Below are 57671 nucleotides of genomic sequence, written 5' to 3'. Positions count from 1 at the left end.
GCGAACTGGTGGTTCATGAACAAGGACCGGTTTGACGCTCTGACACCTGAGGAGCAGGTGGCCTTAAGAAAGTCGGCGACGGACACAGTTGCCTGGTATCGCAGCGAACTCGACAAAGCTTACGCCGACACCCAGGCATCTCTCGAATCCAAAGGCGTGACGGTAACGAAGGTCGACACAGCTCCATTCGCCGAGATGGTCAAGCCGGTTTATGCCCAGTTCGCTAAAGAATGGGGCGCCGATCTCGTTTCCGCGGTCGAAAAGTCCGCGGCCTCGAACTGAGGTCTAAGCCAATGGAACGAGTTCACAATTCTGCCTCGCCGCTGCGGCGGGGTCCGTTGACGCGCGCACTGGAGCTTCTGGGCGTTATCGCGTTCGTCGTGATGTTCTTTTCGACCTTGCTGGGCGTGATTGCGCGTTTCTTCGAATTCGGCGGCGTCGAGTGGTCGTTCGAGGTGGCAGGCATCGCCTTCATCTGGATCACCTTCATCGGACTGCTCAATGCAGAACTGCGGGGAGAAAACGTCGCATTTGAAGCGCTCAATCAGTCGGCGCCTCCCGCTTTGAAGCGGGTATTCGACCTGATCTCGATCCTTGCCCTTGTGACCATGGGCGGTGCATTCCTGATCAGTGGCTGGGCCGTCTGGCAGCGTTCCGCGATGGTTCCAACTGCCGTTCTGCGCATGCCGACGGGTGTCATCACAGCAACGGTGCTGATCCTCGGCCTCGGTGCGCTGGTGATTGGCATTAGACGCCTGCTTGTCCTCACTGGTTTCAAGCAACGGCAGGAGGAGCCGGTATGACCGTCGCTGTTCTCATCATCAGCTTTTCCTTTTTGCTCCTGATCGGCGTTCCGATCGCCTGGTGCATGGGCATCGCAAGTCTCATCACAATCTATATCGGCGGTCTGCATCTTCCGACTGCATGGTTCGCACAGCAGACGCTGCGTGGCGCTGACGCGATCACGCTTGCCGCAATCCCGCTCTTCCTCTTTGCCGGTGAGTTGATGAACCGTGGAGGGTTGACGACACGCATCATGAGGGTCGCCGAGCATATTTTCGGCCGCATCACCGGAGGCCTCGGTCTCGTCAATGTCGCAACCGCTCTCGTCTATGGCGGCATCAGCGGTTCGGCGACGGCCGACACCGGCGCGGTAGGATCGATCATGATCCCCGCGATGGCGCAGCGTGGCTACCCTAAGGCCTTTGCGGCTGCAGTGACGGCCGCCTCCGGTACCCTCGGCATCATCGGCCCGCAGAGTGTGATTCTGATCCTTTACGGAGTCCTGACCAACACCTCGATCGGCGGTCTGCTGGTGGCGGCTCTCATTCCCGGCGCTTTCATCGCCGCAACTTTCATGATCACGTCCTACATCGTGGCGCGACGCCACAATTTTCCGAGAAACGAGGCCCCTGCGGTCTGGGGCGAGATCGGGCGTGACGTTATTGGCGCCCTGCCGGCACTTCTGATGCCGGTGCTCGTGCTCGGTTCGATCATCGGCGGCATTGCTACCGCGACGGAAGCCTCTGCATTGGCGGTGGTCTATTCCTTCCTGGTCGGTATCCTCGTCTATCGCGAGCTACCGCTTAGTTCCCTCTACGCTGCGGCATCCGCGGCAGTCGCAACAACCGGCGTCATTATGATGATCATGGCGTTGGCAACCCCATTCGGTTGGATTTTGACCGTTGAACAGGTTCCGGCCAACGCCGCGGCCTGGATCACAGGGCTCCATACGGGACCGATAGTAACGATCATTCTCGTTCTGGTCCTCCTAAAGGTCGTTGGCTTCTGGCTCGACCTCGGGCCGGCCCTGATCATTCTCGCGCCGATCCTGGTTCCGATTGCGCTGGCCGCTGGCATGACGCCCTACCAGACGGGGATCGTCTTCACCATGACGCTCGGCATTGGCCTTTTCACGCCGCCGATCGGCACAAACATCTTCGTGGTCTGCAACGTGGCCAAGCTCGACATGTGGTCGGTTTCTGTTTGGCTCGTCCCCTATTGGATCGCAAGCATCGTCTGCGTGGCGGGTCTCGTCGCGTTCCCGTCATTGACAGAATGGCTCCCGAAGCTTTTTGGAGTTTAAAAATGCAACATCTCGTCTGTGGGATATCCAGCGCGGGTCGGGTCGTGCCCGATGTGGATGGAGAGCCGTTTCTGGTCGAAAAAGCTCAGGGTCCCTACGTCTGGGACCAGAAGGGCCGAAGGTACGCAGATACGGCTCTCGGTTTCGGCGCGACGTTCTTAGGTCATACCGATCCGGACGTGACCGAGGCCGTGCGGGTTGCCATGGAACGTGGCTCGATGCCGGCCTACGCTCACGCTCTCGAGGAAGAAGCCGCCTCTAGTCTTGCCGCTCATACGAAAGACCTCAGTAAGGTGATCTTTCTAAATTCCGGCAGCGAAGCGGTTCATCTCGCCTGTCGTACCGCCCGTGCAGTCACGGGGCGGCGCAAGATCGTCAAGATGGCGGCTGGATACGACGGCTGGTTCGACGATGTTGCGTTCGGCAACGCCGGATCACAAGAAGCTCTGATGGGATCCAACGTCCGACCGAGCAACGGAGACACACTTCTGCTCCGCTTCAACGACGTTGCGGATGCGGAGCTTCTCTTTTCTGAATGCAACGACGTTGCAGCCATTGTCCTGGAGCCCATGATGGCGAATGCCGGGTGCGTCGTGGCCAAGCCCGGCTACCTCGAACACGTCGTATCGCTTGCGCGCAAGCGCGGTGCCTTGGTCATCATGGACGAAGTGCTCATGGGCTTCCGTCTCCATCCGGGCCTAGCCTCGCACCATCTTGGCATTTCTCCTGATCTTGCAACTGTCGGCAAAGCGATCGGTAACGGCTACGCAGTCGCAGCCTTGGTTGGCCATCCGGACATCATGTCCGCCTTCGAGGACAAGCGCGTCGCGCGCGCCGGGACCTACAACGGCAATCCGGTAGCCTGCGCTGCTGTAAACGCATCGATGAAGGTCGTCGATACGATCGATTACACTGCCTTGCGTCAGGCCGGCGACGCCTTGCGAGAGACCATCCGCGTGTCATTTGAAGAAAACGGCGCAGATGTTGTTACCAGCGGATACGGCACTGTCTTCACCCTCTGGAGCTCGCGCAGCGCCCCAATCGACTATCGGGAGGCGGTCCAGAAGGCCGACCCGTCGTTTTCCGCCAACATGCATATCGCACTTCGCCGCGCCGGGGTGATGTCGATGTTCGGCACTTATGGCAGGCACTACATCTCTGCACGAAATAGCGCACCTGTCATGCAGCAGCTGGCGGAAGGTTTCGCCTCCGCCGCCCAGCAACTTGCAGTCTGAAGTTGTCGGCCGGAGCAGTTCCGGCCGTCTTTTGCATTAAGGGAGAGAGAATGCCTGTGATCTATGTCCTCAACGGACCAAACCTCAACCTTCTCGGAAAGAGGCAGCCGCACATCTATGGCGGCAAGACCCTGGCCGACGTCGAAACCGAAGTTCGCGGCCTTGCAAGCGAGCTCGGATTCGATATTCGCTTTCATCAGAGCAACCGGGAATATGAGATAATCGACTGGATCCACGAGGCCCGGGAGGACGGGGCCGCGCTCGTGATCAATCCGGCCGCATTCACGCATACTTCGGTCGCAATTCTCGACGCCCTTAACGCCTTTGAGGGGCCAGTCATCGAGATACATATTTCGAATGTGCACCAACGCGAGAGCTTCCGACATCATTCGTTCGTGTCGCTGCGCGCCGACGGCATCATCGTCGGAATGGGGACCGATGGCTATCTGCTGGCTTTGCGCGGCGCGATTTCAAGACTGAATGCGCAGCGTAGCAAGAAATGAAGACGTCGATCGCAACAGTCTCGATCAGCGGCGAGTTTCCGGAGAAGCTCGCGGCGATCGCCAAGGCGGGCTTCACGGGCGTCGAAATCTTTGAGAACGATTTTCTAACCTATGACGCATCGCCGCGTCAGGTCGCAGCCCTGGTCCGTGATCATGGGCTTGAGGTCACACTGTTCCAGCCGTTTCGCGACTTCGAAGGCATGCCTGAGCCGATGCGCGCACGCGGCTTCGAGCGCGCCAAGCGGAAATTCGACGTCATGGGCGAACTTGGCACCGATCTGATGCTGATCTGCTCGAACGTGTCTCCGTTCGCGCTCGGCGGAATTGACCGTGCTGCTTCGGATTTTCAACAGTTGGGAGAACTCGCTGCGGCACACGCGGTCAGGGTTGGCTTTGAGGCGCTCGCCTGGGGACGGCATGTCAACGACCATCGCGACGCTTGGGAAATTGTTCGACGGGTGGATCATGTAAACGTCGGCTTGATCCTCGACAGCTTTCATACGCTTGCCCGCAAGATCGACCCCAACACGATTAGATCGATACCAGGCGACAAGATCTTCATCGTCCAGCTTGCCGACGCGCCGTTGATTGATATGGATCTTTTGTACTGGAGCCGTCACTTCAGAAACATGCCAGGCGAAGGCGATCTCCCTGTTGTCGACTTCATGCGCGCCGTGGCGGCAACCGGATACGACGGTCCGTTGTCTCTGGAAATCTTCAACGATCAATTCCGAGGCGGCTCTCCGCGAGCGATCGCAGAGGACGGCCATCGTTCGCTGATCTATCTGATGGATTGCGTTGCGAGGCTAGAACCAGATCTGAGCACTGACGTCCCCGCTATGCCCAATCGGGTTCGTGCAGCAGGCGTTGAGTTTCTTGAATTCACGACGGACGAAGAGCAGAAACTTGAGCTCGAAGCACTGCTGTCGACGCTTGGATTTGCAAAAACCGGAAGGCACATCAATCGCTCGGTCGACCTTTTTACGCAAGCCGATATCCGGATCGTAGTCAATACGGACACGAAAGGAGATACTTTCGCAAGTTCGTCATACGCGGTGCATGGTACCAACGCCTATGCGTATGGAATGAAAGTCGATGATGCGCGAGTGGCCGGCGATCGCGCCCGAAGCCTGGGCGCAGCTACGTTCTCAGAACCGCGATTTGGGGGAGAAGTCGCAGTGCCGGCGATCCAAGGAGTTGGCAATAGTGTGATTTATTTCCTGGACGATTCCGACGATCTGAAAACCATCTGGGATCGGGAGTTTGTTCGGGTACCCGTTGCTGATCCGGCAGACGATGCCCGCCTCACGCGGGTCGATCATATTGCCCAGACCACTCACTATGACGAGATGCTGACGTGGCTCTTGTTCTATACGTCGATCTTCGAGACCAGACGAGCGCCGATGATCGACGTGATCGATCCAGGCGGCCTTGTCAGGAGCCAGGCAATCGAGAGCCTGACCCAGCCGGGCTTCCGACTGACTATGAACGGTGTCGACAATCGCAAGACGTTCGCCGGCAAGTTCCTGGCCGAAGGCTTCGGAACGAGCATTCAGCACATTGCATTTGCGACTCAGGATATATTCGCAACGGCAGCTGCATTGCAGGCGCGCGGATTTCAGCCGCTGCCGATCTCTCGCAATTATTACGACGACCTCGAAGCACGTTTCGGGTTGTCGCCAGAGTTCTCCGACAGGCTTCGAGCGCACAGCATCCTCTATGACCGTGACGAGGCCGGCGAGTACTTTCAAATTTACAGCCGTACTTTGGGCCAGGGCTTCTTCTTTGAGATCGTTGAGAGAAGGGTCGGATACGCCGGCTACGGCGCTATGAACGCGCCGTTTCGCATTGCGGCACAACGCCGTCTATCTCGACCGGATGGTGTGCCAAAGGTGGGAGTGGGAAAAATGCGCGGGTAAGAGTCTTCCGGTACCCGCATGCGACGACCGGATGCTGCCGGCCCGGCGATGGACAGCTGATTTGCACGGCCCGGATCGAACTCAGGGATGCGTTACGTGACAGCAAGCCAGATGGAAATTAACCCGATGGGTCGGTTCACCTCGGCGAACATCAAAAGGGTGCAAATATTGGTACTTCGACATTCCGGACGGACACGGCGATACGAAACGTCGTTACGTCGGTCCTGCTGAAGATCCGGTTATCGCGCAGCGCGTAGCTGATCATAAGCGGGACAAGGATGACCTACGCGCTCGCAGGCGCTTGCCGATGGCGGTCTCTTTCGACTCCGCGGTGTTCTCATCGGGACGGTGGCCTTTCAGTGCTATTCGGGACTACTTGGCGTCCGCCTTCCCATGGCGCGGATCCGCTACGCTTTCTCGACTTCCTCATAAGGGAGCCCGTCAGGACAATGCTGCTCCACCGAAGCGGTGTCCCAGTCGTCGTCCCTAACCCATCCCGGTATGCGGTCCACAAGCTCATCGTCGCCAGCCGCCGAAACACTGACGGGCAGGGGCCAGCGAAGCGAGAGAAGGACGTTCGTCAAGCTGCGCTGCTCTTTGGGAACGGCCTATACCTCATAAGCTCAACGATCATCCGACGCTGCGGACTTGCGCAACCTGCTACGCAAAGTTTGGGACTGATTGAGCGACGATAGTCGCCAAAGGCGTGAACGGCTGTCGCCACGTTCAGCAGCCGGTTCAACCACTCTGTCCCTGTCGTCGATGGAAAATTCGCTCGATCTGGGCGACAGCTGTGAAGAATACGATACCCGATAGCGACGCAAGGAGCACCGCAGCGAAGAGCCTCTCCGCCTGATAGTTGAATGTCGACTGGATGATGACGGCGCCAAGCCCTTCGTTCGAGCCGATCCATTCCCCGACGATCGCGCCAATGACGCATGTCGTCGCGGAGATGCGCAGCGAAGCAAAGAGGAGAGGGGTTGCGCGGGGCGCACGCAGGCGCCAGAACGTCTCCCAATCACTGGCCGAAAGCACATGCATCAGCTCGAGTTCGTTGGCAGTTGCCAAATTGAGGCCCCGCGTTGTGTTTACCAATGTGGGGAAGAAGCAGAGCAGAGCCGCGATAATAACCTTGGGGAGAATTCCGAGACCGAAGACGAGGATGATGATCGGCGCAAGCGCAAGCACCGGGATCGTGTTGAACAACAACACGACCGGGAAATACGCCATCCGAAGGCGAGGATTGTAAACGAAAACAATGGCCAAAAGCACAGCGAGGATATTGCCGAGCAGGAAGCCAAGCAGCGCTTCGTACCAAGTCGGAACCGCGTTCAACAACAGAAAACGCCATTCCGTTGCGAAGGTACGCACTACCGCAGCCGGCGTCGGCAGGATGTAGGCTGGAACACCAAGCGCTGGGATTAGCCATTGCCAAGCAGCCAATAGCGAACCGGCACCGATAGCAGGAAGGCCGGTCATTTCGACGATAGAGAGACGGTGCTTTATCATCCGGTCAAGCTCCCCCATCCCGCAACAACTGGCGCAGATGGGTTGCCGTTTCCTGAACCTCGGGGCTTTCACGGCGACAGAACCCATTATCGTCCTTCATCGGCATCAGATCGATGAATGCCTGGACGCGTCCGGGATTGGCAGCAAGCACGAGCACCCGCCCGCCAAGATAGATGGCTTCGGTAATGCTGTGTGTCACGAAGAGGATGGTTGTTCCGGTGCGGTGCCAGATCGCCAGCAACTCATCGTTCAGGCGGTCGCGCGTGATCTCGTCGAGTGCGCCAAAGGGTTCATCCATAAGCAGGATGTCCGGCTCGCACTGCAGCGCCCGCGCGATGGCAACCCGCTGGCGCTGGCCTCCGGAGAGCTGGTGCGGATAACGGCTGCCAAGATCCGAGAGGCCGACGAGGTCGAGCCAGTGGCTTGGCTTCGAATCCACCGATCGTGAAATGCTTTTCTTTCCGACCTGAAGCGGCAGTTCGACGTTTTGTCTGACCGTGCGCCAAGGTAGCAGGGTCGCTTCCTGGAAAACGAAGGCGACTTCCCTGCGCCGGCGCGCATCCGATGCCGTCTTGCCAAGCACGGTCAGCTGACCGCCAACAGGTGGGAGCAGGTCCGCCACTGCACGCAGGAAGGTCGACTTGCCGCAACCGGATGGGCCGAGAATTGTCAGGAATTCGCCCTTGCGGACAACCAGGTCGACGCCGGAGAGAACGCGGACTGTCTCGGTCGATCCTGCATATCCCAGATGCAATCCCTCCGCTTCGATAGCTATCGTGTCCCCCAACCTGTCCTCACGCAATCTTCGGACGGTCCGCAGCCGTCATCTCGAGAATCTTGGTCGAATAACAGTCCTCCAGCTTCGGAGCGCCAGACTTGAATTGACCGATTTTGTCATAGACGGTGATCTGTTCGGCAATTGCTGCCGGATCGAAGTCACCCCAGCCATCCCTGCCGGTCGCCGCGTCGAAGCTGAGCGATAGTATGCGCGACACCGTCTTCAGTTCGACGGCGAGATCGAGCTGCGGATAGGCCTCCACCGCGAGTTTGACTGCCTCGTCGGGATGTTGATGCGTCCATGCCCAACCCCTGGCAATCGCTCGTAGCACTTTTGCCAACGTATCGGCATGGTTTTCCAAGGCGTCGTCGGTCGCAAAATATACGTTGGCGTAGGAGGGCAATCCCGTATCTTTCATCATGAGATCGATCCTATCTGGTCCGATCACCGAAAGAGCCTGCGTGTTGGTGATCCAGCCGGTTACGGCATCGACCTGACCGGTGGTCAGAGGCGTCATATCGAAGCCAATGTTCGTAATGGTCAGGCTCGCAGGGTCGATGTTGTTCTTGAGAAGAATGGCATCCAGAACGTAGCGCGCGGTTGGCTGAATGCCGATACGCTTGCCCACAAGGTCTTGGACTGTACGGATGGGGGACTTGGGAAGGGAGTAGAAGGCAAAAGGCGCCATACGGAAGCCGCAGGCGAAAATCTTGATTGGAACGCCAGATGCACGGGCGAGCAGGAGCTGAGCCGAGTCCGAGAACTGGCCGAGCTGCGCCTGGCCAGTCACAACCGGCGGTACTGTCGCCGAATTGGGGCCGCCGGGAGAAAATTCAACTTCCAGGTCTTCCGCTTGGAACAGTCCCTGCTTGACGGCGACGATGTCGCCGATTTGTCCGTTGCTCATTAGCCAATCATATTTGATGACGACCTTGGCCGGATCTGCCTTTGAAATACGTGGGGTGAAGATGCTAATGCCTGCTGTTGCTGCAGCAAGGGCAAAAGCGCCTCCCTTCAGGACCGAGCGTCTGTCCAGGATCGTTCGCTTTCCATGTTCTGTCATGGCTTTGCCTTTCTCCTCTTATGTTCGGATGGTTTGACGGCATGGCATGTCAGTCGCTCTGGTCGATGTCTCCGACCGGGCCGCCATCGGCCCATGCGTAGATTTCCCAGAGATTGTCGTCCAGGTCAGCAAAATAACAGCAGCGTGCGTTCCAGTTGTAGTTCTGCGGCGGTGCCTGGAAGATCACGCCGGCGGCCTTGAGCTCCGCGTAGGCGGCGTCGACCTTTTCCGGGGAGGGGACTTCAATAGCTGCACAAGCCTTGTGCACACCGGGCGGTGCTTTGCGACCGGAGATGCCTGTATTCTCGGCAATATGGCCGATCTCCCAAAGCGCCAGCGTGATGCCCGCTCCTTTGAAATCGGCGAAGCCCGGAGCGCGACGACGCGGTTTGAAACCGAGGCGATCGACGTAGAAGGCAGAGGCTCTTTCGACATCCTCGACCAGAAAGCAGATGTCCGTAATCGGATTGATTTGCGCAAAAGCAGCCATATGAACTCTCCTGATGCGAAGAGTGTTGCAGGCCGCCGCCGCCAGAGATTTCAAATTCTTGCGATGCTCTTACGCAAAACTGCTAAGTTTGCTTCGCTCATTGGATCAAGGGCGGACCGAGCGTCGATATTCTTTTGGTGTCATTCCCATCAAGCGGCGGAAAACGCTGGAAAAATGTGCTTGGCTGGAAAAGCCGGTCGCGTAGGCTATTCCGGAAAGCGTTTCCTTTCCATCGGCGAGATAGAGCCGGGCCCGCTCGATTCTGCGCTCAAGGATGAAACGATGGGGGGCCATACTGGCAGCCTTCTTGAACTCCCTGCTGAAGTGGAAGGGGCTCATATTTGCCACACCGGCGAGTTCTTCGACGCTGAGATCGGCTCGTCCCAGCAGGCTCTCGATGTAATCGATCACGTGTCTGAGATTTTGCGAGGTCATTGGACGATCGCTCGGCGGAGACGCCGCCCCCAAAAGCTTCACGACGCAGCAGGCGAGCGCCATGCCGAGATGTTCTATCAGCAACGGATCGCTGCGGTCTCTCTGCTCGATGGCGAGGGCGAGGGATAGCGCGACCTGCAATGTCGTTGGGTCCGTCGTCGCGCTAAGTGCGTCGCCGTCCATATGCTCGGGATCGAAATCTCCGTTGACGAGACTGCTATAGAGCTTCGGCGATTGAAAGATGGAGATATAGTCGGCTTCGTCGCCGTCAACTTCAAGAGAAATGGTTGCGGGCTGAAAGCCCAAGGTAAAAGGTGCCCTAGTGATCCTGTGGAAGCTTCCTGTGCCAAGGCGATAGGCATATCTGCCGTGGGCTGTGCGGTTGATGGAGATGCGGTGGAGCGAACCTCTTGAAATCATCTGACCCGCTGAGCTGCGATAGGTCTCGACGATCATGTCGTGCTGAATGAACGCCCGATAGTTCTCAAGCGACGGCCGGCTTATCGAAAATATCTGCGGATCGATGTCGAGCATTCTGTGTTCTCCATCGAGGATAGAAGCAAATTTCGCGCCAAACTTCCAGCTCGGCTATGTCAGGCTGATGGGATAGTACTACGGGCGCGATGTGGTTTGCCTAGCCAAGCGAGTGTTGGCGCAGAATTCAACGTTGGAATATCGGAGCGATGGCGTAGGCTTATTTTCGATGTCACTGCAGCGCATACAAGTTAGCGAGACTAACTCTTGGCGGAGCGAAGGTTGGCGGGAGTTTGATAAATCGTTGGGCATCGTAACGTTAACCTGTCGGCGATTGGCCCGTGCGATTTTGTGGCATGCACCGACGCTCTCGTGATCGCCTTTATCGCCGCCACCGTTTCCCAGCTGAAGTGATTGGCCACGCCGTCTGGCTGGCTGTCGATCAGGGTGGCTTCGTTCTCCACGTGCCGGTGCAAAGCCGCCGCAATACCAAGGCCGCCAAGCGTCTGATGCGAAAGCTTATCAAAGGCAGGGCCACTCGCCGCGTGTGATGATTACCGATAAGCTGCCATGCTACGGTGCGGCAAAGCGCGACATTACGCCCGGCGTCGAGCATCGCTCGTACAAAGAACTAAATAACCGTGCGGCGAATTTCCATCAACCCACACGACGGCGAGCGTCGGCCGGCAAGACGTCTTACCCGAGATTCGTTAACTTTACGATGCCGGGCCGAATGTTCAAATCCGCTTAAGGTACAAATCGGCTCAGAAGATTCGCCCCGTTACTATCCGCGACAGCCATAGAGCCAGCCAGTAGTTCGGCAATGGCTTGATACGGCGTTGACGCGACGTCGCCAATCACCGCGTCTCGAGCATCCGCATTAAGCGGCCTCGATAGCTGTCGAGGATAACGGCCAGCACGATGACGGCGCCAATGACGATCGGCTTGATGTTGTCGTCGGCGCCCAACAGCTGCAAGCCCGTCGACAGCACCTGCAGGATACAGGCTCCCACCAGCGTTCCGACAATCGAGCCCTTGCCGCCCGAAAGGCTGGTGCCGCCGATAATGACCGCTGCGATGGCATTAAGCTCATAGCCAACGCCTGCAACCGGGCTGCCGACATTGAGCCGAAGCAGATAAACCATGGCTGCGATACCCGCCGTCAGCCCGGAAATCGTGAAGACCGCGATTTTGATCTTTTTTGGCTCATGCCCCGACAATCGGACCGCCTCCTCATTGGTGCCGACCGCGAAAACAAATCGGCCGAACACCGTGTAGCGCAGGACAAACCAGCCGATGAGGACAACGACGATCGCAATCAGGAAGATCGATGGGAGTATGTCCCAGAAGATAAGGTTGCCGAAATCGACAAAAGGCTGCGGCAGGCCAGTGATGGTGGAGTTATCGCTGACGACGCGCGCCAGGCCGCTTGCAACATTTAGCATGCCGAGCGTGACGATGAAGGAGGGAAGCTTCCATTTCTCGCATACCCACCCGTTGACCGCTCCAAGGACGGCACCTGTGCCCATCGAAGCCAGCGACGCCAGCACGATCGCCTGCCAGGGGGAAAATCTGGGGTCGACCATGATCGTCGCACCGATGACGGTGCAAAGGGCAAGCAGCGAGCCGACCGAGAGATCGATGCCTCCAACGAGAATGACGAAGGTCATGCCGGAGGCAAGCACCGTGTTGATGGCGATCTGCACGAAGATCTTCAGAAAGTTCTCCGGCGTTGCGAAATATGGCGCCGTCACCGAGAAGAATATCAGGATCAGAACGAGAGCGATGGCAACGCCCGCTTCCTTCATCGAAATCCGGATGAGCTTGTCCCAGACGGTACTCTCTTTCGCCTCGGCCTTGTTTTCAATGTTGCCGGACACGACTGTACTCCTTGTAGGCGAGTGAGAGGATCCTGCTCTCTTCGAATTGGTCCCGGGCGATCTCGCCGGCTATCTTGCCGTCCGAGAAAACGATGATGCGATGACAAATGCTGATGAGCTCGGGAAGGTCGGAGGAAACGACCAAGACACCCTTTCCTTCAGCGGCAAATTTCCACAGAAGATCGTAGATCTCAGCCTTTGCGCCCACGTCGATCCCCCGGGTAGGCTCATCGAAGATCAGCACCTTTGGGCCGCGGAACAGCCATTTGGCAATAACCACCTTTTGCTGATTGCCGCCGGAAAACGTCCGGACCACCTGATGAACGGACGGCGTTTTTATATGCAGTTCCCGCACGAGGCGTTGCGAATGCTCGTCCTCGATCGTTCGACTGATCAAGCCTCTGCGAGAAACTTTGCCAATATCCGTGATGGTGGTGTTTTCGGCACAGCTCATGTCGAGCATCAAGCCCTGCATCTTGCGGTCTTCGGTTGCCAGGCACAGCCCTGCCGCAACCGCATCCTTAGGCGAATTGATCTGGACCGGCTCGCCATCTATGCGAATTTCCCCGGCCGCTTTCACATCGGCTCCGAATATGGCGCGAACTGCCTCCGTTCGACCACTGCCCACCAGCCCCGCAATGCCGACGATTTCACCCTTGGCGACGGAAAATGACAGTCTCGGGCCGTTTCGTGTCACCTTCAAGCCGGAGACACCGAGCGCTTCGCCCGATACGACGCTGTCGCCGCGAAAAGCACTATGATGCGAGAGCGTTCGTCCGACCATAAGTTCAACGATCTGCGGAATGGCTAGTCCTGCGAGCGACCGCGTAATCACATGCTGGCCGTCGCGCAGGATAGTGACATCGTCACCCACCTCGAAAATCTCCTCGAGCCTATGGGAGATGTAAAGCGTCGTGACACCCCGCGCTTTCAACCGCTTCAGAATTTCGAACAGGCGATCGACCTCCTTGGAGGTCAAGGTCGCCGTCGGTTCGTCAAGAACCAGAAGCTTGCTTTCGTAGCAGAGCGCCTTGGCTATCTCGAGCAACTGCAACTGCGCGATGCTCAAGCGACTGGCAGGCGTCGTCGGGGCTACGTCGAGACCGACTTCTGCTAGGAGTTCCGCCGCCCTGGTGTTCATTTGCGTGTAGTTCACCAAGCCGTATCGGCGGGGCAGATGTTCAAAGAGCAGGTTTTCGGCAACGCTAAGATTGGAAAGAGGATGCAGTTCCTGATGAATGACGCGGATGCCTGCCTTGAATGCCTCCAAGGGAGAGGCTGGATCATAGCGCTCGCCGTCAAATAGGATTTGACCGTCATCAGGCCTGAAGACACCGCCGAGCAGGTTGATAAGGGTGGACTTGCCCGCGCCGTTTTCACCCAGAAGAACATGTCCCTTGCCGCGACCGATGCGTATCGAAACATCCCTGAGCGCCACGACGCCCGGGAATCGCTTGCCTATCCCTTCCAGCTTCAAGATGTAGTCATCTGCCGCGTCTGACACGTCCACCTCATGCATGGTCTATTGAAATAAGAAATGGCCGCCCGCCCGTTACTACGCCAAGGTGGCTCGAAAACCAGCTTTACCGGGCATTCCACGGGAAAGCGATCCGGCAGCGGATAGCGCCGGCCGAGCAGCCGGCGCTTTGTTTAGCCACTAAGCCAATGGCTCGGACTACTTGATGTCCTTGGCGGTAATGAGCGTGACGTCCGTCTTGACCCAGCCGCTGAATTTTTCGCCGGCGTATTCGCGAAGACCATACTTGATACCCAAGGCCGCCATCTCGGCACCGTATTGCTCAACAGTGGCAAGCATTTTACCGTCCTTGATCAACGGCTTGACAGATGGAATATTGTCGAAGCCGACGACCTTGATTTTGCCGCTCTGGCCGGACGCATCGAGAGCCTTGACGACGCCGAGCGCCATGGAGTCATTTGCGGCCATGACGCCCTGAATATCCTTATACTTGGTCAGGAAATTCGTCATGACGGTGTTGGCTTCTTCCGTCTCCCAATGGGCGGTCTTGCTGTCGAGAAGTTCGAGCTTGCCGTTCTTGATGGAGTCCATGAAGCCCACCTTGCGCTCCTTGGCGTTGTCGGCCTCAGGATTGCCTTCCAGGATTACGACCTTCGCGCCCGGCCCCAGCTCCTTGGCAAGAGCATCGCCCGAAAGCTTGGCGCCCTCAGTGTTGTCCGGCCCGAAGAAAGCAAGATCGACCCCGGCTGCCTTCTTCGCGTCCGCATCCAGGGGCACGTCGATGTTGATGACCTTGACGCCGGCCTTCACTGCCTTTGCAAGCGGAGTGACCATCGCCTTCGAGTCGGCCGGCGCAACGACGATGATGTCGTATTTCTGCGTCACGAAGTTTTCGACGGCATCGACCTGTGAGGCGAAATCACGCTCGTCCTTCATGCCGACGGCCTTGAAGTCGAACTTTTCCTTGTTCTCAGCCGCATACTTGTCGGCGCCTTCCTTCATCTGCTTGAAGAACTCATTGGACAAGGACTTCATGATGAGACCGACCTTGGGCTTGCTAGCCGCGAAGGCGGGCGACACGCCGCAAGACAGCGCAAGCATCAACGTGCCTGCAAAGCCAAGCTTCAACGCCGCACGGCGCGGCGCGCTGATCAAGACGGATTCATGCTTTTTGGAATTGGACATTTCTCTCCTCCCGAACGGTCCTGGGCTCAGCTCCACCTGAGTTGTCAACGACAATGAACCGTTTCCAGATACAATTGGGTAGCATGCTCTCAACAATTGTCAAGACGTCACAAATTAGAGCTAAAGTCGGCGTGGATTGCAATTTTCTCCATATGCTGCAGTATATGCGGTGAACCGTTTCCATCAGTCGCATGCGCTTTCCACTGCATGACGTCGCCGGCAGTCGAATTTGGATGCGTCGCTTCGATTAAGACGGTAGAGAGCACTTGCTGAAGCCCCGGATCACGCGACTTTTGGCCGCTGACGGCGAAGATGAAGGACATACGTTTCTGTTATGCCAAAGGTCGGAATTCGAGACGTTGCCAAGCTCGCGGGAGTTTCCACCGGGACCGTTTCGAGAGTTCTGAACAATCATCCCTCGGTCACACGGGATTTGAGGGCGCGCGTCAGCGGCATCATAGAAGAACTCGGCTATATGCCCGATCCGTCCGCAAGAAGCATGCGCAGCAAGGTTAGCCGCCTGATCGGCATCGTCATCCCTGATCTGACCAATCCCTTCTTCTCGGAACTCGTCCAATCAGCCGAGCAAGCTGCCGCAAGACGCGGCTATAACATCATCGTCATGACGTCTTTCGATCATGCGGCAAAGGAAGCAGACCGCATCGGGCAACTGACAAGCCGAAAGGTGGACGGCATCATTCTCGTTCCGAGCAACGATTTCCATACGATCAAGCTGCCGAAAGGGCTGCCGATCGTCGTGGTCGACCGTCTTATGCCCGGATATTCGGGCATCGCCTCCGACCACCGCAGCGGCGTTCGACTGGGTGTCGAATACCTTTTGAAACTCGGCCATCGTCGTATCGGCTTCATTTCAGGCCCAAAACATTCGGTCCCCGCCAGTGATCGTTTAAAGGGTTATCGGGATGCGATGGAGCAGAACGGCGGCAAAGTGCAAAATGCCGAACCGTCGCTGATTGCCGAGGCGGCATTCGACTACGAGAGCGGGCGAGCGGCGGGAAACTATCTCCTCGCGCGTGCGCGTAGCGAGCGCCCGACAGCCATATTCGCGAGCTCGGACCAGCAGGCGATCGGTTGCATGCGGGCGGCATATGATTTGGGTATCCCGATACCCGCAGCCCTTTCCATCGTAGGCTTTGACGGCATCCCGCTGTCAAGCATGACAATCCCACGCCTGACGACAATGAAGCAGCCGATCCAAAAAATCGCGGCAGCAGCCGTGGCGGTCCTGTTGAATGAGCGGCCCGCACCAAGCGTCGACCATCCGATCTTATTCGCCTGCGAGCTTTCTGAGGGCGAAACAACTGCGGCTCCTCAACCAGACTAAGATTTTGGCATAGTCGCGCGGCCGCTTTATCGCAAGGAGCGCGATTTCTGACGCTCGTGGGCAGGTCGTCGAGCGTTTCGCCCACAGCAAATTCCACCACAACACAAAGTGAGGAAGTCCCCGTTCAAATGCAAAGCGACCGCGCAACCTGCGGCACCAAGGCTACCGTCCCTTGGGGTGGAAAGGACCGGTCAGCTCAGGCTTTTCTAAGTTCCTCAAATGGAACAACTTGATTGCGGGGTAGGGAGCGCTTGCCCAGCTTGCGAAATAGTCAACGCTGACGTCGTTACCCAAGCCGCGGAGATTGCCTTTGTCAGCCGCGGTTCGGTAGAATTACTTTTTATCTCTTCGTTTCAAACGGATACTGATTGGACCGCCCTCATCCTGACTGAGCTCGAACTGATTTGTCTTGCGAACAAGGTCGCTGAGTTTTCGAAAGCCGAATGTGCGTGGGTCGAAATCCGGCGCGAGATTCAGGAGCTGCTTGCCAACTGTGCCCAGATTGACCCAGCCGTCCTCGCTGTCCTCCTGCAATAGGACTCTCTTGATCAGTGGGACGGCGGTGCTCGCCGGCTGCAGCGGTTTGTCGGCAGACGCGATGGCCTGGCCGTCCTTGGCCCCGCCGGGCAGCAGGTTTTCGGTATAGATGAACCGCCTGCAAGCCTGACGAAAACTCTCCGGTGTCTTCTGTTCGCCGAAACCGAATACATCCACGCCCTGTTCGCGGATACGGGCGGCAAGTCGGGTGAAATCGCTGTCCGATGACACGAGGCAGAACCCATCGAAACGGCCGCTGTGCAGCAAGTCCATCGCATCGATGACCAAAGTAATATCCGAGGCATTCTTTCCTGTCGTATAGGCAAATTGTTGCTGCGGAATAATTGCGTGTTTGGCTAGCACATCCGCCCACCCTTTCGAGCGCGTACCGGAAAAGTCGCCATAGATCCGGCGGACGCTCGCCTCGCCGATCTTGGCGACTTCTTCAAACAAGCCGTCGGCGATCTTGGCCGATGTGTTATCGGCGTCGATCAGCACGGCGAGGCGCGGAGAACGTGTTTCAGATGGCATTTCGCTCCTCATAGGTGAAACGGACCCGAACCTCACACAGGGTACTCGTTCGAAACCGACGCGTCAGCCGCTGTCACCAGAATTGGCCGTATTTCGTGCTCTCTCTCTTCGGCGGCAGGACCAATTGGCATAGACGGCGAAACGCTCGCGTCTCGCGTCCGTTGGACGTAAGCCTACGATTTGTTGCTGCTGCTCCACCTGCTTCCATAGATGCTACAATATAGGCTAACTTCGGTTCACCAGGTGGTTTGTTTTGCGCCATTCTTCGTACTCTCCACGGGCATCGTCATGCAGCGGATAATATCGCTGCAACGACCCACCCTCCATAAGCTTCACTCGCGAAAACTCCTCCCAATCGTGATGCTTTTGCGACTCTTCGATTACCTTAGAAGCCATTGCGACTGGAAGCACCACCACCCCGTCGTCGTCGGCGACGATGATGTCGCCGGGGATTACCGTGACACCGCCGCAGGCAATCGGAACGTTGACGGCATTGGGATAGATGCTGGTCTGCACATGATAGTTGGGCGTCCAGCCGCGCAGCCATAGGGGGAGATCCAGCTTTTCAACATTGGGCCGATCGCGCATGCACCCGTCGATTACGATACCAGCGCCGCCTCTGCCTTTGAAATACGTCGACATCATATCGCCAAAGACGCCCGAGCTCATGTCGCCGCGCGCGTCGACCACGACCACATCGCCCTCCTGCGCGTGATAGAGCACGTGCCGGTGCAACTGCGTCTCCGGATCGGCATATTCTCCCTCGGTGAAGAGGTCGGGCCGCTGCGGCATGAACTGGAGGGTCAGCGCCGGCCCGACGATCGACTTCCCGCGGTTCTGCGGCACGGGACCGACCATGTGCGGATTGCGGAAGCCCATGTGGCCAAGCGTGCCGGCAACCGTCGCGGCGCCGATTTCCTGCAGTGCGTCGATCAGGTCTTTAGGCGGTCGCGTAATATCGGGAGTATGCGTCATTTTAGCCTCCGGTGGATGGAACTACCAGTTCGTAACAGAACCGTCGCGGCGCTTCAGGTGAGGTGCTTCCCAGAAACGAAAACTCTCCACCTTGACCACCTCTTCGTTGACCTCGACGCCGAGCCCCGGCAGATCGCTCACCGGATAGTGGGGGCCGTCGAGCCGCGGTTGCACTGGGAAAAAGTCGGCATTGTCAAAGCCCAGCTTTGTTTCGGGCGCCCTGGTCTCGAGCCAAGCGAAACTCGGTACCGCAGCGGCGAGATGGATGGTCGCGGCCGTGCAGACCGGGCCGAGGGGATTATGCGGCATCAGGTCTACATAGTGCGCCTCGCTCCAACCAGCGACCTTCATCGCTTCGGTGAATCCGCCAACATTGCAGATATCGAGCCGGTTGAACTGATGGATGCCACGCTCGATGTAGGGCAGGAATTGCCACTTGCTGGAAAATTCCTCACCGATGGCGAACGGGATGTCGGTCATCGTGCGCAGGGATTCGTAGGCCTCCGGCGTCTCGTCTCGTATCGGCTCCTCGAGGAAGTCGAGTACGCCACGACCGAGCTTGTTACAGAAGCTCGCCGCCTCTGCCACCGACAGCCGGTGATGATAGTCGATACCGAGTACGACGTCGTCGCCCAGCGCCGCGCGCGCCTTGTTCAGCATAGTTGCGGTGGCACCAATCGACTCCCGCGGCTCAAAGATGTCCTTGCTGTTTTGCCCGACGGGGAAGAAGCGGATCGCCTGCCACCCCTGTGCGCGTAGTTCGCGGGCTCGTTCGATGGCAACATCGCCCTCGGCCTCGTCGCCGGTCGAGGCGAAGGTGGGAATTCGGTCACGCTGCTTGCCTCCCAGCAGTTCATAGGCCGGCACCCCCAGCGCCTTGCCCTTGATGTCGTGAAGGGCAATGTCGATGGCGGAAATCGCCGCCTGCAAAACGCGCCCGCCTTCGAAGTATTGGCTGCGATAAACTTCTTGCCAGATCCGACCAATCTGCATCGGGTCGCGGCCGATGAGAAACTCGCGATAGTGCTCGATCGCGCCGGCCACGGCCTTCTCGCGACCGCTCAAGCCGCTCTCGCCCCAGCCAAAGATGCCGTCGTCGGTCTCGACCTTGACCAGCATCTGGTTGCGCGTTCCTACCCATACCGGATAGGGTTTGATAGCGGTGATTTTAAGCTTCGCAGTCATCCACACCCTCGTTTCACACGCATCCGCTCTGTCTCAGTTGGCCTTGAGGGCCATTTCTGTTTCGCCATCGAACAGATGCATCCGCTCCTGATCGAACTCGAGCCAAATTGGCTCGTCGGGCGCGACGGCAATGGTCGGCGGGACGCTGACATTGACGATGGCGCCGGACAGGAACGCCTGTACGAAAGTGACGTCTCCGGTCGGCTCCACGGTGTAGGCCTTTGCAGGGACGCTTCCTGGCACCGCACTCTTGTGCAGTTTGATCGTCGAGTGACGTGCGCCGAGCACGATTTTCTTGGTGGTTGCCCGCGCGACCTTCCGGGCGTTTTCTGACGAGAGCTCGAGGCGCCAGCCCTCCGCGCTGGTCAACACTATGTTGCCGCTTGCCGTTGACGCCTCCAGCGGAACAAGGCTCATCGCCGGGCTGCCGACGAAGCTGGCGACGAACATGTTCACCGGATGGGCAAAAACCTGCGCTGGTGAATCGTATTGCTGCAGGTAGCCGCCGTTCATCACCGCCATCCTGTCGGCCATGGTTACCGCTTCGAGCTGGTCGTGCGTCACATAGATGATCGTCGCCTTGAGGTCCTGGTGGAAACGCTTGATCTCCGACCGCATCTGCACGCGCAGCTTTGCGTCGAGGTTGGAGAGCGGTTCATCCATCAGGAATACCGCCGGATCGCGAACGAGGGCACGGCCCAGCGCCACGCGCTGCTGTTGCCCGCCCGAAAGTTCGCGTGGCTTGCGCTCGAGCAGTTGCGTCATGTCGAGCACTCGCGCTGCTTCCTTGACCTTCCTGTCGATCTCGTCCCTTGGCAGTTTGCGCATCTGCAGGGGGAACGCCAGATTTTTGTAGACCGATTTCTGCGGATAGAGCGCGTAGTTCTGGAACACCATTGCGATGTCCCGGTCCTTGGGGTCGAGGTCGTTGACCATCCTGTCGCCGATGACGATGTCGCCAGATGTGATGGGGATGAGCCCCGCCACAAGGTTGAGTGTGGTTGTCTTGCCGCAGCCTGAAGGGCCGACGAGCGCAACAAATTCGCCGTCGTTGACCGTCAGCGAAACGTTGTTGACAGCTTTGAAGCTGCCATAGGTCTTGACTAGATCTTTGAGGACCACGTGGGCCACCGGCTACTCCCCTAGTGCTTGACTGCGCCTTCCGTAAGGGCGCGTACGAAGTATCGTTGCAGTACGAGGAACAGGACCACGACAGGCACGCTCATCATGAAACTGGCCGCCATCAGGCCCGGAAAGTCCGTTGTATTTTCCGAGAAGAAGCGCTGGATGCCGACCGGCAGAGTCAATTGCTCGTTCTTGGAGAGGAAGGTGTAGGCGTAGATGTACTCGTTCCATGCGCCAATGAAGGAATAGATCGCCGTGGCGATGATTCCCGGCGCCGAGAGCGGCATCACGATCAGGACAAAGGCCTGGAACCGCGTTGCCCCGTCGATGCGCGCCGCCTGCTCGAGTTGCACCGGGATGTTGTCGTAGAAGCCCTTGAGGAGCCAGATTGCCAGCGGCAGCCCGAATGTGAGGTAGGTGAGGATGAGTGACCCATGTGTGTTCACCAGCCCGATCGCGCGCATCAGGATAAAGAGCGGCACGAGAAAGATCACTGCCGGGAACATGTTGCGAAGCAAGACGGCGAAGAACAGAAAGTTCCGGCCCGGGAAGGTGAAGCGTGAAAACGCGTAGGCCGCAGGAACAGCCACGATTACCGAAAGGATGGTCGTCGCGGTGGAGACGAAAAGGCTGTTCCAGAAGAAGCGCAGGAAGTCCCGGCCGACGCTGTTTTGCGGATCGAGCAGCTTCTGGTAGCTGGCGAGAGTGGGATGGTCCGGCCACCATTGTGGCGGGAATTGCATGGCCGCGAAGCCGGACTTGATCGAGGTGATCAGCATCCAGATCATCGGCAAAGCGGTGTAAAGGAGCATGAAAACAAGGAAGACGCGTCCGCCCCACCGCCAGCCATCGATGCGCATGCGGCGACGCGCCCGGCCCCGATGAGCAGTTTCGACGATCGCGCTCATTCGCTTCCATCCTTCTGTTCGTTGCCGCTCAGCGCCCGGACGTAAAAGTAGCCGAACGACATAAGGATCAGGAACAGCAGCACCGAATAGGCCGATGCCACCCCCCAGCGCTGGCGACCGAAGGCAAGTTCATAAATGTGGGTGATCCAGATGTGCGAGGCGTTCGACGGCCCGCCGCCAGTCATGATCCAGGGGATGATGAAAGAATTGAAGTTGGCCACTGCCAGCAAGAGGATCGTCACCGTCGAGACGTTTCTCAGGTGCGGAAAGGTGACGTGCCAGAACCGCTGCCATGCATTGGCTCCGTCGACTTTTGCCGCGCGCAGCAACTGATCGGGAACCGTCTGCAGGCCGGCCATCATCATGATCATGGCAAACGGAAACTCTCGCCAAATATTGACGACGATCAGCGAGGGCAACACTGTGCTGACGCTGTCGATGAAATTCGGCGGCCTGTCGGCCAACCCGAGGCCGACCAGCACCGCGCCGATGATCCCAAAGTCCGAATGGTAGATCCACTTCCAGATATAGGACGCGGCGACCGCGCTGATAACCCAGGGAATGATCAGGATGGCCCGCAGGATGCCGCGGCCGATAAAGTCGCGATGGAGCGCCAGGGCGCAGGCAAACCCCAGGACAAATGAGATGAGAGTGGATCCCAGTGTCCAGATAAGAGTGTTCGAGGTAACCGTCCAGAACACCGGACTTGTGAGGATGGCGATGTAGTTGTCGAGGCCGACGAAAATCTTGTCCCGGAGTTGCAGGCCAGGCGGTGTGTTAAAGAACGACAGCTCGATCGTGTAGTAGATGGGATAGGCAATGACGATGAGCATCACGGCGATCGCAGGAAGCACGTATGCGTAGTCAGCGCGATGCTCCCAAATCTTTCGCAGCACGCCGGACCTGTCGGTCTGCAGTCTTCGGCGCGCCTCGGCCTTGCCAGTCAAGATCGTCACTGTGCCCTGCCCTTATTCTTTGGAGGAAAACCGGCTGCTATCGGGGCGCAGCCGGTCAGATCGGCAGGCTCGGACTAGAGTCCGCCACCCATCAGCTCTTTTACCCTCTTGGCTGCGTCGTCTGCTGCTTGATCGACGGTCATGGCTCCTGTCAGGGCATTCTGCAGCATATCGGGAACGATGATGTTCATGATCTCGGGCGATTGTGGCAGCGCCGGGAACGGGATGCCGTATGGCAGCATCGAGGTCGTGACATCAAGGAACTTGATGCTGTCCAGGCGTTCCTTCATCCATTTGGTCTTGAAGCCGTTAAGGTTTCCGGGGTTCGAGCCGGCGTAGGCCATCTTCAGCGACCATTCGGGGCTCGCCCACATGCAGCCCAGAGCCTTTGCAGCCGGCTCATCGACCTTGCCGCCCTCGACATATTCGGGCTTCAGGATGTGAATGTTGGAGCCGCCAAACACCACGGCACGCTTGCCGTCGGGACCAGTTGGTATCAGACCGTAGCGCATGTTGTCGATGACAGTCTGCGCTTTGTCCTTGTCGCTGCCCGTCGTCTTCTTCTGCAGGTCGAGCATGACGTTATAGTCGGAAGGGTGCGATACCATCATGGCGAGCTGGCCAGCGAGGAAGAGGGGCTGGTTATCCGCCTGCTGATTGGTGAGTGCCGAAACCGGAACCGACTTGTCGCGAACATACATATCGTACGAGGCTTGCAATGCCGCCTTGCTCTGCGGGCTATCCAGCTCGACCTGCTTATAGGTCGGGCTCGCGGTAGCTTCGTCGAAGACGCCGCCGCCATAGGCCCACAGCTGCGGCATGAAGCGATAGGGCGTATTGCCGGCGTTCTTGCGCGCCACGAGGCCATAACCGGCAATACCGAGCTTGTCGTGGATCTGCTTGGAATATTTGACGACGTCGTCCCAGGTCGCCGGAGCCTTGTCTGGATCGAGGCCTGCACGCTTGAAGATGTCGGCGTTCCAGATGAACGCCATCGTCTCGTTGTTGGTTGGAACGCCGTAGGTCACCCCTTCCCAGGTTACGGCCTTCATTGCACCGGGCCAGAAATCCTCGGTCGAATACCCTACATCCTCAGGTTTGAGCGGCTGCAGATAGCCCTTTGCGGCGAACTCGGTACCCCCCAGGATTTGCAGGCGCACCGCCATGGGCGCTGCATTGCCCAGAAGTGCGGTCCGAAACTTATCCAGAAGGTCATTATAGGTGAGGGCTTGTTCCTCAAGCTGGATGTTTGGATAGGTTTTGCGGAAGGTCTCGAAGAACTCCTTATAATACTGGCGCAGGAGGTCGGGGTCACCCTCGAAGACCCCCTGATACCAGAAAGTCAGTCGCCCTTTGTAGTCGAGAGGGGTGACCTTTGCGCAATCGCCCGCCGTGTCAAATTCCTGTGTGCCGGCAATGGAGCGCACATATTCCGGCGACCACTTGCTCAAGTCGACCGGCGCGCCCAGCGCAGACGCTGACATCAAAGATAGCGTCAAAGCGGTGGATAAAGTTCCGCGCACGACGGCACCGCCGAGTGAAATCCTCGTCATAGGTATCCTCCAGGTTCTCTCCCAAGCCGCTCTGTATCGAGGCGAACGGGCTTTGCTCCCCGGCCACGGGACTTTCCACCCAATGTATCCCTTCGACCAGATTATACGTTTTCAGATTGTAGATTGCCTGTCAATTGAAGAAATCGTACATTGTTTACGGAAAATTTGCGTGATATTGGAGCGTTATGTGTATTAAGTGAGGAAAGTCTTGGCCGAAACGAGCGATTTTAGAGCAAAGCCACCCGAAGGGATCGACGCTATCGGGGCCTCCAGCGAGGGCGCCTCGGTTTATCGACTGATCAGGGACGACATTATCGAAGGGCGGCTCGCTGCCAACGAGCGGCTTGTGGTTACCGACCTCGCCCGGCGCCACGGCACCTCAACCAACCCCGTGCGCGAGGCTCTGCAACTGTTGCGCGGGGAGGGCTTTGTCACCCTCATTCCCAATCGCGGAGCGCGCGTGCGGCCCATAGATCAGGATTTTGTTCGGGACATCTACGAGATCGGAGTCTTGATCGAACCGGCACTGACGCGATGGTTCGTGAATATGGCCACCGTCGAGGACATTGCTGAACTCGAACGCATCCAAAGCCTAATTGAAGAGAACAACTTCGCCGACACGTTCAGGCACAGCGAGTTGGACACCGCCTTTCATACCGTGATGTACCAAAAGCACTACAACCGCCATGCGGCCGAGCTCTGGTGGAAGCATCGCGAAGTGCTTCGAGCCGTGAGCCGGCGTTTCAACTTCACGCTCGCCCGGCGTGCCGCGGTCCTTGGCGAGCATCGCGAGCTCATCGCGCATGTGAAAGCGGGAAATGCGAACGAGGCAGCCGAACTCATTGCACGCCATGTCGAGGGCTCCGGCCGCCACATCCTGGAACATATGCGTGCCCGTAACGCCGCCCGGGCGGGATAGAATACTTAGTCTGAATATCTTTATACCGACCACTTCAGCAAAGGCACTTGAGATGAAAATCACCAGCGTCCGGCCGTGGCTCATCAGATCCGATGCGTCCTATTGGGGAGAGTATCTGTTCGTCGAAGTGACTACAGATGAGGGGGTCAGCGGCTGGGGAGAGATCACCACCACGACAAGGCTCGCCAATCGCGCCCTCTGCACGATCTTGCGGCAAATCGGGGTCGCTTTGACAGGCGAGGACCCGGCGCGTATCGAGTATCTGTGGCACAAGATATTCCGCAGCTTCACCTACATGGGCAGTCGCGGCGCGGCAGTCGAATGCGTAAGCGCCATTGACATAGCTCTTTGGGACATCCGAGGCAAAGTTCTTGGCAAGCCGATTTACGAGCTGTTGGGCGGACCGGTACGCGACGAAATCGCGCTCTACACCCATCCCAACCAGGCCAAGTTTACCAGTAATGAAGCTGTGGTCCGGGAAATTCGAGACATTGTCGAGTCCGGCCACACTGCTTTCAAGTTCGATCCTTTCCCCCATCAAGGCCGCGCCGTCGATGGACAGCCTCGCGAACAGCGCGACGGCTACCTCGATGGTAGCATGACCCGCAAGGATGAGCGCGAAGCCGCCGAACTCACGGCCCTGATCCGCGAAACGGCGGGCCCTGATGTTGATATCCTCATCGATGCGCATGGCCGGTTCGACGTTCCCACCGCCATTCGCCTTTGTCGGAGCCTTGAGGAAGCTGGTCAGATCGACTGGTTTGAGGAGCCCTGTCCGCCTGAGAGCCTCAACGCGCTCAAACAGGTCCGTGAGAAGGTCAGTACCGCTATCTCCTGGGGCGAGCGCGGCCACACGAAGTGGGATTTCGTGCCGGTGCTCGAGAACAAGCTCGCCGACTACATCATGCCGGACGTCACCTGGACCGGCGGCATCACCGAACTCAAGAAGATTTCTGCCCTATGCGAAGCCTATTACATCCCGGTTTCGCCGCATGATGCCGCAGGGCCGATCAACGTGGTCGCGGGAGCGCAGGTGATGATGACCGTTCCTAATTTCTACAAACTTGAAACGTCAGAGTGGAACTTGGGCAAATACGATCATCTCATCGACAGACCACTCGATGTTTCGAACGGCAGCCTCAAGCTTACGTCCAAGCCTGGTCTCGGCGTTGAAATGAACCGCGACTACCTTCAAAATCACGAGATAGAGTTGGCCTAGCCAGCAACGCTCTGCGCCGCCTCAGCGTGCGCGACGACGAGCCCGCCGACCAGAACGAGGATAAATCATGGCAGAGGCAAATGGAGCCGACCAGGCGCTCAATCGGGTGAACACGCATTCCAAGCCGTCCGACCTTCGCATCACCGACATGCGGGTAGCCGAAATTGTCGGCGCGCCGTTTACCTCAACGCTACTCAAGATTTACACCAACCAGGGCATCGTCGGGCTCGGCGAGGTGCGCGATGGCGCCAGCGCCACCTACGCACTGATGCTCAAGAGCCGGTTGCTTGGCGAGAACCCTTGCGACATCGATCGCCTGTTTCGTCGGATCAAGCAGTTTGGCGGGCACGGCCGGCAAGGCGGCGGCGTATCGGCGGTTGAAATCGCGTTGTGGGATCTTGCCGGCAAGGCCTATGGCGTCCCTATCTACCAGATGCTCGGCGGCCGGTTTCGGGAGAAAGTGCGCGTCTACTGTGATACCGACGCCACCGTACCGAGCGGTACCGAGACCGGCAAGCGCCTCAAGCAGCGCATGGAGCTCGGATTCACCTTCCTAAAGATGGATTTGGGATTGATGCAGATCGCGGATGTGCCCGGTGCGGTCGTGTTTCCTGCCGGCTCACTAGAAGGATACCGCGACGGTCCCCGTCGCGGGCCGCTGAAGACCATTGAGGAGCGGCGTGTCCGCAATGCTGCGTACGATTTGCATAACGTCCCGCACCCGTTTACCGGCCTGCACTTTTCCGAGAAGGGCCTCGACCTGCTTGAGCAATATATCGCCGAGGTTCGTGAGGTCATCGGCATGGATGTGCCGCTTGCGATCGACCATGTTGGCCATATCTCTGTGCAGAACGGCATTCGCCTTGCCAGGCGAATTGAAAAATACGTGCCAGCCTGGCTCGAGGATGTGATCCCATGGCAGTATACCGAGCAATACCGACAACTGCAGCACGCCACCACGGTGCCGATTTGCACGGGCGAGGATATATACCTCAAGGAGGGCTTCGAGCCTCTGCTCAATAGTGGCGGCGTCTCCGTTATCCACCCGGACCTGCTCACCAGCGGGGGCATCCTCGAGACCAAGCAGATCGGCGACATGGCGCAGGACCGTGGCGTCGCCATGGCCATCCATATGGCAGAAAGTCCGATCGCCGCAATGGCCGCGGCACATGTCGCGACCGCGACCGAAAATTTCATGGCGCTCGAATACCATTCCGCCGATGTTGACTGGTGGGACGATATTGTCACGGGCCTTCCCAAGCCGCTGGTGAAGAACGGCTTCATCACTGTTCCCGACAAGCCGGGTCTGGGGATTGACGATGTCGTGGACGAGGTGATTTCGGGGCATCTGCAGCCGGGTGTCACCGGCATTTGGCAGCCTACGGATCGCTGGGACGATGAGTATTCCTGGGACCGCACCTGGAGCTGAGACGAAAAGGAACGAAGATGAAGATCGCCGATCTCCGCTGCGCCGTTATCGGTAAACACCCGATCGTTCGCATCGTTACGGACGAGGGCCTCTATGGCTTGGGTGAAGTCGAATTCACTAAGCCCTACCTCAAACCCTTTGTGCTGCATTTCCGCGAGGCGCTGATCGGCGAAGACCCGACCGACGTCGAGAGAGTGATGCTGAAGATCCGTCAACGTGGTTCTTTCAAGCCGTACGGCGCGGCGGTGAGCGCTATTGAGCATGCGCTGTGGGATATTGCTGGCAAGGCCGCGGGCGTGCCCGTCTATAAACTGCTCGGCGGCAAGGTGCGGGACAAGGTTCGCGTCTACAACGGCTCGATTCGCCAAAAACGCATGGGCGACCGGCCGGAGGATTACGCCGCTGACGTCAAATGGATGATGGAGCAGCCGCAGAACTTCTTCATGGTCAAGCAAGGAATCTCGTTCCACTCCAACATGAAGGACACCATCGACGACTTCCACTACGGCGTGACGCAGAAGAAGGCCGGCTATCACGGTGCCATGGATCAGGGCGTGATCAGCGAGCGCGGTTTCAATCACATGCTCGATTGCGTGATCGCGATGAAGGAAGTGCTGGGCGACAAAGTCAGCCTGGCGCTCGACTGCGGCCCGGGCTGGATGCTGCCCGATGCAATCAAGTTCGCCCGGGCGGTCGAGAAGTACAATCTGATGTGGCTCGAGGACATGCTCACTGGCGACTATGTGCCTTGGGTCAATCCGCAAGCCTATCGGGAATTGACGACCTCCACCTCGACGCCAATCCACACTGGCGAGCAGATCTACCTGCGGCACAACTTCAAGGAACTGATCGAGACGCAGGCGGTACGCGTCATCGGCCCCGATCCAGCCGACGTTGGCGGCATCGCCGAACTCAAGTGGGTCGCCGAGCACGCCTACATGCACTCGATCCTGATGGCACCGCACGGCACCGCTAACGGCCTGCTGGGGCTCGGCGCGTTGATTAACGTCTGCGCCACATTGCCGGCAAATTACATCGCGTTCGAATATCCAACCGCCTCCGACCCCTGGTGGGAGGATCTGGTAATCGGCCTGCCGCCGCAGATCGTGAAGGACAGCATGGTGGACCTACTGGAAGCGCCGGGGCTTGGCCTCGATATCGACGCCGAAGGAGCCAGAAGATATCTCAGGGAAGAAGATGCGGGCTTTTTCGACTGAACCCTCCACCTCCCTGCCCATCTTGTCAGGCGCCAGGCAATAGTGTGCGGCCTGACGTATCGTCCGCATTCTGGGCATAGGAAGATAGACCGACGCCTGTATGGCGCTTCTCTGATCGAACAGTCCTGCAACCCGAATTCGAGCGTCCTTCGTTTGGCGACCTCCCGGCGCGGCTGACGAAAGCTGCATCTGGCTGTTGATGCCGGCCGTGGCGAGATCATCGCACATAGCCTGACAAATCAGGAAACCGGCGGTGTCTCGCAGCTGGCGCCGTTGCTTGATCAGATCAATGATGAGATCGACCAGTTCACTGCCGATGGAGCCTATGATGGCCATCCAACCTACGGTGCGATTTTCCGTCATACCATGGACGCAAGGGTCGTCATTCCACCGCCAGCGAACGCGGTTGGACGGCCTAACGCCCAAAAGTCCTGCCAGAGAGATGTCCACATAGAAACCACGCAGGCAGATGGCCGGCTGAAATGGCAGACGTGCATCGGCCGTGGCAAACTGATCGAAACGGCAATGGGTCGATGCACAGGCGTCATTGGACAGCATATGCGTGCTCGCTCATTCCTTGCTCAACAGACAGAGGCTGCGATCGGTGTCGAAAGCAGTGCCCGGGATAAGCAGCGCATAGCGAACGCCTATCGAGACGCACGTTCACTCATGGCAGCCTTGGATCTTGATGGCGGCTCAGCTCGTCCCGGCAACCTCGCCTGCCTGGAGTACTTCAATAGCTATAAGAATGATGACGAATAGCGGCCGCCGGCTGGATGCTGACCGCAATTCAGGAGCGTGTGGCCGAGCGTAACCTTTATGGGTGGCAAAAGCTCCAGGAGATCATAGGTGCGGCGGTGCATGAATTGCACCTATCCGAAAAGGCGTTTCTCCATTGGGGCGTGACCTAGTTCGAAGAACTTGGGCCGTGTAGTGCTCCCGCAAATGTCGGACGCGTACTTTTTAGGTATGCCTTTGCGAGGGTCGCGTCGCGCGAGCTCATCAAAAAGCGGTTCGCGCTGCGCCGTACTGTAGCGTCCTTCGTGCAGCGCTCGCTGGAGCGCTGCCATTTTGTGCTGAGATCAACTTATGCAGCAAATCCCGTTTCGGGCTCAATAATAACGATGATGCCGATAATGGGGACGGTGCCGGTGATGGTCGTACCAACCCCGGTGATAACCACGCCAGTAGTGGCTCCGATAGCTGCGATGCGGTCTCCAATGATGCCGATGATGCCGTGGACCATGCCAATGGCGGTGATGACGATAGTGGACCGTCTGAACGGACGATTGAACTTCCGGCTTTGTCATATTCATCATCGGCGCGGCCGATGCAGCGCCAGCTCCGATAAGCAAGCCGACACCTAGGATTCCAGCAAGTAGCGTTTTGAAGACTTTCATAGTGAACCTCCCTGATATCTTCCTCATCCTGAAACCTAAAGACTGAATGGGGGATGAATGATCGTCGGGCATGCAATTTGACGCGATGGACGGCCTACTTCTCGTCGGGAGGTTCAGTATCGATGTTGAAAGCGAGCCGCTCGTCCAAAGCTGCACGGTTCATCAACCGGCGTGCCGCGACTTTCCGTTCACAATGTTCGCAAGAGCTTCGGCAGTCATGAGTTCACTGCGCGGCATCTCGCTAGAGGCTCGTCAAGGTGACGTCGTCTCACTCCTTGGTGGATACAGCTCCGGAAAATCAACGCTGCTGCGGCCACCGCATGTACACTTTTCGAAAATGCAGCCGAAACTCAGCGAACCAAACAAGGCGCTTGCGAGAATTTTTTCGCTCACAGAACCGAGGCGGGAACGTTGTGAGTGACCTTACTCGCTCAAACCGGACGGCTTTTCGAAGGCTCAGTCTCCGGGCGAGACGGCCGGCAAGTCGCCAACGACGATCTCTCTCAGGCTGTGCCGGAGCGTTGCGACGTTGGTGCTACCGTTCAGTCGCTCGAATTCTCGCTGCGCATCCTGCCAGAGAGGAGCCGCTCTCTCATGCAAGCGTCGGCCTTCGTCCGTGAGTTCAATGATACGAACTCGGCCGTCCACGGGTGATGGCTTGATCGTGACGAAGCCGTCGCGTTCCAGAAAGCCAACCATCTTTCCCATCGCCGTCCGCTCGATATCGAGCCGTTCCGCGAGAGCGTTGACAGCGGCACCGTCGGCTTCGTCGAGCGCCGCCAGGGTCAGGAACTGCGTGATACGAAGCCCGACGGGCTCAAGATGGGCATCGTAGAACCGCGTGATCTGACGGCTCGCCTTTCTCATGGCAGAGCAATTGCATTGATCGATCCCCAGCGGTTGGTTCGCCGACAACATCTCGTTTTCCTTTCGAATCCTACTTATCGTCCGCAGGCTATATGGCGCAAAGTCCAAGGCCTCCGCATCACATAGCCTGCGGCTTGGCTGTTTCTCCACCATCTTAGCGCTTAGAACAATCCTGGCGGCGGCGTGATATAACCGGGCACCTCGGCTGAAAGCGTGCTCTTCAGCAGTGTCGTTCCCTGATCGGCCATGATCTCGCTCTTGCCGGCGGCGAGCGCGTCATAGGTTTGGCGCACCACATCCCGCGGGCTGGCTTTTGGCACATCGATGCCATTGGTCAGGTCGGTATCCACGAAACCGACATGCAGACCGAGAACCTGGATGCCACGATCTCGAAGGTGAAAGCGAAGCTGGTTCGTGAAGCTCCAGGCCGCCGCCTTTGATGCAGCATAGGGTGTCAAAATGGGCCGCGGAAGCCACACGATGTCGGATAGCACGTTGATGATGGCAGCACGCGGCTTGGCCGACAGGATCTGCTCGAAGGCCTCCGTGACGCGGACGACGCCATAATAGTTGGTGTCGAACAGACGCTGCGACTGCTCTTCGACATCGGTTGCCAGAGGTCCGTCGATAAGAGCAGCGATGCCCGCGTTGTTGATCAGCAGATCAGTATCCGCCGCCAGTTCCGCTGCCGCGGCGATCGATGCTTTGTCCGTGACATCGATCCGGACGGGGATGATGCCCGGTTCGTCGAAGCCGTTCGTATTGCGCATGCCGGCATAGACCTTCTTCGCTCCGCGACGATGGGCCTCGCGCGCAAACGCTAGGCCCAGGCCACGATTGGCACCGGTGATAAAGACGGTGGTGTTGGTGACATCCATGACAAATTACCTCTCTAAAGCCACAGATCAGGGCATCCAATATCGATACCCGCCTGCGGGCGTTGGGTTTAAAGAAAAAGGTCTTCCGGCAACTGGCCGGACAGTGCCTCGCGAAGATTGGTGGCGAGAGACAACACAGCACCAAGCGGGCTCATCCGCACGCTGACGCGTGGCACCGAACCATCGGGGTTGCGGTCGACAACTACGACGGCGTTCAGGCTCTCCCCGCTTGTCAGGACCGCCTCGTATTCGAGAAAGAGGCGCGAGCCGACAGTCTGGAGAAACGTGGGATTCTGCGAAGCGTAGAAGGTCCCGACCGTGTTGACGGCCAGCTTGATCTCGTCCCGTCCGATGACCGCGCCTCGCAGCACGGAGCTGGTCAGTTCCGCGTCGACGGACAGGTCGTCCAGAAACGGGTGACGTTCGCCTTGAGTATTCGACATTGTTCAAACTCCTTGCCTCGACGGCTTTCACGCAAAGGCGGCACGATTGTTGGTGATGAATTGCTGGACCGAGAGGGCCGGCGTTCCGGTGATTTTCTCGACGGCATCGTTCGTGCCCGCGAAGACGCCATCACGATAGTTCTGAGCGACTTCGACCAGGTGCTGCACGAGGAAAGGCGGAAACTTGTAGAGATTTTCCATCTTGTCCTTGAATACCTCGATGGAGGTTGGCGCGTAGTCGATCTTCGCGCCAAGCACTTCGCTCATGGCGGTGGCGATCTCGGTGTGGTTCATCTCGAGTGGTCCATGGAGGGGATAAACCTTGCCTTCATGTCCCAGCGGATCGGCAAGAAGATGCGCGATCACCCGTCCTTGATCATCCGTCGCGATCGGTGCATGGCGCCCTTCGGCAAAGGGGAACTCGATCTTTTTCGTGGCCCATATTTCCTTGGCAAAATGCGGATAGACGAGCCAGTCGGCAAAGAAGGTCGGGCGCAGATGCGTAGTCGGAACACCGGACCAGTCGAAGACTCGCTCGGAAACCCAATGGTCCTGCGCAGCGTGGCTCGCCGATTCACGACGCGCCGAAATCTGCGACATGTTGACGATTGCCGTGACGCCTGCTTCCTTTGCGGCCTGTGCGAAATAGGCCGCAGCACCGATAATGCCCGGCGCGATCGGATGCAGGAAATAGGCCGACCGAATGCCTTCCATGGCGGCGCGGATGTCATCGATGTCGGTGAAGTCCCCGACAGCGATATCAACTCCCCGCCGCCTAAGGGCCGTCGCCCGCTCGTCATCTGAGCGCACGTAGGCGCGCACCGACTTGCCCATCTTCAGTAATTCATCGATCGCCGCACCCCCGGTCCGTCCGGTTGCTCCGCTTACAAGTATCTCAGCCTCACTCATGATCTCGCTCCTTTCGTTGGTGAGAGCATATGCTCTTATACGGACAAAAATAGGAGCATATGCTTTTATCGTCAATAGGAGGCATTTGCATTTTTTGGGAGGCTCGTTTTTGGATCGACTGTGAACCGGCACCGAGGTCGCCGAATGTCCGGTAGTTAAGCTAATTTTGGACACTCTGCGTCATTGCTGTGTCGCAGACCACGCAGCGCGACATTTTTCTTTGATTGAGGAGGACCTCTGCATGGTTGTTTCTACAAGTTCGTCCATTGCCCGGCGCAGGGTTGTCTACGCGGTCGACACGGGGTTGCTGCATGACGGGTTTTCGCGGGGTGGATCTTCCTGTGTTCAAGGCGCAGTCTCGATCGAGCTGCGACGGATTCGAGAGGGCGGTCGCTGCCTCGTAAAGTAACGCCCGTAGCTGACTGTCGCCTCGTCGCGAGATATGGTCTTCATAGTCGATCTCGCCGGACTGATCGGCATATAAAGTACGGTGTGGCAGTCGCCGGTCTCTATTCTGTCGTGTTGACCAACCCCAGCTTTATGAGGCTTTCGGCCGTGGCGACGATTGCGTCTTCGCGTGAGCGTGGCGCCCAACCAAGCAGGCGCTTGGCTTTGTCTCCACTGGCATTCATGTTGACGCCGAGATGCGGCACGATCCCCTTCATCGCCGGATTGAAAAGCGCGACGACGCGGATGAACCAGTTGGGTAGCACGCGGGTGGAGACCTTTTTTGCGCCTTTCCCGAGACGTTGATTCAGCAGCCTGGCGATCTCGACCATCCACAGGCTCTCACCCGATGCGGCAAGGAAGCGCTCGCCGTTGGCGGCCGGATCGGTCATTGCGCGCAGATGCAGGTCGGCGACGTCGCGCACGTCGACAACGCAGGTGTTGATCTTGGGACAGCCCGGCTGACCATCCAGCAGGTTCTTGATGAGCCGGATCGAGTGCGAGTAATCGGATCCCAGCGCCGGTCCGAGAACGGTCGTTGGGTTGACGGTGGCCAGCTCCAGCCCGCTGCCTTCACGCGCGATGAAGTCCCATGAGGCTCGCTCGGCCAGTGTCTTCGATCGCTGATAGGGCGCGACGTTGCCGTTCAGGTCGCTCCAGTCGGTTTCGTCGAAGGGACGGCTTCGCGGCTTGTGGCCGACGCCGATCGCACCGAAGGCCGAGGTGAGCACCACCCGCCTTACACCGGCATCGCGTGCCGCACGCAGCACGCGCAGGTTTCCATCGACCGCAGGCCGGATCCAATCCTCTTCGCGCACCTGATCGCCGGACGGCGTCGGTGAAGCACCGTGGATGATATAGGCGCAGTCTGCGGCGGCCTCCAGCCAGCCGTCGTCGGCTGTGAGGTCGGCGGCGGCAAATGAAAGGCGATCGCCCGGCTCGGCACCCCCAGTCCTGAGGTTGCTGAGAACCTCTGCCTCTCGCGACAGTGACCTGAGCGTAGTCCGCACGCGATAGCCCGCCTCCAGCAGCGCCAGAATGCAGTGCTGCGCGATGAACCCGCTTCCGCCGGTTACGAGTACCAGCTCTTCACTCATAATGATCTCCAGTGTTGTTTGTCGCGCATCAGCGGTCGATCCCTGCCATGATCCAGGCGGGATAGCGATTGCCGGAGACGGTGCCGGTCGCCAAAGCCTTGTCGAGTATCTGCATGTCGGCAGGCGTCAGCCGGACAGCGTCTGCCGCCACATTCTGCTCGAGGTAGGCGCGACGCTTGGTGCCGGGGATCGGCACGATAAAATCGCCCTTGTGCAGCAGCCAGGCGAGCGCGATCTGCGCAGGCTTTGCACCATGGGCTTCAGCGATGTCGAACACCGCCTGTGCGGCACGCACGTTTGCGTCGTAGTTCTCACCCTGATACCGCTCGTCGATGCGGCGGGTATCGCCCTCGGGATAATCTTCCGCGCGCTTCACCCCGCCGGCCAAAAAGCCGCGTCCGAGCGGACAGAACGGCACAAGACCGATGCCCAGCTCGCGCAAGACGGGGATCACGTCGGTTTCGAGATTGCGTTCCCAAAGCGAATATTCGCTCTGCAGCGCCGCGACTGGATGGGTGGCATGCGCGCGGCGCAGCGTGGCAGCCCCCACCTCAGACAGGCCGAAGAAGCGCACCTTGCCTTCCTTCACCAACTCGCCGACCGTGCCGGCCACATCTTCGATCGGCACCTTGCGATCGATGCGGTGCTGGTAGAGCAGGTCGATGTGGTCGGTTTGCAGTCGCCGAAGCGAGCCCTCGACCGCCTGGCGGATTGCGGCGGGGCTGCTGTCGGTCTCGGCGCCGAGCTGGCGTCCATCCACGAATCGGAAGCCGAACTTGGTGGCGAGGATCACTTTCTCCCGACGGTCGCGGAAGGCGCGGCCGAGCAGCTCCTCGTTGGTGTATGGCCCATAGCCTTCCGCCGTATCGAAGAAGTCGCAGCCGAGCTCGATGGCTCGATGAAGGGTGGCGATCGACTCCGCCTCGTCCGCCGGACCATAAGACTGGCTCATGCCCATACAGCCCAGGCCAATTGCGCCGACCTGCGGGCCTTGGGTGCCCAACTTCCGCTTGCTCAATATCATGGGCCTAATCCCTCTTGTGTTTGCATGGCCCTGAACATAGATGCGGCAGATCGGACGTTGAATGCTTGAGAATACGCAATACTTGCGCGATAATACGAAAATGATCATCGATCCCTTCTCGCAAATTCTCAGACTCGTGCGTGCCGAAACGCTGGTCACGGGTGGCTTCACGGCTGGAGGCCCTTGGGCGATCCGATTCCCGGCCCCGAAGACGATCAAGTTTTTCGCCGTCGTGAAGGGGAGTTGCTGGGTGGCGCTTGACGGCGAGGCGCCCATCCGGTTTGCAACGGGTGATGTAGGGCTGCTCTCGGCGCCGCGAGCCTTCGTGCTCGCCAGTGATCCGGATGTCACTCCCGTCGACGCGATGACGCTGTTCTCAGGGGTTGGGCGAACGACGGCCCAACTCGGCGACGGTGGCGACTTCGCGCATATCGGTGGGCACGTCCTGCTTGATCCGGCCAGCGGCCGCCTGTTGGCGGATGCGCTGCCGCCCTGGATCCACGTGCGGGCGAACTTGCCCGCGGCCGCGACGTTCCGGTGGCTGCTCGATCGGCTCGTCGAGGAGCGTGCTTCCGATCTACCCGGCGCCGAACTCGCATCCGCTCAATTGGCGCAGTTGCTCTTCATCCAGATCCTGCGAGCTCACCTGGCCGGAGCGCAGGACGAAAGCGGAGGTTGGCTAAGGGCGCTCAGCGATCCACGCATCGCGCCGGCCCTGCGTTTGATGCACCAGGATCCGGCGCGGGCATGGCGCCTTGAAGATTTCGCCGCCGCCTGCGCCATGTCGCGGACGACCTTCGCCGAGCGGTTCCGCAGCGTCGCTGGCATCGCGCCGCTGGCCTACCTCACTGAGTGGCGCATGCGACTGGCCGAGCAGGCGCTCCGGAATGAGGATGGAAAATCGGTGGCGTTGATCGCGCACTCCGTCGGCTATGCATCCGAAAGCGCCTTTAGCAATGCATTTAAGCGGGAAACCGGTAAGTCGCCAAAATCTTACCGGAACAATAATATGCACAAACGCAGTTTGACACAGCTGGAGGATGTCTGATGCGGCTCGGATTTGTTCCAACCATGTGCTTGATCCTGAAAAGACCGGAAATTCATATGCCAATGTTTTGACGGCCCGTAGCGGCGTAGGATCAATCGATCCTGGTTCAGGCTCACATTCTTTCAAGACCGCCGGGTCGAGCGTGACAATCAAGCGGGAAGCCAGGCTCGATGGCATTTGCCGCATTCAAGCACAAAACCTTCGGCGCTCTACCCCTCGAAATGGAACGGCGGCCTTTCACTCCGACAGATATCCTAGAGCCCTGCACCTTTAGCATCACCATCGCCCAGCAGAACAGGCCTATTTCAGTTGGGAAGCGGTGGCGGACACGGCGCGTCCAATCCGCGAAACGGATCGCGCCAGGCTTCGATCTGATCCAGGCGATCAGACCAGTGTCTTATGGCGGGATAGTCCTCTATCGGAAGGCGCGCAGCGTCGTTGAACGGCAAGAACGTCGCCATGCGAAAATCGGCGAACGAGATTGTCTCGCCAAGGATCCACGGTCGACCGGACAATTCACTTTCGAGAATGACCGCTGCTTTGTGGAATTGACTTAGACCCTCTGCAACCATCGTGTCGTCACACGGCCCAATACCGTAACGCAGCTTCGTGCCGCGCTCCCAATGAACGATATCACATGCCTTCATGAAGTTCTCCTTCGCCCAACTGATCCAGCGGATCATGTCCGGTTCTTCGTCATCGGTTCTCCAGAAGTTCGAGCCGGCGTGCCTGGACAGCCAGCAGGCAATCGCATCGCTCTCCCAAAGCGTTCGACCGGAGTGCTGCAAAATCGGCAAAAGAAGGTTTGGGTTGAGCGGCAGATATCGCTCCGATTGCCCCGGAGCCATCGGTGCGGCGAACTCGAACGCGATATCTGTTTTCAAGAACCGCGCAACGGCAACTGCAAGGCGTGGATTGGGGTTTCTGCTGAAATACAACTTCATTCGGTTTTGCCTCCGGTGTCCTCGTCGTAGAAGACGAACGAAGGCTCATCCTTTCGACAATCGCGGATCAAAAATCTTTCCCGAGGCTCTCGCCGAAGGTCGAACTCTTCGCGCGCCAGATGAGTGACGCCTTACTCAATTCAAACAATCTCCAATGGGCGCTCAGCCGATGGACGCTTGATGACGACTACAGGGAGGTCTAAAGCCTGTGCAATCGTCGCAATGCCGGCAAACCCTACCAGCAGACCAGCCAGCATTTGTCATGAAGCGGATCCATGTGACGGTCGGCGGCGCTCATTTTCTTTGATGATGCCAGCTTCCACGCGTGGGGGCTCCCCATGCTGTCCTTGATTGTGGCCGAAGAGCCGCCTCAGGAAGCTCACCAAGTCATCTACGAATGTGAAGATCGTCGGTATGACAAGCAAGCTCAAGAATGTCGAGGTGAGCAAACCGCCAATGACGACGATCGCCATCGGTTGGCGAAAACTGGAATCGCCACCACTCAGGCTCAAAGCGACCGGCAACATACCTGCGCCCATCGCGATTGTTGTCATGACGATCGGCCGGGCCCGCTTATGGCAGGCATCCACCAACGCGTCAAAGCGCGAGAGACCCTGTCGCCGGGACATAATCGCGTATTCGACCAGGAGAATGGAATTTTTCGACACCACTCCCATAAGCAATATCAGTCCAATAATGGCTGGCATCGAAAAGCTGGTGCCTGTGATGGCCAAGGGAAGCAATGCCCCGCCAAGTGCAAGCGGAAGCGCCATCAGGATCGTGGCAGGTTGGAAAAAATCATGAAACAGGAGTACGAGGACGGCATAAATACAAAAGACCCCTATAGCCATCGCCGTTCCAAAGCTCTGAAATAACTCCGAACTGCGTTGCAGCTCCCCCTGTTCTACCTGATATACACCTTGTGGTAGTTGGCGCAGTGCGGAAAGGGCTTGAGCTTCCTTATTCACATCCCCAAGAACGCGTCCATTGAGTTCTACCGACAGCGTGATATTTCGGGCACGATCGATCCGATCGATTTCGGACGGGCTGCCTCCAATCGTGATCGTTGCTACGCTTCCAAGCGACACCTTGCCATTTGTACCTGCGACCTGCAGCTGCGATATGGCATCGATGTCCCTGCGAGAACGGGGGTCAAATCGCACCCGAATGGAAATCTGTCTCTGTGGCAGATTCAGTTTCGACAGCTCGCTGGAATAGTCTCCATTCGTCGAAACCCGCACCGCCTCGGCGATCGATTCAGACGTGATACCAAGTGCTGCGGCCTTAGTGAAATCCGGCCTTATCTGGATCTCAGGGGCTTGTAGCGAAGCGCTGGACGTGACCGCTCCAACACCTTTGAGTGTTCGCAACTGGTTTTCAAGCGCGCTTGCGGCCTGTTCCAAGACATTGGAATCGTCACTTGCGAGAGTGAGCTCCAGTTTGGTGCCATTGCCTCCGGTCCCGACCTCCACGCGTACGCCGGGCAGCACGGAAAGAGCGTGACGGATATCGTCTTCGATCGCAGACTGTTTACGGCTGCGCTTATTAATGTCTTTCAGGTCGACGACAAGAGTGGCCTTTGTCACATCCGTCGTTGTCGTTGAATCGAGTCCGCTACCGCTTGAAGAGGTTCCGACGGCGCTGAAGACCTGCGTGACATCGGGGAGTTTGGAAATAATGTCGCTTGCGCGCTTCGATATGGCATCCGTCTGATCCAGGGCGCTGCCCGGTTGAAGTGTCAGACTAACCTGCGTCTGAGCATCGTCAGAGGCAGGAAAGAATCCAGTCCTCAGAAATGGAATAGTTGCCAAAGACAAGACGAGTAGAGTGCTCGTGGCAAGCAAGGTCAATTTGCGGTGGTTGAGGCAAGCTTTGACCATCGCAATGTATCCTCGCATGACCAGACCGTCCTCCTTCTCCACATGATGAGGTTTCATCAAATATGCGGCCATCATTGGGGTCAGAAAGCGCGCAACCAGAAGAGAGGACAACACCGCCACGGAAGCCGTTATGCCGAATTGCCGGAAGATGAGGCCGGGAATCCCGCTCATGAATGCAGTTGGGAGAAACACTGCAACCAAGGTGAACGTTGTTGCGATCACCGCCAGCCCGATTTCGTCAGCCGCCTCCAGCGCCGCATTCATGGGTGTCTTGCCCATCTGAATATGACGAGTGATATTTTCCACCTCGACAATTGCGTCGTCCACGAGAATGCCGACAACAAGCGATAGCGCGAGAAGCGTAACCGTATTGAGGCTGTAGTCAGTCAAATACATGACCAGGAACGTCGGTATGATGGAGAGTGGGAGAGCAAGCGCTGAGAGGCAGGTCGCGCGAAAGTCGCGCAGAAATATCCAGACAACGACGATGGCGAGAATGGCACCTTCATAAAGCATGTGCATCGAGCCCTCATAGTTCTCGATGACGGGATTTACCGTTGTATAGGCTTCAACAAGCTCGACCTCCGGATGCGCAGATGCGAATTCCTTCATTTTCTTCTGGACGTCATCAGCAACCGCCGTATCGGAAAAGCCCTTTGATCGCTTGATCTCGACGGCTATCACGCGCTCTCCATCGAAATAGGCAAGAGAAGAACGGTCAGCGAAGCTGTCAGTGACGCTGCCTATTTCATCGAGCCGGACGCTTTTTCCGTTGGACAGCGGAATTGCCAACTTTGATAGATCTTCAATGGAGGGAAGAGCACCGAGGGTCCGTATGGTTTGACGGGCAGAGCCGATTTCGCCACGACCACCGGATTTGTCTGATTGAACAGACTTCACGCGGGAGGAAATATCCGAGGCGGTGATACCGAAGGATGTCATGAGGTTGGGATCGAGATCGATGTGGACCTCGCGGTCCACGCCGCCCAATCGATCGACTTCTCCTACGCCCCCCACCGATAGCAATGCCTTGGTCATGTCGTTGTCGACAAACCAGGAAAGCTCCGTCTCGTCGAGGTCTTTGGAGCGCACCGCGTAGGTTACGAGAACGGAAGATTGCACCGTCACCTTGGAAACCGTCGGCGATTCCATTTCGGACGGCAAATCGCTCTTGGCGCTATCAACAGCGTTGCGTACTTCGTTAAGTGCGGTTTCGCTGTTCTTTTCGAGCTTGAACGAGACGCTGATCGATACCGATCCGTCGGTGATCGTCGTTGTAATATGATCAAGAAGGCTGAGAGAGGCGAGCTTGTCCTCAATCTTACGTGCAACCTCAGTTTCAAGCTGGGTTGGCGCAGCACCTTCAAGCGATGCGGAAATTTTGATGGTCGGCAGATCCATGTCGGGAAAATTCTGGACCTGGAGCTTCGAAAAGGCGAGCAAGCCGCAAACTGTCAACAACACAAACAGTAATACAGAGGGCACGGGGTTGCGAATTGACCAGGCGGAAATGTTCATTTTGCCGCCCCTTCAACATTAACAAGCGCGCCTTCCGAGAGGAAAGCCCCGCCAGATCGCACAAGCATCTCATCGCCCGCCAAGCCAGCTGTAATCTCGACGCGGTTCTCTCTTCGGCGACCGACATCAACGCGGATCCGGTGTACTCGGCGTACTTGATCAATGGCAAAGACGTAATTGATACCGTCTCTGAAAACCAAACTGGTTTCCGGCACGGTCAATGCTCTTTTCGTACCAATATCGATGTTACCAGATACATAGAGACCAACACGGGGTTGAGGCTCTTTAGGCAACTCCACATAAACAATCGAACGGCCTGTATCGCTGCTGACGGTTGGTGCGATAAGTCTGACCTTACCCTGAAACGCCTTTCCGCCCGGCTCCGTGACTTCCGCGGGCAACCCTATCTCGACCTGCGGAAGATATTGAGCTGACACTTCAGCCTGCCATTCGACGCGCTGCTGGCGAATAAGACGAAAAAGCTCCGTGCCGGTGGACACGACTGCACCTAGCGAGGCTGATCGCGAGGTGATGATGCCGTCGTCGACGGCGGTGATAGTGGTTTGCTCAAGTTTAATTTGCTGGCTCTCAAGCGTGGCCCGTTCAGAATCAAGATCTGCCTTCGCGGTCTGCTCCGTGGTCAGGTATTCCACTCTCTTCTGGTCGGACAACGCGCCCGATCCTCCGATCGTGCGCGCTCGATCCGCGTCGACCTTCGCCTTTGCTAGATCTGCCTCTTTTGTAGCGACAGCCGCCTCCTCTTTGCGCAGATCGGCCAGCACGGCTTCCTGATTCAGCCGGACAAGAGGATCGCCCTTCTTGACGATGGATCCGACGTCGGCAAGGACCTCTGTGATACGCAAACCGCTCGTTTCAGATTCAATCACGGCTTCATGCCAAGGCTTCAGCCATCCACTCGCCGGGATTGTTTGAGGCCAGTCTTGGAGCGAAGGTTTAACCGTCGCGACAGTCAGTGCCGCGGCCCCCTTGGTTTGTCCCTGTTCTTCTGCCGCGACAGGGCGTGTTCCAACCATGCACGTCGATATGACGGCAAAAAAAGCCCCACAAATAACGCGCTTTAGGTCGTCGCGGAGATGGGGATTTCCCAGATAAGTCTTATGTGAAATAGTCATTGAGCGGATTGCTTTGCCTGAAGGTGCGGAGCCTCGTTCACGTCGCGAACGGCCGGCTGTGAAATGTCGATCGGACCGGTCCATCCGCCTCCGAGCGCTTTGTTAAGCGAGATATAATATGTCGCGATATCGGCTTTGGTCTCGATGAGACTTTTTTGGGCCGAGTACAAAGACCGGTCGGCGTCCAACACGTCGAACAGATCCCCTTCGCCGGCGATTTGCAGCTGCTTTGAAAGCTTCGCAGCCGCCCGATAGCCTTCGACCGACTTCGCCAGATCCACCGAGCGCGCCCTCGATCGATTGAGAGAAATTATGGCGTTCTGAACATCCTCTAGAGCGGTGAGGACGGCTGACTGGTAGGAGAAGAGGTACTGATCACGTTGTGCCTTGGCGACATCAACCGCCGCCCTCAACTGGCCACCCTTGAAGATCGGAATCGTAAGCGAAGGGCCAAACGACCATCCGATGGTAGATTTCTTACCCAGATCAGAAATGCTCGTGGCGGAAGAATCAATGGATCCGGTAAGGCTCAGCGACGGGTATCGATTAGCCTCGGCCTCGCCAATCTTTGCTGTCGCTTGGGCCAGTTCACGTTCTGCCTTGCGCACGTCTGGGCGGGTATTCAATATGTCGGCAGGTATTCCGACGGAGATCTTCGCGGGAGGAACGGGAAGCCTTGACCTCTTGCCCAGGAGGCTCTCAAGCAGCAATGGCGACTTGCCGAGCAAGACCCCCAACCGATTGACTGACTTGGCATAGGAGATTTCATAGGATGGAACATCGGCATGGGTGGACGCCGCTTGAGCTTCGGCCTTGGTAACATCGACCAACGACGTACCACCCGCACTATATTGTGTGCGCGTCAGCGCGGCCGTTTGGGCCTGAGATTTTGAAGAATCTTGAGCGAGTTCCGCCAGCTGCTGATATTCGCGTGCCTGAAGATAATAGGTCGCGACATCCCCAATCAGGGTGACGAGCGTATCGCGCAGGTCTTCTTCCGCGGCGTCGACGCCATATTTCGCAGCCTCCGCCGTACGCTTATTGCCCCCAAATAAATCAAGCTCCCAGCTGGCATCGAAACCGGGCTGATAATCATTGTAGGCGGTAGCCGGCGTGCCACCAGACGCGGCCGTGCGGTTGCGTGTCGCGGAGGCCGTGCCCTCGATCGTCGGGAGCAGTGCGCCAACCTGTTCGCGATAGGTCGCGCGAGCTTCCCTTATCTTTGCTTTCGCCGTAGCGACATCGAGATTGGCCGCGACGGCTTGAGCAATAAGGTCATCGAGGATCGGATCCTTCATTTGCTTCCACCACTCCGCAAGTGCTGGTGGCTTGTCCGGATTATCGTGCGCTCTGGTGTTCCAGCTCTTGGGCATGGAAAGCCCCGGCTTCTGGTAGTCTGGGCCGACGACACAGCCGCTGAGCGCACCAGCCAAAAGAAGCAGAGTGCTAAACTGGTGCATATTCAGCCATCGGGCTGAGCTTCGACACCAGCCCTGTGTTGTAGGCGCCAGCTTGCTCCTGCGAGCTCCGCTATCGGTATCCAGTCCCGCCCCCTCTAATGGCACGGGATAAGACTGCGAATGGGATTCAGTTGTCTCAGTCAATACGAGGCTCCAGGGGCAAATTGCCGACGGCCCTCTGATAGCGACTGTGATGTTAAGCGACGTTAAGGAAGTGTAAAGTTGTGTAAAACTTCTTCCGATCGGCGTTGTTGGGTGTATTCGTGCCGAGGAAATGCACACGGAACCTGATATGGCGAAAGTACTTTTGATCGATGACGACAGTGAGCTGACGACCCTTCTCAGCGAATATCTTGTAGAGGAAGGGTTTCAGGTTGAGACGTCGGAAGATGCCCGTGTTGGCATAGCTAGTGCCGCCGACCAATCGGTGGACATCATCGTTCTCGACGTGATGATGCCGCGGATGAACGGCATAGACGCTTTGCAACGCATCCGTCGCCTAGGCGATGTACCCGTTTTGATGCTGACGGCAAAGGGAGATGACATCGATCGAATTTCCGGTCTCAATCTTGGCGCGGATGATTATGTCGCAAAGCCGTGCTCTCCCGGTGAACTGGTCGCTCGCATTCGCGCTATTCTTAGGCGAGCAGGAAGCAGGCCCGGTGATGAAAATATTCTTCAGGTCGGTGACCTCGCCTTACATCCGGCCAGTCGAACCGCCCAATGGCAAGGCAAGCCGCTGGAATTAACGGGTGCGGAATTCAACATACTCGAAGTGTTGGCACGCAATGCCGGGCAATTGGTACCAAAGCAGGAAATCTCTCGGCGCGCATTCGGCCGACCTCTTACGCCATTTGACCGTCGCATCGACGTTCATATCAGCAGCGTACGCCAAAAGCTCGGCACCCGTGATGACGGCACGTCCTGGATTCGCTCCATCCGCGGCCAGGGATATCAACTGGTGCAGGAGTACTGATGCGAAAGTTATTTTGGAGGATTTTCGCAATTGTTTGGCTTACAATGGCTCTATCAATCGCGATACTGTTTGCGATCGGTTCTGTCTTTGGACTGGTACCTCCCGCGCAAGAACTCCGCGACCAACGGACATCTTTCGCGCTCGATACAGCCGCTAGGTTATTGGCGACAGGCGGGGTTGACGTATCACAACAATTCCTGTCCGCCGTTGCGCAGACGCCGTCGCCAGTCCATCTGAAACTGACGGTCATCGGCGGACCAATGGAATGCACCATCAAGGTTACGGATAAATTTGAAAGACGTGTCGTCAATGCAGACCATTGCTTTCAACTGAGCGCCGAGGCGACGGAAGTCGGCTTTCTATCACGCAATCTGCCGAGGCTCGTCCCTTGGGCTTCAGCCATGTTTGCTGCTGCACTCGCTGCCTATTGGCTGGCGCAATATCTAACGCGGCCCGTGGAACAATTAAGGGGTGGATTGCGCGCCTTGGCGCTCGGCCAATTCGATATACGAATCGGCAATAAGATCGATCGAAAGAGGGATGAGATTGCAGCGCTTGCTCATGATTTTGATATCACCGCGGCGCGTCTGCAGGAGTTCCAGAATATCCAACAGCGTCTCTTTCACGATATATCTCATGAACTTCGATCACCTCTGTCTAGGCTGCAGGCAGCAATTGGCCTTCTGAACAAGAATCCCAGTCGATTGCATGCAATGACCGAGCGTGTCGAACGAGAAATCGCAAGAATGGATGATCTCGTTGGCGAGATTCTGACTCTCGCCAGACTCACCACCACCGAGATTGAACCACTGGAGCGACAGACCGTTGATCTAGTCGACCTGCTTCGCGAGATTGCCGACGATTGCGCGTTTGAAGGCGCTTCGCGCAACATCACTCTGCTTTACGAGGGAGTAGGATCCTGCGTGACATCCGTTAATGGTGAGCTCATTTACAGAGCGATAGAAAACGTGGTGCGAAACGCTGTCAAATATTCCCCATCAAATACACAGGTCCTCATTCGAACCAAGAGGGAAGATCAGGCCTTCGCGATTACCGTGGTGGATCAAGGTCCGGGCATCCCCAAAGATGTTCTCGAGGCAATCTTTCAACCGTTTCGGCGTGGAAGTGATCTTCCCCCTGGCGCCGTCGGTTTTGGCCTCGGATTAGCGATAACAAAACACGCCTTCGCACGCCATGGCGGCGAAGTACAGGCCGAGCTTCCAGCGGAAGGCGGACTGCTCATGCGTATGATTCTTCCTGTTTAACCACCCATAATTTTGCGAAAGTGCAGGCCATGTTCCACTCGCATGCTTTTTGCATTCCCATGATTCTTGCAATCGGAACCCTCAGCAGCTGCGTCGATACATCCGTAAGTGCACCGGCGGCAGACATGCCAAAGACATTCGTTGGCGCGACAAGACTAACAAGAGCCTCACCGATCAGCCAGGATTGGTGGCGCGCTTTTGCTGATCCTGAACTCAATAAACTCATTGAGCTTGGGAGCGCGAAAAATCCCGAGATATTGGAGGCTCAAGGCCGTGTTGGGCAGGCTCGTGCGAACGTCGATCTTGCATCGGCAAACTTGCTGCCGACGGTCTCCGGCGGGGTCGGCAAAGCGCGGGGTGACAAATACGGATTTGGCACATCGACAAATAGTTATGGTACCGCTTCGGGAAGCTGGCTTGTGGATATTTTTGGTGGCGCGCGGGCACAAAAGCGTGCGGCGGAGGCGCGCTTTGATGCTGCGGTGTTTGACGCCGCCGAAACGAGCCTAAACGTACTTTCGTCAATTGGGTCAACCTATGTGGACCTACGCTACTACCAAGAACGAATTGCGCTGGCACGCCAGACCGTTGAAAACAGAAAGCGCAATCTATCCTTGATGCGGGACAGTCAGGGCGTTGGACAAAGCAGTGGACTGCAGATCGTTCAAGCCGAACAGCTCGTGGCGAAAGCCGATGCAGAGCTTCCGTCACTCGAGATCCAGCTTGAGAGTTCTATCGCCACTCTCGCGAGCCTGACCGGGGTGCCGGATGCAGAGCTGCGTGCTGAACTTCATGATAAAGCGGCTCAACCGCGCCCGCGATACAAAATCGGAGTTGGCATCCCTACCGATGTCATCCGCAATAGACCGGATGTGCGGCGAGCGGAAAAGAACTTCATCGCCGCCGCCGAAAGCGTTGGAGTTGCAAAGGCGGCCTTTTATCCTTCCTTGGAGCTCAGCGGCTATATTACGCCGACAGCAGTCGTACACACCGGCCATGTCGACATCTGGCAAATGGCTGCCAATCTAACCGCACCCATTTTTGATGGGGGAAAGAACAAGGCAAATCTCGCTTCCGCGAAAGCACAATTGCAACAAGCACAAGCCGCTTGGCAATCCGCGGTTCTGAATGGCATCGCCGAAGTCGAAAAAGCGCTTGCGGCTTATAATAGAGATGGACGCAATATTGCCGCGCAAGAAAAACTTGCCTCAACGTCAGAAGAGACATTGCGACTTGGTAGGGTGAGTTTCCAGCTAGGTGCGAGTGAATTCTTCAATATTCTCGATGCTGAGCGCGACTACCTCGAGGCCCAGCAGTCGAGAGCACAAGCCATCCGCGATCAGGCACTGCACTACATAGCGCTCTGCAAGGCTGCCGCACCAGTCACGCAAGGTACTAGGGCGCGTGGACAAATCGCTGACAGTCCGCCGACCTACCGCTTGGGTTACAAGTGATGTCATACTTGTCCGGCGGTGGCTGCATGATCGGTATCGGCTAGCCGCGTTAGCCGCTAAGCGACTAAGAACGCGGTTATTTCATCGGCCAAGCCAGCGAGAAAAGTGTTCCGATCCGGATGAGGTTCCGGCACATTTGGCGGCAATTCGTCCATGTAGGTGAAATGGCCGGCATCGGGATCAACTTGGACCGCCACAGATGCCTGAGCGGCGAGCATATCCATGAGAAAGCGAGATTGAGCCGGCGGCGTGATAGTATCCTTGGCTCCCACCCAGATTTTCATCGGCATCTTTATACGGTGAAGCGCGCCTGGACGGCGGAAGAAGTCCGTTGGCGGAGCCAAGAGGGCCAATCGCTCAAGGCGTGGAGTCGCGCCTGTAATCAGTTGCTGCCCATCAAGGGTTTCGCCCTCGGCGCCTTGAAGGGCGAGCAGAGCTGTAGCTCCAATGGAATGCCCGATGCCAACGATGGGGAGGTTGCTGTAGGCGCAACTGTCTATAGATGCTTCGAGCCTGTGGATGCGCATGTCCAACTCGGCTTTGGTCGGGACACTTGAGGCCAGCATTTCGAAGTGTGGCGCAATGACCGTGCAACTCCTGTTAGCCATGGTCTGCAGCAAATGATGGTGGCGTGCCGGGTTACCACCACGACCGACTGCGAACAAAGCAATGCACTTTGGCTGCTCGGCCTCGATCCGAGTAATGGTAAAGGCTTCTAACTCGTTGGATACGATGTTGGTATCGGACTCAATTCCCATATTTTTCCTCAATCATCACAATAGGTTTAGCATCGTCTTCCGCAACAAACGAAGCCCAAAGTATCTCAATCATTGACGTCCCGACCAGTCACTGATTCAAGGCTGCTTTTGGTGGCAGGATTGAGCCGGGGCGATCTCACCGAAACAGAATGGCGCATTCTGAAGGGTCTGTTGCCAATCGAACCGAAGAGCCGGGGTCGAGGCAGACGGCCCAAGAAGAACCGCTCGACGCCCTCGGACGACCGCTCGCCTTCATTCTGACAGGCGGCGAAGCGGCCGATTGCAAAGCATATGATGCCCTGATTAGCTTGCCCGAACGCTCACCGGGCGCCTTGCTGGCAGACAAAGGCTATGATGCTGACACCATCCGTGCCGACCTCGCCGAACGGAAAATCGAAACGGTCATCCCCGGCAGGTCAAACCGCCGCGTGAAGATCGAACATGACCGGGCGCTCTACAGGCAGCGCAACCGCATCGAGCGCATTTTCGGCCACCTAAAGGTCAATCGTGCCATCGCTACCCGCTACGATCAACTAGCCAACAGCTTCCTCGGCATGGTCTATCTCGCCACCGCCAGATACTGGCTTAAATTTGTCCACGCCGCCTAGTGTCCCAGAGGAAATGGATCCAGCCAGGCGCCCGCTGTCAAGCTAATGCCATCTCCGACACTGATTGATCGGGACCATTTCGCTCGGATAGTTAATTGCCCGCAGGGATCTGCTGCGCCTTAGAAGCGCACTGAAATCCGCGGAGCTGGAGCGCCGCCCTTACTTGGGCAAGCAGTCGGGAGCCAAGACAGCGACAGAATGACATTGGAGGGACAGTGGCTATTCACGAAGGTGATGAGGCCAGAGTCGGCGGTCTGGCAGATATTTCCATTTCCTTCGCCCGCGCATTGTTTCATGCGCTGGGAGCGTCGTTAATTGGCACCTTTCGATCGTATCCCGCGACCTGTTGATGGAAGATGCCGATTCCCACGTCAAGGCAGCCGCCCTTTGCCGGCGAGGTGCACCAGCTTAGATGACGAGTAGCCCAGTTAAGCAATTCGCTATCTTTATCGGCTAGTTTATTGAAAATTTACCATGGGGAGGGGCTAAAAATGGAAATGTCTATCAGGACAGGACTGACATCACTCCTTGTCGTGCTTGCGCTCGCCTTCTGCGGCAACGCGCTTGTGTCGTTGGTGGGATTGAACGAAACAAACGCATCCACCATCTCACTCGGCAAGAATATGCTGCCGAGCGTTCGGACCATCGGCGACCTGGAGGCCGCCCTTACTGATAAACGCTTGGCCTATGCACAGCACATCCTATCGTTAACGCCAGAGACCATAGCCAAGGCGGAGCAGCGCATCAATGACGTGAAGCAAAAAGCCGCCCAGCAAATTACCGCCTACCGTGCTCTCGCCGCGTCGGATGTCGAGCGGAAGCTGATTGACCAGATTGAAGCCGGTGTCGCGACTTACGACACTCTCGCAGCGCCAATGATCGAACTGTCGCGCCAAAACAAAAACGAGGAGGCAGCCGCCATCCTCAATGGGGCGATGCGGAATCAAGCGATCAAAAACGGTGAGCTGCTCAATCAACTCAAGGACGTCAACCTGGACGTTGCCAACCAAGCCGTCGGCAGCGCGGCAAAGGCATTCTCGTCGGCAATGGGAATCTCCATCGCGACCATCGTCGTTATTCTCGGGCTGAGCGGCTTTGGCATCTACTATGCGGTCAGGATCGTTTCGCTACCGCTGACCCGGATTACCGGCTCCATGAAGGAGTTGGCAGAAGGCGCCCTTGATCGAGAAATCCCTTATCGGTCGCGTGCCGACGAAATCGGGAACATTGCAGCTGCGCTGGAAGTCTTCCGCGAAAGTGCACTTGCCAATCAAAGATTGGAACAAGAGGTTGCTGCCCAGCGAACGCTCTCCGAGCGGGAGCGCGACCGCATTGCTCAGCTCGAAGAGGTGCGGGCCGAAGCTATGGCCTACGCAACGGCGCAACTCGGGAGGGGCCTGAAGCAGCTGTCTCATGGGGACCTGACCGGCCGAATCACGGAACCATTCGTCGCGGAACTCGAGAGCCTAAGGGCGGATTTCAACAGCGCCACGGCCCAGCTCGCGGAAACGCTGCGAGCGGTTGCCGATGCAACCGGCGCCATCGACGTCGGGACGAGCGAAATCAGCCAGGGCGCGCAGGATCTATCGAAGCGAACTGAACAGCAGGCGGCGTCGCTTGAGGAAACTGCCGCGGCCCTCGATGAAATTACCGTCAATGTATCGAACTCCTCAAAGAGAGCCGATGAGGCCCGAGCTGTAGCCGCGCAGGCAAATGCGGGCGCGGCACATTCGGGCGTTGTCGTGTCAAATGCTGTAAACGCAATGCAGAGGATTGAGCAGTCATCCAACCAGATCGCGAACATCATCGGTGTCATTGACGAGATTGCGTTCCAGACAAACCTCCTGGCGCTCAACGCGGGTGTGGAGGCCGCCCGAGCAGGGGAGGCGGGCAAGGGCTTTGCTGTTGTCGCGCAAGAGGTGCGTGAGCTTGCCCAGCGTTCCGCACAGGCAGCAAAGGAGATCAAGGATCTCATACGCAGTTCGAGCGTAGAAGTGCAGAGCGGTGTCAAGCTTGTTAGCGAGACTGGGGAGGCGCTGAAGACCATCGAAGGCTATATTATTACGGTCAACCAGCATATGGGCGCGATAGCAACCTCAGCGAAGGAGCAATCCGTAGGTCTTTCCGAAGTTAACATTGCTGTTAACCAGATGGATCAGGTAACGCAACAGAATGCCGCAATGGTCGAACAAACAAACGCGGCAAGCGCAATGCTCGCCGGCGAAGCAACCAGGCTGCGAGAGCTGCTCAACCAGTTCCAACTCGGCGTGACAAGAGCGTCGCAGGATGCGCCGCGCCGCAAACCTCCCGCCTCGCCGGTTGCCGTCACCGCTCTCCACAAGCCGGCCATTTCTCCGGCACGCAAAATGGCTAACACCGTAGCCGCAGCCTTCGGCGGAAAGACAGCGTGAGTGCTGGCAGTCGGGAAGAGTTTTGACGATAATCGGGGTTGATCCGTCAACGTTTGGAGTGTCAAACGGCGCGGAGAGCGCGCCGCTCGGGCGGAGCGCAAAGTGCCGATCTTTGAAAATAATTTGAAAAAGAAAGTGGGGCCGCAAACACTATCGATGACGGTTCTATGGCATCTGCCTTTGACATCAGCACCACATCTTTCAGGAGTGAGTTTCCGGTCGCCAACCTGTTTCACAATGTTCTCCGACACGATATCTCGCCTACTTGTTGCGTGACGCCAAATCAGATCAAGCTACAGCAACGAAACCCACGGCCTTGACGGGAGTTTCTCGAAGATTATCGGCGTCCGCGCTCGCAGTCCCGCAGGCTGAAACAGCGCCACCCACGGCGATCAGCACGGGATTTTCGTAGCCGATCTTCTCCATGCCCTTGGCAAGGTTTTTGAGGCTGCCGTGCCATTCCCGCTGGGTAGCGCGGCTGACGTCGGCCATGATTACGGCAGCGGTGGAAGGCGGCAGGCCGTTGGTGATCAGCCGATCGGCAATGAGCGGTGCTGTCCTGCCTCCCATGTAGAACACGGTTGTCGTATGGGGATCTGCGACGCATGCCCAGTCAACGTCTTCCGGCAGTCCGCCATGCCGAGAGTGGCCCGTGACGAAGCGCACGGACTGGGCGTGGTCCCGGTGGGTGAGCGGCATGCCAAGGCAAGAGGCCATGGCGCTTGCTGCCGTGATGCCGGGAATAACGTCGACGGGGATGTTCTCGCGACGAAGATGATCGATCTCTTCGCCGGCACGGCCGAAAATCATCGGGTCGCCCGACTTGAGGCGAACGACTCGCTTGCCGGCCTTGGCGAGCGCCAACATCGTTGCGTTGATGTCCTCCTGCCTGCAGCTTTGGCGGCCACCACGTTTGCCTACCAGCATGCGTTTGGCCTCACGGCGGGCAAGTTCCAGCACCTCCGCAGAAACAAGATCATCGAACAGGATGACATCGGCGGCTTGGAGGGCGCGGACCGCCTTCAGAGTTAACAGTTCGGGGTCGCCCGGGCCGGCGCCCACTAGCGTCACCTGACCGGCAGGGTTAGCATTGCTACGAATTCGGTCTGCCTCCGCGATCAGGCCTGGCACCGCATCTGCGTCGGGCTCCTCGCCCGCGAAGGCGCGATCGACGAAACGTTCCCAGAAGTTTCGTCGTTGAACTGAGGTGAGGGCGTCTGTCACATGGGCGCGGATAGCCTGCGCAAGCTGAGCCCAGGATTTGACCGACCGCGGGAGGAGTGTTTCGATGCGCCGGCGGATAGCTTGGCCGAGGATAGGAGCAGCGCCGTCGGTCGAGATGCCAATCACCACGGGCGAGCGGTTAACGATCGAGCCGAACTTGAACTGACAGAATGTCGGCTTGTCGATGACGTTGACGGGAACACCGGCAGCGACAGCGTGATCGTGAAAGCAGCATGCCTCCTCGTCGGTTTTGCAGTCGCCTACCGCCAAAGCAAAGCTCTTGAAGTATGCCGCCTGCCAAAATGCATCGTGGTGGACAAACTGGTCAAGTTGCTTCCGAAAGCCCTCGGAAAGCTCGTCCATGGGGCAGAAGACATGCACCTCCGCGCCCGCTGCTGCCAGAAGTTCGGCCTTCCACGCCGCCCCGTCGCTGCCGCCGGCGATCAGCACGGATTTCCCCTTGAGATCGAAAAATACCGGCAGCGAGGTGAGTGGAGCGATCCGCTCCATTCTATCATTCCGCGGCTTGACGAAGGCAGCCATCGATAATCCCCTTAATTTCAATGCGGCAAGAGCCACAATTGGTTCCGGCATTGAGCTGTCTGCCGATAGCCTCGACCGTGTGGCAGCCGCCTGCGACGGCGCCTACGATCTGGTTGATGCCGACCGAGAAGCAGGAGCAGACGGTTGCGCCAGGGTCCATCTGATCGGTACCTGGCCGGCCGGCGAGCACCGCAAAGCGTGCGCGCGCAGTCTCCAGTGGTGTGCTGAGTTGCTTGACGGCCCAGTCACGCGATACGGCGACAGGTTCGGGCGCGGCATAAAAGGCGAGCAACAGCCGTTCTCCGTCAAAGAAGCCATGACGTTGCTGTCGCGTCGGGTTGTCGACATAGGCGAGATGCTCGCCACGATCAAAAAGGCCGAACGTATCGCGACACCAGGCTTCGATATCGTCAAGTGCCTTGTCGAAGCCGAATTCCACGCGCCATCCGGCTTCTGTCTTCGCGACCGCCCAATAGGGCGCCTCTAGCCGCTCAGGGCGGAAGGCGACAACTGCAAAACCATGATATGCCATTCCGGCTGGCCGTACCTTGACGCCGATATTCTTGAGCGCGGGCTGGCCGGAGATGGGGTCAGTGTGTGGCGCCAGCAGAGCGGCCACGCGCGCATTTGCAGAATACTCATCGTTCCAGTGCATCGGCACGAAGACGCCGCCGCGTGGCTGCCGCTCTGTGAGCAAGGCTCGTAGCACGACTGAACCGAAGGAATTTTCCACCCGTACCAACCCCGCCTTGTCGATGCCGAGTTCAGCGGCGTCCGCCGGGTTGATTTCGGCGAAAGGTTCGGCGAGATGCGACGAGAGCCGCGCCGCCTTGCCCGTGCGCGTCATCGTGTGCCACTGGTCGCGGATGCGGCCGGTATTGAGAATAAAGGGGGCATTCTTGCTTGTGCGGTCATCGCGCTCAGATTTCACGGAGATGAACCTGGCCTTGCGATCCGGCGTGTAGAACTGGCCATCGGCGAAAAATCGCGTGACGCCTTCGGGAGCACCTTTGCGATGCGGCCATTGGAACGGTGACATAGCCTCGAAGGTGTCAGGTGAGATATCAGCTTTCGCGCCTATGTCGAAGTCGCGTGTGCCGCCATTCTCGAATCCAGAAAGGGCCGCGTGTTCGGCGAAGATTGTGGCGGGATTGTCGTAGTCAAAGCCGTTGAAGCCCATCCGCTTGGCAACTTCGGCCATATGCCACCAGTCGGGCTTTGCGTCGCCGGGCAGATCGAGGAAATTGCGCTGGCGGGAAATGCGCCGCTCGGAGTTGGTGACGGTTCCGTCCTTTTCGCCCCAGCCGGCGGCTGGCAATAGCACGTGGGCGAGTGCGGCGGTGTCGGTGTTCTTTTGAATATCGGAAACGACGACGAAGGGGCAGTTGCTAATGGCTTCGCGCACCCGGTCGGCATCCGGCATCGAAACGACCGGATTCGTCGCCATAATCCACAGGGCTTTGATGCGCCCGTCCGCCACGGCTTCGAACATTTCGACGGCCTTGAGACCGGGCCTTGCAGCCATGGTTGGCGAATTCCAGAAGCGTTGCACACGATCGCGCGCGGCTTCGTCCTCAATATTCATATGCGCTGCCAGCATGTTGGCAAGACCGCCCACCTCGCGGCCACCCATCGCATTCGGCTGGCCGGTCAGCGAGAAGGGTCCCATGCCTGGTTTGCCGATGCGCCCAGTGGCCAGATGGCAATTGATGATCGCGTTGACCTTGTCGGTGCCGATCGAGGACTGGTTGACGCCCTGGCTATAGCAGGTCACCACCTTTTCGGTTGTTTCAAACAGACGATAAAAGGCCCGCAGTTCACCGACTGCCAAGCCTGTTTCCTCCGAAACATCTAGCATGCTCCTGGTTTGCGCGGCTTCCAGCGCATCGTTAAAGCCGATCGTATGCGCCGATACATAGTCCTCGTCGAAAGCCGACGATCCTGCGAGATGGGCAAGCAACCCATTGAAGAGGGCAACATCCCCGTCGCTTTTGATCATCAAGTGCATGTCCGCAAGATCGGCGCTGACCGAGCGTCGCGGATCGATCGTGACGATTTTCATATCCGGTCGGCTTTGTTTTGCCGCTTGGATCCGTTGGTTGAGCACCGGATGGCACCATGCGAGGTTCGAACCAACGAGTACGATCAGATCGGCGAGTTCGAGATCCTCGTAAGTGCCCGGCACCGTATCCGAACCGAAGGCGCGGCGATGACCAGTGACGGAGGAGGCCATGCAAAGCCGTGAATTCGTGTCGATATTGGCCGAACCGATAAAGCCTTTCATCAGCTTGTTGGCGACATAATAGTCTTCCGTCAGGCATTGACCTGAGACATAGAATGCGACCGAGTCCGGCCCATGCTCGGCGATGGCTTCACAAAATTTCGAGGCTACGAGATCGAGCGCGTCGTTCCAGTTTGCACGTTGACCGTCGATTTCCGGGTAGAGGACACGGCCGTCGAGATCGATCGTTTCGGCCAGCGCCGAGCCCTTGGAACAGAGCCGGCCGAAATTGGCCGGGTGCCCCGGATCCCCTTTAACGGAAGCCTTTCCGTAATCGTCGACCGTCGCAATAACGCCACATCCGACACCGCAGTAGGGACACGTAGTCTTCGTTTCAGTAGGCACGCTTGGTCTCCCCGATGCTTAGTCGCCGATGGTTTACACCCTCCTCTGACATCTCCCCCTCAAGGGGAAGGATCAGGAGCTCGCCGTGCCACTGGTCTCCACCCACTGAACAAGAGCGATACATGCTTTTCTTGTTCAAACGGGCAGCAGCAAACTCAAACCGATCTTCCGTCTTGAGGGGAAGATGTCTGGAATGAACAGAGGAGGGTACCGCCGCGCACACGGACATGATCTATTCCGCCGCCATCATCATGCTGTCGAGAGCGATCGACAGCATGCCGTTCTCATTGCGCACAGGAATGGTCCTGACCGAGCCCTTGTCCGCGCCGAGAGCTTGCCCGGTTTCGAGCGAGATGACCCAGTTGTGCAGGGGGCAGGTGACGGCAGCGCCGTGGACGATGCCCTGGGAGAGCGGGCCGCCTTTGTGCGGGCAATGATCCTCGATGGCGAAGACCTGATCCTCAGCAGTGCGGAACACGGCGATCTTGCCCTGCGGGGTTTTCACGCAGCGTGCGCCGCGCAGCGGGATGTCAGAGATGTCGCCGATCGGGTGCCAGGTGTCTTTTGGCCAGTTCATGTCCATCTCCTTACTCCGCAGCCTGATGGAAGCCGACCGTCGCCATCGGCCGGAATTCGTGCTTGTCCTTGCCGGAAACACGCTCCGACCAGGGATCGACCTGGGCGAATTTCTGGCTGAAGACGAAGCGCTCGTAATAGGCCCTACGCTTGTCGGCATCCGTCATGATCTGGCGGCGGATCTCGTCGAGGCCGATGCGCTTGGCCCATTTGTAGATGCGCTCGAGATAGCGGCCCTGCTCGCGGTACATCTGTGTCAGCGCGACGATATGCTCCAGCGCCTCGTCCTCGGTCTTCACCAGGCCGAGCACTTCCGTACCCTTGATGTCGAGGCCGGCGGCACCGGCGAAGTGGATCTCGAAGCCACTATCCACACAGATGACGCCGATGTCCTTGCAGGTGGCCTCGGCGCAGTTTCTCGGACAGCCGGACACCGCCATCTTGAGCTTTGCCGGCGTCCACGACCCCCACATGAATCTCTCGATGCGGATGCCGAGCCCGGTGGAATCCTGCGTGCCGAAGCGGCACCAGTCGGAGCCGACGCAGGTCTTCACCGTGCGAAGTCCCTTGGCATAGGCCTGGCCAGAGATGAAACCTGCCTTGCCGAGATCGGCCCAGACGGCGGGCAGGTCCTCCTTCTGGATGCCGAGCAGATCGATGCGCTGGCCGCCGGTCACCTTGACCATCGGGATCTCGAACTTGTCGACGACATCGGCGATGGCGCGCAGTTCACCGGAATTGGTGACGCCGCCCCACATGCGCGGCACCACCGAATAGGTGCCATCTTTCTGGATATTGGCGTGGACGCGCTCATTGATGAAGCGGGACTGGTAGTCGTCGGCATATTCGTCCGGCCAGTCGCAGACCAGGTAATAGTTGAGTGCCGGCCGGCATTTGGCGCATCCGCAGGAGGTTTTCCATTCCAGTTCCTGCATGACGGCGGGGATGGTCTTTAAACCCTTGGCCTTGATCAGGCGGCGCACGTCGTCATGGCCAAGCTCCGTGCAATTGCACATCGGCTGTACCGCCTTCGGATTATAGGCATCGCCAAGCGTGATCGACATCAGTTGCTCGACAAGGCCGGTGCAGGAGCCGCACGAGGCGGACGCCTTGGTGTGGGCGCGCACATCGTCGAGCGAGGCCAGGCCCTTTGCGGTGATGGTCGAGGTGATCTTGCCCTTGCAGACGCCGTTGCAGCCGCAGATTTCCGCGTCATCCGGCAAGGCTGCAACGGCCGCCATAGGGTCCA

The 57671-nt window shown here is 57.9% G+C and carries 49 protein-coding genes and 5 pseudogenes (2 of these 54 running past the window's edge); 21 read left to right on the top strand and 33 right to left on the bottom strand.

The window, feature by feature from the left end:
- From FHT29_RS25395 to FHT29_RS25365, 7 genes and pseudogenes are all read left to right on the top strand, one after another.
- Nucleotides 1–282, top strand: partial view of a TRAP transporter substrate-binding protein gene (locus FHT29_RS25395; protein WP_210255534.1) — the 3' portion only. It extends 669 nt beyond the left edge of the window; the window shows 282 of its 951 coding nt (coding positions 670–951); its start codon lies off the left edge, out of view; it ends in the stop codon at nucleotides 280–282.
- Between the two features lie 11 nt (nucleotides 283–293).
- The gene (locus FHT29_RS25390) at nucleotides 294–803 is read left to right on the top strand and encodes a TRAP transporter small permease subunit (RefSeq protein WP_052224312.1); all 510 of its coding nucleotides are present in this window, start codon (nucleotides 294–296) and stop codon (nucleotides 801–803) included.
- The gene (locus tag FHT29_RS25385) at nucleotides 800–2086 is read left to right on the top strand and encodes a TRAP transporter large permease (RefSeq protein WP_168600303.1); all 1287 of its coding nucleotides are present in this window, start codon (nucleotides 800–802) and stop codon (nucleotides 2084–2086) included. The genes FHT29_RS25390 and FHT29_RS25385 overlap by 4 nt, the downstream gene beginning before the upstream one ends.
- 2 nt (nucleotides 2087–2088) lie before the next feature.
- Nucleotides 2089–3321 carry an aminotransferase class III-fold pyridoxal phosphate-dependent enzyme gene (locus FHT29_RS25380; RefSeq protein ID WP_047555622.1) on the top strand — a complete coding sequence of 411 codons (1233 nt, stop codon included), beginning with the start codon at nucleotides 2089–2091 and terminating at the stop codon, nucleotides 3319–3321.
- Between the two features lie 50 nt (nucleotides 3322–3371).
- Nucleotides 3372–3824 (top strand): type II 3-dehydroquinate dehydratase, encoded by a 453-nt coding sequence (aroQ, locus tag FHT29_RS25375; RefSeq protein ID WP_168600302.1) that lies wholly within the window; start codon nucleotides 3372–3374, stop codon nucleotides 3822–3824.
- Entirely contained in the window at nucleotides 3821–5743 is a 1923-nt protein-coding gene (locus FHT29_RS25370) for a sugar phosphate isomerase/epimerase and 4-hydroxyphenylpyruvate domain-containing protein (protein WP_168600301.1), read from the top strand. Before aroQ ends, FHT29_RS25370 begins: the two co-directional genes overlap by 4 nt.
- A gap of 123 nt (nucleotides 5744–5866) precedes the next feature.
- A pseudogene (locus tag FHT29_RS25365) lies at nucleotides 5867–6342 on the top strand (GSU2403 family nucleotidyltransferase fold protein); the annotation flags it as partial.
- Nucleotides 6343–6481: 139 nt separating this feature from the next.
- On the opposite strand, the gene FHT29_RS25360 reads toward FHT29_RS25365, so the two are convergent.
- The 5 genes from FHT29_RS25360 to FHT29_RS25340 form a co-directional block, all read right to left on the bottom strand.
- On the bottom strand, nucleotides 6482–7252 hold the full coding sequence (locus FHT29_RS25360; RefSeq protein WP_168600300.1) for an ABC transporter permease: 771 nt from the start codon (nucleotides 7250–7252) through the stop codon (nucleotides 6482–6484).
- Nucleotides 7253–7256: 4 nt separating this feature from the next.
- Entirely contained in the window at nucleotides 7257–8039 is a 783-nt protein-coding gene (locus tag FHT29_RS25355) for an ABC transporter ATP-binding protein (protein ID WP_168600299.1), read from the bottom strand.
- Nucleotides 8040–8046: 7 nt separating this feature from the next.
- Nucleotides 8047–9093 (bottom strand): ABC transporter substrate-binding protein, encoded by a 1047-nt coding sequence (locus tag FHT29_RS25350; RefSeq protein ID WP_047639792.1) that lies wholly within the window; start codon nucleotides 9091–9093, stop codon nucleotides 8047–8049.
- A gap of 49 nt (nucleotides 9094–9142) precedes the next feature.
- Nucleotides 9143–9583: a VOC family protein gene (locus FHT29_RS25345; RefSeq protein WP_037191186.1), complete on the bottom strand. Its 441-nt coding sequence runs from the start codon at nucleotides 9581–9583 to the stop codon at nucleotides 9143–9145.
- A gap of 105 nt (nucleotides 9584–9688) precedes the next feature.
- Complete coding sequence (locus tag FHT29_RS25340; protein WP_168595992.1) at nucleotides 9689–10552, bottom strand: AraC family transcriptional regulator; 864 nt, start codon at nucleotides 10550–10552, stop codon at nucleotides 9689–9691.
- A gap of 296 nt (nucleotides 10553–10848) precedes the next feature.
- Between FHT29_RS25340 and FHT29_RS25335 the strand changes: the two are divergent.
- Nucleotides 10849–11168: pseudogene (locus tag FHT29_RS25335) on the top strand (DDE-type integrase/transposase/recombinase); the annotation flags it as partial.
- Between the two features lie 181 nt (nucleotides 11169–11349).
- Here FHT29_RS25335 and FHT29_RS25330 read toward each other — a convergent pair.
- The 4 genes from FHT29_RS25330 to FHT29_RS25315 all read right to left on the bottom strand — a co-directional run bounded on the left by FHT29_RS25330 (nucleotide 11350) and on the right by FHT29_RS25315 (nucleotide 15357).
- Nucleotides 11350–12372, bottom strand: coding sequence for an ABC transporter permease (locus FHT29_RS25330; RefSeq protein ID WP_047640945.1), 1023 nt, complete (start codon nucleotides 12370–12372; stop codon nucleotides 11350–11352).
- Nucleotides 12356–13891, bottom strand: a complete 1536-nt coding sequence (locus tag FHT29_RS25325; protein ID WP_037191175.1) for a sugar ABC transporter ATP-binding protein — start codon at nucleotides 13889–13891, stop codon at nucleotides 12356–12358. Before FHT29_RS25325 ends, FHT29_RS25330 begins: the two co-directional genes overlap by 17 nt.
- 156 nt (nucleotides 13892–14047) lie before the next feature.
- Nucleotides 14048–15034 (bottom strand): sugar ABC transporter substrate-binding protein, encoded by a 987-nt coding sequence (locus FHT29_RS25320; RefSeq protein ID WP_168600298.1) that lies wholly within the window; start codon nucleotides 15032–15034, stop codon nucleotides 14048–14050.
- A gap of 107 nt (nucleotides 15035–15141) precedes the next feature.
- A complete protein-coding gene (locus FHT29_RS25315) occupies nucleotides 15142–15357 on the bottom strand; it encodes a hypothetical protein (RefSeq protein WP_168595993.1) in 216 nt (71 codons plus the stop codon).
- Nucleotides 15358–15368: 11 nt separating this feature from the next.
- Between FHT29_RS25315 and FHT29_RS25310 the strand changes: the two genes are divergently transcribed.
- Nucleotides 15369–16379, top strand: coding sequence for a LacI family DNA-binding transcriptional regulator (locus FHT29_RS25310; RefSeq protein ID WP_168595994.1), 1011 nt, complete (start codon nucleotides 15369–15371; stop codon nucleotides 16377–16379).
- A 333-nt stretch (nucleotides 16380–16712) separates the two neighbouring features.
- On the opposite strand, the gene FHT29_RS25305 is transcribed toward FHT29_RS25310, so the two are convergent.
- The 7 genes from FHT29_RS25305 to FHT29_RS25275 all read right to left on the bottom strand — a co-directional run bounded on the left by FHT29_RS25305 (nucleotide 16713) and on the right by FHT29_RS25275 (nucleotide 24149).
- A complete protein-coding gene (locus FHT29_RS25305; RefSeq protein ID WP_037191166.1) occupies nucleotides 16713–17447 on the bottom strand; it encodes an NYN domain-containing protein in 735 nt (244 codons plus the stop codon).
- Nucleotides 17448–17672: 225 nt separating this feature from the next.
- Nucleotides 17673–18422: a ribonuclease activity regulator RraA gene (locus FHT29_RS25300; RefSeq protein WP_037191163.1), complete on the bottom strand. Its 750-nt coding sequence runs from the start codon at nucleotides 18420–18422 to the stop codon at nucleotides 17673–17675.
- Nucleotides 18423–18443: 21 nt separating this feature from the next.
- A complete protein-coding gene (locus tag FHT29_RS25295; RefSeq protein WP_168600362.1) occupies nucleotides 18444–19607 on the bottom strand; it encodes a mandelate racemase/muconate lactonizing enzyme family protein in 1164 nt (387 codons plus the stop codon).
- A gap of 33 nt (nucleotides 19608–19640) precedes the next feature.
- Nucleotides 19641–20738, bottom strand: a complete 1098-nt coding sequence (locus tag FHT29_RS25290) for an ABC transporter ATP-binding protein (protein ID WP_037191157.1) — start codon at nucleotides 20736–20738, stop codon at nucleotides 19641–19643.
- Nucleotides 20739–20749: 11 nt separating this feature from the next.
- On the bottom strand, nucleotides 20750–21640 hold the full coding sequence (locus tag FHT29_RS25285; protein ID WP_037191154.1) for a carbohydrate ABC transporter permease: 891 nt from the start codon (nucleotides 21638–21640) through the stop codon (nucleotides 20750–20752).
- Nucleotides 21637–22596 (bottom strand): sugar ABC transporter permease, encoded by a 960-nt coding sequence (locus FHT29_RS25280; protein ID WP_037191152.1) that lies wholly within the window; start codon nucleotides 22594–22596, stop codon nucleotides 21637–21639. Before FHT29_RS25280 ends, FHT29_RS25285 begins: the two co-directional genes overlap by 4 nt.
- 74 nt (nucleotides 22597–22670) lie before the next feature.
- A complete protein-coding gene (locus FHT29_RS25275) occupies nucleotides 22671–24149 on the bottom strand; it encodes a sugar ABC transporter substrate-binding protein (protein WP_037191149.1) in 1479 nt (492 codons plus the stop codon).
- Nucleotides 24150–24357: 208 nt separating this feature from the next.
- Here FHT29_RS25275 and FHT29_RS25270 point away from each other — a divergent pair, with 208 nt between their 5' ends.
- The 5 genes and pseudogenes from FHT29_RS25270 to FHT29_RS25250 all read left to right on the top strand — a co-directional run.
- Nucleotides 24358–25068, top strand: coding sequence for a GntR family transcriptional regulator (locus tag FHT29_RS25270; RefSeq protein ID WP_168600297.1), 711 nt, complete (start codon nucleotides 24358–24360; stop codon nucleotides 25066–25068).
- 52 nt (nucleotides 25069–25120) lie between these two features.
- Nucleotides 25121–26287 (top strand): mandelate racemase/muconate lactonizing enzyme family protein, encoded by a 1167-nt coding sequence (locus tag FHT29_RS25265; RefSeq protein ID WP_168600296.1) that lies wholly within the window; start codon nucleotides 25121–25123, stop codon nucleotides 26285–26287.
- Nucleotides 26288–26354: 67 nt separating this feature from the next.
- Nucleotides 26355–27716 (top strand): mandelate racemase/muconate lactonizing enzyme family protein, encoded by a 1362-nt coding sequence (locus FHT29_RS25260; RefSeq protein WP_168600295.1) that lies wholly within the window; start codon nucleotides 26355–26357, stop codon nucleotides 27714–27716.
- Nucleotides 27717–27733: 17 nt separating this feature from the next.
- Nucleotides 27734–28933 carry a mandelate racemase/muconate lactonizing enzyme family protein gene (locus FHT29_RS25255; protein WP_037191140.1) on the top strand — a complete coding sequence of 400 codons (1200 nt, stop codon included), beginning with the start codon at nucleotides 27734–27736 and terminating at the stop codon, nucleotides 28931–28933.
- Nucleotides 28934–29113: 180 nt separating this feature from the next.
- Nucleotides 29114–29542: pseudogene (locus tag FHT29_RS25250) on the top strand (transposase); the annotation flags it as partial.
- Between the two features lie 478 nt (nucleotides 29543–30020).
- Here the strand turns inward: FHT29_RS25250 and FHT29_RS25240 are convergent.
- Nucleotides 30021–30179 carry a hypothetical protein gene (locus FHT29_RS25240; protein WP_156143616.1) on the bottom strand — a complete coding sequence of 53 codons (159 nt, stop codon included), beginning with the start codon at nucleotides 30177–30179 and terminating at the stop codon, nucleotides 30021–30023.
- Nucleotides 30180–30504: 325 nt separating this feature from the next.
- Here FHT29_RS25240 and FHT29_RS34645 point away from each other — a divergent pair.
- Nucleotides 30505–30646 (top strand): annotated as a pseudogene (locus FHT29_RS34645) (histidine/lysine/arginine/ornithine ABC transporter ATP-binding protein); the annotation flags it as partial.
- 143 nt (nucleotides 30647–30789) lie between these two features.
- On the opposite strand, the gene FHT29_RS25230 reads toward FHT29_RS34645, so the two are convergent.
- The 7 genes and pseudogenes from FHT29_RS25230 to FHT29_RS25200 form a co-directional block, all read right to left on the bottom strand.
- Nucleotides 30790–31251 carry a MarR family winged helix-turn-helix transcriptional regulator gene (locus tag FHT29_RS25230; RefSeq protein ID WP_037191137.1) on the bottom strand — a complete coding sequence of 154 codons (462 nt, stop codon included), beginning with the start codon at nucleotides 31249–31251 and terminating at the stop codon, nucleotides 30790–30792.
- Nucleotides 31252–31361: 110 nt separating this feature from the next.
- Complete coding sequence (locus FHT29_RS25225) at nucleotides 31362–32078, bottom strand: SDR family oxidoreductase (RefSeq protein WP_168600294.1); 717 nt, start codon at nucleotides 32076–32078, stop codon at nucleotides 31362–31364.
- A 68-nt stretch (nucleotides 32079–32146) separates the two neighbouring features.
- Nucleotides 32147–32521, bottom strand: a complete 375-nt coding sequence (locus FHT29_RS25220) for a hypothetical protein (RefSeq protein WP_037191132.1) — start codon at nucleotides 32519–32521, stop codon at nucleotides 32147–32149.
- Nucleotides 32522–32548: 27 nt separating this feature from the next.
- Entirely contained in the window at nucleotides 32549–33430 is an 882-nt protein-coding gene (locus FHT29_RS25215) for an NmrA family NAD(P)-binding protein (RefSeq protein ID WP_037191129.1), read from the bottom strand.
- A gap of 355 nt (nucleotides 33431–33785) precedes the next feature.
- Nucleotides 33786–33902 (bottom strand): annotated as a pseudogene (locus FHT29_RS25210) (transposase); the annotation flags it as partial.
- A 37-nt stretch (nucleotides 33903–33939) separates the two neighbouring features.
- On the bottom strand, nucleotides 33940–34974 hold the full coding sequence (locus FHT29_RS25205) for an aldehyde reductase (RefSeq protein ID WP_112441987.1): 1035 nt from the start codon (nucleotides 34972–34974) through the stop codon (nucleotides 33940–33942).
- Between the two features lie 28 nt (nucleotides 34975–35002).
- The gene (locus FHT29_RS25200; RefSeq protein WP_037191124.1) at nucleotides 35003–35998 is read right to left on the bottom strand and encodes an aldo/keto reductase; all 996 of its coding nucleotides are present in this window, start codon (nucleotides 35996–35998) and stop codon (nucleotides 35003–35005) included.
- A gap of 100 nt (nucleotides 35999–36098) precedes the next feature.
- Here FHT29_RS25200 and FHT29_RS25195 point away from each other — a divergent pair, with 100 nt between their 5' ends.
- Entirely contained in the window at nucleotides 36099–37046 is a 948-nt protein-coding gene (locus tag FHT29_RS25195; RefSeq protein WP_037191974.1) for an AraC family transcriptional regulator, read from the top strand.
- A 305-nt stretch (nucleotides 37047–37351) separates the two neighbouring features.
- Here FHT29_RS25195 and FHT29_RS25190 read toward each other — a convergent pair whose 3' ends face one another.
- The 4 genes from FHT29_RS25190 to FHT29_RS25175 all read right to left on the bottom strand — a co-directional run bounded on the left by FHT29_RS25190 (nucleotide 37352) and on the right by FHT29_RS25175 (nucleotide 43981).
- Nucleotides 37352–37990 (bottom strand): glutathione S-transferase family protein, encoded by a 639-nt coding sequence (locus tag FHT29_RS25190; RefSeq protein ID WP_037191121.1) that lies wholly within the window; start codon nucleotides 37988–37990, stop codon nucleotides 37352–37354.
- Nucleotides 37991–38250: 260 nt separating this feature from the next.
- Nucleotides 38251–41388, bottom strand: coding sequence for an efflux RND transporter permease subunit (locus tag FHT29_RS25185; protein ID WP_168600293.1), 3138 nt, complete (start codon nucleotides 41386–41388; stop codon nucleotides 38251–38253).
- Nucleotides 41385–42422 (bottom strand): efflux RND transporter periplasmic adaptor subunit, encoded by a 1038-nt coding sequence (locus tag FHT29_RS25180; RefSeq protein ID WP_051963282.1) that lies wholly within the window; start codon nucleotides 42420–42422, stop codon nucleotides 41385–41387. Before FHT29_RS25180 ends, FHT29_RS25185 begins: the two co-directional genes overlap by 4 nt.
- A gap of 95 nt (nucleotides 42423–42517) precedes the next feature.
- On the bottom strand, nucleotides 42518–43981 hold the full coding sequence (locus FHT29_RS25175; protein WP_047555663.1) for an efflux transporter outer membrane subunit: 1464 nt from the start codon (nucleotides 43979–43981) through the stop codon (nucleotides 42518–42520).
- 292 nt (nucleotides 43982–44273) lie between these two features.
- On the opposite strand from FHT29_RS25175, the gene FHT29_RS25170 reads away from it, so the two are divergent.
- The 3 genes from FHT29_RS25170 (at nucleotide 44274) to FHT29_RS25160 (ending at nucleotide 47676) form a co-directional block, all read left to right on the top strand.
- A complete protein-coding gene (locus FHT29_RS25170) occupies nucleotides 44274–44957 on the top strand; it encodes a response regulator transcription factor (RefSeq protein WP_037191116.1) in 684 nt (227 codons plus the stop codon).
- A complete protein-coding gene (locus FHT29_RS25165) occupies nucleotides 44957–46222 on the top strand; it encodes a HAMP domain-containing sensor histidine kinase (protein WP_037191115.1) in 1266 nt (421 codons plus the stop codon). The genes FHT29_RS25170 and FHT29_RS25165 overlap by 1 nt, the downstream gene beginning before the upstream one ends.
- Before the next feature lie 125 nt (nucleotides 46223–46347).
- Entirely contained in the window at nucleotides 46348–47676 is a 1329-nt protein-coding gene (locus tag FHT29_RS25160; protein WP_162693736.1) for an efflux transporter outer membrane subunit, read from the top strand.
- A gap of 56 nt (nucleotides 47677–47732) precedes the next feature.
- On the opposite strand, the gene FHT29_RS25155 is transcribed toward FHT29_RS25160, so the two are convergent.
- Nucleotides 47733–48434 (bottom strand): alpha/beta hydrolase, encoded by a 702-nt coding sequence (locus tag FHT29_RS25155; RefSeq protein ID WP_168600292.1) that lies wholly within the window; start codon nucleotides 48432–48434, stop codon nucleotides 47733–47735.
- Nucleotides 48435–48583: 149 nt separating this feature from the next.
- On the opposite strand from FHT29_RS25155, the gene FHT29_RS25150 reads away from it, so the two are divergent.
- Both FHT29_RS25150 and FHT29_RS25145 read left to right on the top strand, forming a co-directional pair.
- Nucleotides 48584–49042 (top strand): IS5 family transposase, encoded by a 459-nt coding sequence (locus FHT29_RS25150; RefSeq protein WP_246703107.1) that lies wholly within the window; start codon nucleotides 48584–48586, stop codon nucleotides 49040–49042.
- A gap of 491 nt (nucleotides 49043–49533) precedes the next feature.
- Nucleotides 49534–51453, top strand: a complete 1920-nt coding sequence (locus FHT29_RS25145; RefSeq protein ID WP_168600291.1) for a methyl-accepting chemotaxis protein — start codon at nucleotides 49534–49536, stop codon at nucleotides 51451–51453.
- A gap of 288 nt (nucleotides 51454–51741) precedes the next feature.
- On the opposite strand, the gene cysG is transcribed toward FHT29_RS25145, so the two are convergent.
- From cysG to nirB, 4 genes are all read right to left on the bottom strand, one after another.
- Nucleotides 51742–53220 carry a siroheme synthase CysG gene (cysG, locus tag FHT29_RS25140; protein ID WP_168600290.1) on the bottom strand — a complete coding sequence of 493 codons (1479 nt, stop codon included), beginning with the start codon at nucleotides 53218–53220 and terminating at the stop codon, nucleotides 51742–51744.
- Nucleotides 53192–55846, bottom strand: a complete 2655-nt coding sequence (locus FHT29_RS25135) for a nitrate reductase (RefSeq protein ID WP_168600289.1) — start codon at nucleotides 55844–55846, stop codon at nucleotides 53192–53194. Before FHT29_RS25135 ends, cysG begins: the two co-directional genes overlap by 29 nt.
- Nucleotides 55847–56078: 232 nt before the next feature.
- On the bottom strand, nucleotides 56079–56429 hold the full coding sequence (gene nirD, locus FHT29_RS25130; RefSeq protein ID WP_168600288.1) for a nitrite reductase small subunit NirD: 351 nt from the start codon (nucleotides 56427–56429) through the stop codon (nucleotides 56079–56081).
- A 4-nt stretch (nucleotides 56430–56433) separates the two neighbouring features.
- Nucleotides 56434–57671 carry the 3' portion of a nitrite reductase large subunit NirB gene (gene nirB, locus FHT29_RS25125; RefSeq protein ID WP_168600287.1) on the bottom strand. The gene runs 1213 nt beyond the window's last position, so the window shows 1238 of its 2451 coding nt (coding positions 1214–2451); its start codon lies off the right edge, out of view; its stop codon occupies nucleotides 56434–56436.

This window comes from Rhizobium sp. SG741, from assembly GCF_012275435.1.
Classification (GTDB): Bacteria; Pseudomonadota; Alphaproteobacteria; order Rhizobiales; family Rhizobiaceae; genus Rhizobium; species Rhizobium lusitanum.
The sequence above is the reverse complement of the archived record's forward strand: the minus strand, read 5'-3'. Positions and strand labels throughout refer to the sequence as shown.

Excerpts from the sequence above, each read along its gene's own strand:
- FHT29_RS25230 (WP_037191137.1), bottom strand. The coding sequence starts at position 31,251 with ATGTTGTCGGCGAACCAACCGCTGGGGATCGATCAATGCAATTGCTCT.
- FHT29_RS25370 (WP_168600301.1), top strand. The coding sequence starts at position 3,821 with ATGAAGACGTCGATCGCAACAGTCTCGATCAGCGGCGAGTTTCCGGAG.
- FHT29_RS25310 (WP_168595994.1), top strand. The coding sequence starts at position 15,369 with ATGCCAAAGGTCGGAATTCGAGACGTTGCCAAGCTCGCGGGAGTTTCC.
- FHT29_RS25190 (WP_037191121.1), bottom strand. The coding sequence starts at position 37,990 with ATGAAGTTGTATTTCAGCAGAAACCCCAATCCACGCCTTGCAGTTGCC.
- FHT29_RS25220 (WP_037191132.1), bottom strand. The coding sequence starts at position 32,521 with ATGTCGAATACTCAAGGCGAACGTCACCCGTTTCTGGACGACCTGTCC.
- FHT29_RS25240 (WP_156143616.1), bottom strand. The coding sequence starts at position 30,179 with ATGGTCCACGGCATCATCGGCATCATTGGAGACCGCATCGCAGCTATC.
- FHT29_RS25160 (WP_162693736.1), top strand. The coding sequence starts at position 46,348 with ATGCCAAAGACATTCGTTGGCGCGACAAGACTAACAAGAGCCTCACCG.
- FHT29_RS25145 (WP_168600291.1), top strand. The coding sequence starts at position 49,534 with ATGGAAATGTCTATCAGGACAGGACTGACATCACTCCTTGTCGTGCTT.
- FHT29_RS25170 (WP_037191116.1), top strand. The coding sequence starts at position 44,274 with ATGGCGAAAGTACTTTTGATCGATGACGACAGTGAGCTGACGACCCTT.
- FHT29_RS25385 (WP_168600303.1), top strand. The coding sequence starts at position 800 with ATGACCGTCGCTGTTCTCATCATCAGCTTTTCCTTTTTGCTCCTGATC.
- FHT29_RS25155 (WP_168600292.1), bottom strand. The coding sequence starts at position 48,434 with ATGGGAATTGAGTCCGATACCAACATCGTATCCAACGAGTTAGAAGCC.
- FHT29_RS25205 (WP_112441987.1), bottom strand. The coding sequence starts at position 34,974 with ATGAGTGAAGAGCTGGTACTCGTAACCGGCGGAAGCGGGTTCATCGCG.
- FHT29_RS25150 (WP_246703107.1), top strand. The coding sequence starts at position 48,584 with ATGGCGCATTCTGAAGGGTCTGTTGCCAATCGAACCGAAGAGCCGGGG.
- FHT29_RS25345 (WP_037191186.1), bottom strand. The coding sequence starts at position 9,583 with ATGGCTGCTTTTGCGCAAATCAATCCGATTACGGACATCTGCTTTCTG.
- nirD (WP_168600288.1), bottom strand. The coding sequence starts at position 56,429 with ATGGACATGAACTGGCCAAAAGACACCTGGCACCCGATCGGCGACATC.
- FHT29_RS25200 (WP_037191124.1), bottom strand. The coding sequence starts at position 35,998 with ATGATATTGAGCAAGCGGAAGTTGGGCACCCAAGGCCCGCAGGTCGGC.
- FHT29_RS25320 (WP_168600298.1), bottom strand. The coding sequence starts at position 15,034 with ATGTCCAATTCCAAAAAGCATGAATCCGTCTTGATCAGCGCGCCGCGC.
- FHT29_RS25390 (WP_052224312.1), top strand. The coding sequence starts at position 294 with ATGGAACGAGTTCACAATTCTGCCTCGCCGCTGCGGCGGGGTCCGTTG.
- FHT29_RS25305 (WP_037191166.1), bottom strand. The coding sequence starts at position 17,447 with ATGCCATCTGAAACACGTTCTCCGCGCCTCGCCGTGCTGATCGACGCC.
- FHT29_RS25260 (WP_168600295.1), top strand. The coding sequence starts at position 26,355 with ATGGCAGAGGCAAATGGAGCCGACCAGGCGCTCAATCGGGTGAACACG.
- FHT29_RS25275 (WP_037191149.1), bottom strand. The coding sequence starts at position 24,149 with ATGACGAGGATTTCACTCGGCGGTGCCGTCGTGCGCGGAACTTTATCC.
- FHT29_RS25180 (WP_051963282.1), bottom strand. The coding sequence starts at position 42,422 with ATGGTTGGAACACGCCCTGTCGCGGCAGAAGAACAGGGACAAACCAAG.
- cysG (WP_168600290.1), bottom strand. The coding sequence starts at position 53,220 with ATGGCTGCCTTCGTCAAGCCGCGGAATGATAGAATGGAGCGGATCGCT.
- FHT29_RS25265 (WP_168600296.1), top strand. The coding sequence starts at position 25,121 with ATGAAAATCACCAGCGTCCGGCCGTGGCTCATCAGATCCGATGCGTCC.
- FHT29_RS25195 (WP_037191974.1), top strand. The coding sequence starts at position 36,099 with ATGATCATCGATCCCTTCTCGCAAATTCTCAGACTCGTGCGTGCCGAA.
- aroQ (WP_168600302.1), top strand. The coding sequence starts at position 3,372 with ATGCCTGTGATCTATGTCCTCAACGGACCAAACCTCAACCTTCTCGGA.
- FHT29_RS25295 (WP_168600362.1), bottom strand. The coding sequence starts at position 19,607 with ATGACTGCGAAGCTTAAAATCACCGCTATCAAACCCTATCCGGTATGG.
- FHT29_RS25360 (WP_168600300.1), bottom strand. The coding sequence starts at position 7,252 with ATGATAAAGCACCGTCTCTCTATCGTCGAAATGACCGGCCTTCCTGCT.
- FHT29_RS25165 (WP_037191115.1), top strand. The coding sequence starts at position 44,957 with ATGCGAAAGTTATTTTGGAGGATTTTCGCAATTGTTTGGCTTACAATG.
- FHT29_RS25175 (WP_047555663.1), bottom strand. The coding sequence starts at position 43,981 with ATGCACCAGTTTAGCACTCTGCTTCTTTTGGCTGGTGCGCTCAGCGGC.
- FHT29_RS25285 (WP_037191154.1), bottom strand. The coding sequence starts at position 21,640 with ATGAGCGCGATCGTCGAAACTGCTCATCGGGGCCGGGCGCGTCGCCGC.
- FHT29_RS25185 (WP_168600293.1), bottom strand. The coding sequence starts at position 41,388 with ATGAACATTTCCGCCTGGTCAATTCGCAACCCCGTGCCCTCTGTATTA.
- FHT29_RS25255 (WP_037191140.1), top strand. The coding sequence starts at position 27,734 with ATGAAGATCGCCGATCTCCGCTGCGCCGTTATCGGTAAACACCCGATC.
- FHT29_RS25215 (WP_037191129.1), bottom strand. The coding sequence starts at position 33,430 with ATGAGTGAGGCTGAGATACTTGTAAGCGGAGCAACCGGACGGACCGGG.
- FHT29_RS25350 (WP_047639792.1), bottom strand. The coding sequence starts at position 9,093 with ATGACAGAACATGGAAAGCGAACGATCCTGGACAGACGCTCGGTCCTG.
- FHT29_RS25300 (WP_037191163.1), bottom strand. The coding sequence starts at position 18,422 with ATGACGCATACTCCCGATATTACGCGACCGCCTAAAGACCTGATCGAC.
- FHT29_RS25315 (WP_168595993.1), bottom strand. The coding sequence starts at position 15,357 with ATGTCCTTCATCTTCGCCGTCAGCGGCCAAAAGTCGCGTGATCCGGGG.
- FHT29_RS25325 (WP_037191175.1), bottom strand. The coding sequence starts at position 13,891 with ATGCATGAGGTGGACGTGTCAGACGCGGCAGATGACTACATCTTGAAG.
- FHT29_RS25225 (WP_168600294.1), bottom strand. The coding sequence starts at position 32,078 with ATGGATGTCACCAACACCACCGTCTTTATCACCGGTGCCAATCGTGGC.
- FHT29_RS25380 (WP_047555622.1), top strand. The coding sequence starts at position 2,089 with ATGCAACATCTCGTCTGTGGGATATCCAGCGCGGGTCGGGTCGTGCCC.
- FHT29_RS25340 (WP_168595992.1), bottom strand. The coding sequence starts at position 10,552 with ATGCTCGACATCGATCCGCAGATATTTTCGATAAGCCGGCCGTCGCTT.